This window comes from Candidatus Accumulibacter cognatus (assembly GCF_000584975.1).
Lineage (GTDB): Bacteria > Pseudomonadota > Gammaproteobacteria > Burkholderiales > Rhodocyclaceae > Accumulibacter > Accumulibacter cognatus.
This window is the reverse complement of sequence record NZ_JDST02000029.1, coordinates 1-41,302: the sequence shown is the minus strand read 5'-3', so window position 1 is coordinate 41,302 and position 41,302 is coordinate 1. Positions and strand designations below refer to the sequence as shown.

Here is a 41,302-nt window from a genome sequence, read left to right as displayed (position 1 = left end):
GCGAGTGTCTAAACTTCAGTTCGAGAATTTACACTGTTTATTTCCGGATGATCTGGATCGGACTTGCGGCTTGGAAGGCGTGACGCCAGGCATCCGCCGGATGGGCTTAGCAGCATCCGCCTGCGGCGGATTCTAACCGTTTCTGGACATGCTTGCGGCAGCACCGACTGCCGCAAACAGCGGTCCAGCGCTTACGGGGTGGACTACCCTGAGCAAAGCGGTTAAGCTTCCAACCCTGCACGCGCCCGTAGCTCAGTTGGATAGAGTACTGCCCTCCGAAGGCAGGGGTCGGACGTTCGAATCGTCTCGGGCGTGCCATGGATTCAATGACTTAAACCATCACGGGATAACTTCCCGGAATCTGTACGGAATCCAGACGGAATTCGCTCTTCAGATCGACCGGAAATCTTCCCCATGACCGCGGAACATGCCTTCAGATGGCTTGCCACCGGAAATTCCCCGACCGCCTTGCCGAGGTCTCCCGTGACAACCACAGGATGTGCCCTGCTCATACTGTTGGGACTAATGCGGCTATGGCGGATGCGGATCGTCCCGACTGACACCCATTAGCCGGCCCGTGTCAAGCGTGCGAAGCAAGGCCTCGCGTTGCTACCGCGATACCGTTTTGGAATGTGGCCCCGAAGGTCGGCCCGCATCTTTGCCTCGGAGCGGGGTCAAGGGCGGGCTGCGTTTTTGCAGCCCGGCAAAGCTTCCCTTGACGCCGCGTAGAGGCTCTACGCTTGGTCATGGCCGCGGGCGAGGCGTTTTCGCCCGCGGCCATGACGACCGATGCGTGGCCAGTCCTTCCAAAACCTCAAACTCTCCAGCGGCAGCGCTCGAACCGCACCCGGTTCTTCACCCATGGCTACGACCGAATCGCGCCAGACACCCATCAGGATCAAGCGAACGGCGATCAAGCAGCCGGTCGCCCTGGCGGCCCTTGCTGCCCCAGAAGAACGTTGGTGCCGCTTCGTGTCCAATGGATTCATCACAGACCTGTGGCTGCCGAAGGGTCGGCGCCAATCCCTGGGTGGCTCACGTTGCAGGCGATCCGCTGGTGCTGCCAACCGGTGACGGCGATCCGGCATCCCATTCAGACCAAATGGCTGTTGCTCCAGTCCCCAGTGCCGGGCTTGCCGGCCGCCGTCGTCACTCATGCGAAGCAGCGCGTCACGTCAAAAGGCTGGCGCTCCTTCAGTATGTGGTAGGACGCCCGGGCCAGCTTGTGCGCCAGCGCCTTGACCGCTACCACGTTGTTTGTCCTGGCCTTCTTCCGTTCGTAGAAGCGCTTCGCCTCGGCAATAGCGCAGGGCAAAGTTGGCCGCTTCGACGAAGGCCCAGGCGAGGTACTTGTTCCCGTTCCTCGCATTCCCTTCGCCTTTCTTCTTGCCATTGCTGGTGTGCACGCTATCGACGCAGCGCGCGTAAGAGACAAAGTTGCCGGTCGCGCCAAACCGCTCGATCGGACCCGTTTCAAGCAAAATGGTCGTGGCCAGCACTTGTCCGATCCCCGGCGTCGTGGTCAGCAGTGCGTATTCGAGTCGCTCCCCGACGCGCTCCTGCAGACGCTTTTCCAGAAGGTCGATTTGGCTGTTGAGGCTGGCAATGATGGCAACGTTCGCTTTTATCGCCAGGGCTACGTCCTCCGCCAGCCCCAGTTGATCGATCAAGTCGGCGGTCAGGCGTTTCACCTGGTTGCTGGTGATGCGGGCACCCCGTTGTCGGGCCATGATGTTCTCGACGGCCAGGATATGGGTGGTTCGGCTACGAACCAGTTGCATGCGCTTGCGCGCCAGATCGCGCACCGCGCGTTGTTCCGGCGGTAGGATGGTTCCCTTCGGCAGTATCCCCAGTCGCAGCAGGTGCGCGAGGTGACGGGCATCCGCTTGGTCGCCGCTGTGTTTGAGCCCGTCATACTTCTTGATCGCGGTCGTGTGCGCCAGATGGACGGCGAACCCCGCCGCCTGTAGCCCATCGACCAACCAGTACCAGTTAAAAGTCGATTCCACGACTACCCCTACCAACTCCGCTCGCCACGGCGAAAGCAACGCAAGGATCTTCTCCAGCTCGTTCGGCAGGCGCTTCTCGACCACGACCCTGTCTTCCTCGTCCGTCACCACGACCACACAGTTGTTCGAATGCAAGTCAATTCCGCTATATTTCATTTCCGGCCTCCTGTGGTTAACGTAAGCATGTAAACTCACTTTAAACCCACCGCCACCGCGGCGGTGGGAGGCCGGCTAGATGATTATCAGACTGACCACAAAAAATACGACTACCCGGAACCCGAATCTGCGTTTATGATGGGTTTTACATACCTGCTGGCAGCGTGCTGTCGGCTCAAGGAGCCACGCCTTCGGGTGTGGCCTTTTGCTATATGGAGGTAACTACTCAGGAGCAGGGACGGCATGTGCTTGTCGAGACATGGACGCACTTCCTGACCTTGACCTACTGAACGTTGCCGAGAAAGATCAAGTGATCCACGATCTGTGGTCGTTGGTGGGTAGTCTGAGCGTTGCACTCACAACGCTTCCAAAGAAGGTAGAGGAACTGGCAGCGCGCCTTGTGCAGAACAGCCGCAATTCGAGCAAGCTCCCGTCCTCGGATGGGCTTGACAAGCCCAAGCCAAAGTCGCTGCGCAAGGCAGGAGAGCGCCCGAGTGGCGGACAACAGAAAATCTCCGGCTGCTTCAGAACCATGAGGGGCGCCGATACCTGCTGTACCCTCCGCTCCTATCTCGCCACCCTGCACAAGCAAAGCGCCAAGCTCTTCCAGGTACTAACCCTGACTTTCCAAGGCAGCCCTCCTCAACCTCGTTTCGCGTGAATTGGCTGTCGGCAGAATCTGAGTAGTTACCCGAACCGAACGCTACGAAGATCGACGTCCTGCTGCGCAAATGGCTGGGCCTTTTGCCGTATCCGTTCGACGACAAAGATCGCACCGCCGATTGCTGTGATGTGCCCCCCGATCGCTCAGGATCGATCAGTGCCGACCTCTGGAGCATGCAGTTCCTGCCGACCGGAGTTCAGCGTGATTTTCGCCATCATACGCCGGGCTTTGCGCAAGTCGGGCTGCGCCGCAAGCGCCGCATGGAAAGCACTGACGGCCTGCTGACGATGGCCTAGGCGAAGGAGCAGGCGTCCGAGGTCATACCAAGCACCAGCCAGTGTCGATCCGCGGGTGCTCGCCGCGCGTCGGCACTGGGCCGAAGCTTGCAGGTCGTCGAGATCTGGCGCATCGCTCTGTGGCGGCTCGCTGGCTGTCGCGGCGAATACCTGCATGGCCTGCGCTCGGCGCCTGGTCCGGTGATAAAGCAGACCGAGAAACTGCAGGGAGACGATGTCGTCGGGGATCGCCTGCAGGATGCTGCGGGCGATCCATTCGGCCTGCTCGAAATTGCCACTCTGGTAGAACGTACCGAGAAGGTCGAACAGGGCATCAATCATGGGTGAGCCTCCTTGGCCGATAGGCAAGTTCTTAAAGTGCCAGCCGGCCTTGCCATGCCTGTCACACACCTTCCCCGCAACGACATCATCACCCGAGTTCCACCGGCACGAAGATCCTGGCGTTCTCCCGCTCGATCAGCAACGCCACGTTCTTGCCCGCCCTTTCGAGCATCGCGCGTAGTTGCGGCACGTCACGGACCGGCTGGCCGTTCACGGAGACAACGACGTCACCGGGGCGGATGCCGGCCCGCGCTGCAGGACCGCTGACGCCTTCGACGAGCAGCCCGTCGGGACTTTCGAGCTGGCGACGTTCCTGCGGCGTTAGCGACCGCAGTGCCAGACCGAGGCGGGACTTGTCGGCTTCACCATTGCGCTCCGACGCGACCTTGGTCGTCGGGATCTCGCCGACCGAGAGTGCGAGTTCCCGGGTGGCTCCCTTGCGCCAGATCTGCAGCTTGACCTGCGTTCCGGGCTTGATCGAGCTGACCATCGGCGGCAGGTCGGACGAGCGCCCGATCTCGGTGTCGTTCAGCTTGAGGATGATGTCGCCCGCCTCAAGGCCGGCGGCGGCTGCCGGACTGCCTTTTTCGACCGAACTCACCAAGGCACCCGCCGAGCTCGTCAGTCTGAACGACTCGGCCAGCGACTGCGAAACCTCCTGTATCGTCACGCCGATTCGGCCGTGACGGACCTTACCATGCTGCAGCAACTGCTCCTGGACGTTGAGTGCGACGTTGATTGGAATGGCGAACGAGACACCCTGATAGCCGCCGCTGCGGCTATAGATTTGCGAGTTGATGCCAATCACCTCGCCGTCGAGGTTGAGCAGCGGGCCGCCGGAATTGCCGGGATTGACCGCCACGTCGGTCTGAATGAAGGGAACGTAGCTGTCGCTGGCGAGCGAACGCGATTTCGCCGAGACGATGCCAGCCGTAACGCTGTTCTCGAAGCCGAACGGCGAGCCGATGGCAACGACCCATTCGCCGACGCGTGTCCGCGACGGATCGCCGAGGCGAACGATCGGCAGATTGCTCGCGTTGATACGCAGGACAGCAACGTCGGTCAGCTTGTCGAGGCCGACGACCTTGGCCTTGAACTCGCGCTTGTCGGTAAGCTTGACGGTAACCTCGTCGGCACCCTCGACGACGTGCGCGTTGGTCAGGATCAGCCCTTCCTCGCTGACAATGAAGCCCGACCCCATGCCGCGCGCCGGAGCTCCGCCCTGCGGCGAAGGCATGCCAAAGCGACGGAAGAACTCGAACATCGGATCGTTCGGGTCGATCGACGCTGCTTTCGACGGACCGGTGGAGCTGATGTTGACGATTGCCGGACCGCTGCGCTCAACGATCGACGTGAAATCCGGCAGTCCCGAAGTCGTTCTGATAGCCGGAGCCGATGCCGCGATAGCGGCCGCCGGAACGGCATCGGCGGGGCTGATCGCCTGCCCGCCAAGCTTGGCGTAGCCGACGCCCAGCGCAGCAATCAGGGTCACGGCGAGCAGGCTGCGTTTGAAGGTGTTTCCTTGCATGTTTGTCTCCTATTTCCTTCCAGACCGGAAGCGCTCGGCTTCCCATGGCCGTACGATAAGAGGACCTGACTTAAATCCGACTTAAGGCGCCGGCAAGTTCAAGTGATTTCCGGCGAACGCAGGTCAGGACGCCGGCGACCCGTCGAAGCGAACCCGCGCCCGCAACCCACCGAGGTCCGCTTCATCGAGAAGGACGCTGGCCTGATGCCGCTCGGCGATGGTCCTGACAATCGCAAGTCCCAGACCGCTACCCGGTTCGTCGGTCTGGGCTCGGCGATAGAAACGGTCGAAGACGCGTTCACGCTCCTCGACGGGAATGCCGGGACCAGAATCGTTGACCTCGACGAAAACACCGTCAGCGCCGTCACCGACGGCTACGTCGACCTTGCCGCCCGACGGCGTATGGCGAATCGCGTTGCCGACGAGGTTGCTGACGAGAATTTGCAGCGCCTCGGCGTCGCCCCTGACGGTGACCGCGCGCGCTGCGGGAGTCACGCCGAGGTCGATCTGCCTGTCTTCGGCAAGAGGCAACTGCTCGGCAACCACCTTCGCCACGAGGTCGCCAAGGTTTACCGGCATCAGCGGCCGGTCGCCGCCGCCGGGCTCCTGGCGTGCCAGCGTGAGGAGTTGCTGCACGCAATGGGTGGCGCGCGTGAGACCACGTTCCAGTTCGCCGAAGGCCTCGCCGCGCGACTGCGCATCGGCCGCGCGTCTGGCCAGCTGCAACTGCAGGCTGAGCGCCGCCAGCGGTGTCCGCAGTTCGTGGGCGGCGTCGGCAATGAAGTCGCGCTGCGAGTCGAGCGCACGCTTGAGTCGGGCAAGCAGGTCATTCAGCGAGCGGACCAGCGGCGCGACTTCGGTGGGTACGCCGTTTGTCGGCAGTGGGCCGAGCGCCACGGGCGTGCGCGTCGTCATCGCGCGCGCCACCGCGTCGAGCGGCCGCAGGCCACGGCCGACGACCACCCAGATCAATACCCCGAGCATCGGCAGCATCAGCAGGAAGGGTTCGACGGTGCGCAAGGCGGCAGCCAGCGCCAGGCCGTCGCGGACCCGCAACGGTTGCGCGACCTGGATCGTCTGGCCGCCCTGCTGCAAGCCGAACACCCGCCATTTGCCGTTGCCGGTGTCGACCGTCGCAAAGCCTAGTGGCGCGAGGTGCGGCAGCTCCTTGCCCGGGTGCGAGAGGTAGATTCGCGTGCCGTCCGGTCGCCAGATCTGGATCGAGAAATCCTGCGCGTCGTCGTTGATCGCCAAGTCACGCATGTGCGCATTCTGCGAGGCCTGGTCGCGAAAGGATAGCGCCAGTTGGCGAAGCTGGTAGTCAAACAGTGCGTTGGCCTCGTCGAGTGCCGTCCGGTAGGTAGCCAGTGCGCCGAGCAGCGTGGTCAGCGTGATCGTCGCGAGCAGGGTGACCAGCAACTGGCGTCGGATCGATCTCATGACAAGCGCGGCACCAGATAGCCGACACCGCGGATGTTCTTGATCTGCTCGGCACCGAGTTTTCGCCGCAGCGAATGGATGTGGACCTCGATCGCGTTACTTTCGACTTCGTCGCCCCAGCCGTAAAGCTTCTCCTCGAGTCTGGCCCGCGAAAGCGGCACGCCAGGTTGTTCGAGCAGTGCCTGCAGCAGCGCGAACTCACGCGCCGAGAGGGCTACCGGCGCGCCGTTCAGCGTCAGCTCATGGGTAGCCGGATTCATTCGCAGCGAGCCATTTTCAAGCACCGGTTCGGCGCGGCCGGCATGCCGCCGCTGCACCGCCCGCATGCGTGCGGACAGCTCGTCGAGGTCGAACGGCTTGACGAGGTAGTCGTCGGCACCGGCGTCGAGTCCCCGGATGCGATCGGCGATCGCATCGCGAGCCGTGATTACCAGGACCGGGATGTTGTTGGCCGAGCGCCGCAGACGGGCGAGGACGTCAAGGCCCGATCGGCCGGGCAGACCGAGGTCGAGCAGCAGGATATCGTAGGGCGTCGTCGCCAGAGCCAGTTCCGCCTGCTGGCCATCACGCAGCCAGTCGGCCGTGTGACCGTCCTGGCGCAGGCCCTGTTGAACGCTTCTGCCGATCATCGGATCGTCTTCGACCAGTAATACGCGCATGCGGCTTTACCGACAGAAAGGGGCGCCCGAATGGGCCGGCCGGTGGATCGATGGCGTCATTGCTGCACCAATGGTTTCAAGCCAGGTTACCGTCAGTTCGGGGTAACGAAGCCAACAATGTAGTGTTAACAAAACGTCAGTTCGGGATAAGTTTAGGGAATGCCGAGATCTGGTGAAAGTCCTGAATCGATAATCTGGTCATGTTGGGCATGAGGCGATGAAGCCAGTCAGCAAATCTGACGGCGAAATGGAGGGCTGAGCGATGGCAGGTATGCTCAATCTGAGGTTTTTCAGTTCGTCGATGGCGGTTGTGACGAGGGAGCGCGCAGCAGAAGTGGTGAGAAGACTTCACTGACCAATACCGACTGGTTGTCGAAGCCAAACTGTGAGCGACGCGCCCAAAGGACGCACGGCACCGGTTCGGCAAGTTGTAGCGCCTTTACCGCCCGCGAATACAGGGCATGTCGTCGATCGATGCGCTTGAAGGTCATCGGCCCACGACTGAATCCGGCATGTGCGAAGAGCAGCGCACCCAGTGAACGGCTGCCCAGGCGTGCCAGCCAAAGGGTCAGCGGGCCGCGTGGCCTGCAGGGCAGGACGGTATGCGCGAAGACGACCCTTTGATCATCACAACTCAGTGCCACCTCGCGTATCCAGGCCTGCTCCTCAACAGCCAGGCCGAGTGCTCGTGCTTCATCAGCAGTTGGCCTGGCCAGACCCTGATAAATAACCTGCAGCGCGAAGCGCCCGCGAGCCTGGATACGTGCCGTCAGAGAAGCGCGGTGGCGCAGCCAGGGCAGAAAAGCGACATTGTCGGCCGTGCGCAGCAGCTTGCTTCGCCAGCACTGCGAGTCCGCAACAGGCATTCCTGAAAACCCCGGTGATTGACAGTTCTACTGTGGAGCCGGTGCCTTCTCGATGCCGCCAATGTGCGCGCCCGGCTTGATGCCCTTGCTCGAAAACCAGCCGAGATTCATTTCCAGCGCGTAGCGTGCCGCTTTCACGGCGCAGTGATTGTCCTCAGTCTGTGGCTGCATGTTCTCGATGTTCAGAATCCTGCCGTCTTCGTCAAGAAAGGCCACCGACAAAGGCAAGAGCGTATTGCGCATCCACATGCAATGGTTTGCCGCCAGGGGGAAAACGAAGAGCATGCCCTGATTGGCGGCCATGCTTCGGCGATGCATCAACCCTCGCATGCGATGAGGATTGTCCGCCGCCACTTCCGCGTCGATGCGGTAGAAGCCGGTTGTCAACTCGATGCGCGGCATTTCCGCCACAACCGGTGGCGCGGCCAGCAGCAGAGAAAGGGTGGCCAGGAAAGCGAGAGACTGATGCATCGAAAGCTCCGGCGGTACGACTGGGCTGAAAAGACGCGATCGGCCTGGGCATACGCCGGCTCGCCGTCGCGCTGGCGATGAGGGTGCTACTTCTTTCCGGACTTGCCCTGGGCTTTCCCGGAATCTTTCTTCGTGGTCGGCGCTGTTACGGTTGAAACACGTACACTGTTGTTGGGCTTAGCGGTCAGTGGAGGCTTGCTGCCGGCCGCCTGCTTCCCGGCTGTTGCCGGTTGGCTGACTGGACGCCCAGCTCCCTTGGCTTCTGGACGCCGCTTGTCCACCCTAGATTCAACCGGTTTGACCGACTTGGCCGCTGGAGACGCGACGTGCTTTGCCGCTGGCTTCGGCGGCGCGTCGGCCACACCGAAGGTGACTTCGTCATTCTCCTGCTCGGCCGCCTTGGGGATGGCCAGAGCCGTCGCGCAGGATACGCACAGGCCCACGGACAGGCAGTGCAGCAGATGGTTGATGGTTCTTTGCCGAGCCGACATTCTCAATGTTCCTGTTCTGGTGATGCTGCGTGCGCCACACCGCTGGCCTACGAACTCCCTCACAAACAGCCTGCGAGCAATAGCCAGATAGCGCGCGGGCGGATATCAGTGACTGGTACCCTCCGAACGCGATATTTTATTCCAGACGTTATACTTGCCGACGGGTTTCTTTGCCGGAATACGTTTCACTTCCTCGAGCGTCTGCGCGTCGATCACCAGCAACGCCCCGTCCATTTCCCACAGACTGGCCAGAGCATAGCGGCCATCGCGGGTGAACTCGACATGCGCCAGCGTCTGTCCAGGTTCGGCCTTGATCTGCGCCACCACTTCGAGGGTCCGCTTGTCGATCACCTGCAGTATGTTCTTGTTCTCCGTGCTCATCATCGAGTCGGTGAAGGCATAGCGACTCATTTCATGGCTGCGCAGGAAAAAACCCGGCCCCAGGGTCTTGATCTGCTTGATGGTCTGGTAGGTTTTCAGGTCGATGACGGTCACCAGATCCTGGTTGAGATTGGGCGAGGCCATGACCAGTCGTTCGCTTCCGGCGGGGTCTTGCCATTTCCAGGTGATTCCGGATCCGAGATGCGGCATTCCTGGCAGATCAAGGCCAGCAATTTTCCGGCGGACGTCAAGTTGAACCACCTGCCCGCTGGTCGCCGAGCGCGACGAGCCGAGGATCGTGTCGTAGCTCTGGGTGAAAAAGAAATCGTCGAGACAATCTGCGAGCTGCGTCCGCCGCGGAAAGAACATGGCCGGTTTGAAGTGACCCTCCCTGTATCGGTAATCATGAACCAATCCCTCGGCAAGCGGCTCTGCAACCGGATCGTAGCTGATCTCCCAGACTTCGGGCAGATCCTTGAGTGCGGCCACGAAACTCTTGCGTGGGGCCGCGTCATAGACCGCCGAAACCCGCGAACTCTTGTCTCCTGCGGCATTTTTCACCGGAATGGTCTTCACCAGCGAGAGATCACCGGCATCGAGCACCACCAGGCTGTGCGGCAGGTAGTTGCCGACCAGTACCCACTTGCCGTCGCCGGACACGGCTGCGTTACGCGTATTCAGACCGGCGCGGATCTCGGCGACCACCACCAAATGGTAGAGGTCATATTTGCTGATCCAGCCGTCGCGTGAAGCGAAATAGACGAAGCGTCCGTCCGGCGAAAACTTTGGCCCGCCGTGCAGCGCGTAGCGGCTGGGGAAGCGGTGCAGGCGCTCGAAACGATCGCCGTCGACGAGCGACACATGATGGTCACCGGTTTCGACGACGACGAACAGATTCAGCGGGTCGGCGCCTTTGAGGCCGGACCCCGGCGCGGCCGGCAGCGCGAGGGCGTTGGCATTGACGACATGCGAACTGCGGATCTGTACTTCATCCCAAACCGGCGCTGGGGTCGCCGGACGATAGATCCATTCCGCCAGTTGCTGTGTTTGGTCGGTGCTCAGCTTGTCGCCGAAGGCCGGCATCTGTGTCGCCACGCGCCCTTCGCGGATGACTTTGACGGCCTCCGACTTGCGCAGACGTTCGAGGTTTTCCGGCAGCAGCGCCGGACCGACGCCGCCGAGCCGGGACTCGCCGTGACAGGCGGCGCACTGTTCCTGGTACAGGCGCTGCGCACCCGTAGCGCCAGCCGGCATAGATGCGCCAGCCAGGCATATCGCCAGCGCGAAGCCGGCAACACATTGGCGCCAGTTCATCAGACTCTCCGTAGTTTGATGTGAGGAGTCACCGGAATCCGTACCGGAATCCGTTCATGGCTGGGGGAGACACCGATTTCCTCGTCTGTCAGATAACAGCCGGGGTCCTCGGCCCATGCGTCACCGGTCAGTTGCTGGGCACGCACGCGCGTGTTGCCGTTGCAGATGTCGAAGTGTCGGCATTCGCCGCAACGTCCCGAAATGCGCCTGGGGAATTGCTTGAGACCCGCCAGCAGCGGGTCAGAGAGATCACTCCAGATTTCCGAGAAGGGACGCTGACGAACGTTGCCAAGCGTATAATGCCACCACATGGTGTCGGGATGCACGTTGCCGAGATTATCGATATTGGCCACATTGACCCCTGATGAATTACCCCCCCACTGCACCAGGCGGGCGCGCATTCTCTCCGCCTGATCGGGAAAACGCTTCTCCACCCAATGCAGGAAGTAAACGCCATCGGCATCATTATTGCCACTGGTGAATTCCTTGTGCAAACCACGCTGCTGGTAATCGAGGCAGGTTGCAAAGAGCAAATCCATTGCCCAGCGGGTCAGCTGGAGCTGGGCATCGTCCTTGCGGTTCTTATTGCCGCGCCCCGCATAGTTGAGATGGGAGAAATAAAAGCGGTCGATGCCTTCCTTCTCGACCAGCTTGAGCAAGGCTGGCAAGTCCTGCGCGTTGTTCTGTGTCATCGTGAAGCGGACGCCGATTTTCAGGCCGAGTTCACGGCACAGCCGAATGCCGCGCAGCGAAGCATCGAAAGCGCCTTGCATCTGCCGAAAATGGTCGTGGGTCGCACCGATGCCGTCGAGCGAAACGCCGACATAGTCGAAATCGCACTCGGCGATGCGATCGATATTCGCCTGGTCGATCAGGGTACCGTTCGACGACAGGCCGACATAGAAACCCATCGCCTTGGCACGACGGGCAATGTCGAAGATGTCCGGACGCAGCAGCGGCTCGCCGCCGGAGAGAATCAATACCGGCACGCGAAAACGCCTGAGATCGTCCATCACCGCAAAGATCTCGTCAGTCGTCAGTTCTCCTGGAAAGTCCCGGTCGGTGGAGATCGAATAGCAGTGCTTGCAGGTGAGATTGCAGCGACGAATGAGATTCCATATCACCACCGGCGCTGGCGGGTTCTGCCTGGGACCGGGCAGCCTGACTGTCGATAACTCCTGCATGTACTGCGAAATCCGAAACATCTGGCCATCCCCAAATCCGCATATTAGAAAACAGGCCCATGGCGATGGCCTTGACGTGCATCAAGCTTCGATTTGACACCGCGCATCGGCGTGGCCGCCTCGGCGACAGGCCACTTGCCCTGGCCGAATCATCAACATGATCACATGCTCTGCTGGTCCTGCTCAGCAGTCTTGTTGTCTGGAACCCGTCTGCCTGGTTGCGTCGCCATTTTTCGAGGCAGAGCTTGCTCTGCCTGGAACACAATGAGAAACTGTACCTACCATACATTCTGAGGGGAATAAACTCATGAACAAGGAAGACATCCTGCGCTGGCAAGACTTGGCGCTGCAATATGGATCCGAACTCGGCATCAAGGTGCTTGCGGCGATCGCGTTCTGGATCATTGGTCGCTGGCTGATCCACTGGGTGGGTCGAATGGTGCAGGGCGCACTGGGGCGCCAGAAGGTCGATGCGACCTTGATGCGCTACCTCGGGACGGTCATCAATGTCACCCTGAATATCCTGCTGGTGATCGGCATCCTCGGTTATTTCGGCATTCAGACCACGACCTTTGCAGCCCTCTTCGCTGCCGCCGGTGTCGCCATCGGTCTGGCCTGGTCCGGCTTGCTGGCCAACTTTGCCGGCGGGGTATTCCTGATCATCCTGCGGCCGTTGAAGGTGGGTGACTTCGTGACCGTGGGCGGCATCACTGGAACGGTCGAGGAAGTTGGCCTGTTCACTACGGCGCTCAACACCCCGGACAACGTGCTCACGCTGGTGGGCAACAGCAAGATCCTTGGCGATACCATCCAGAACTTCTCGACCAACCCCTACCGCCGGGTGGACCTGAAGGCACAGCTCTCCGGAGCGGCCGATCATGCTGCGGCCATGACACTGCTCAAGGAGAAGATCGCGCTGATTCCCAATGTCCGGTCTGATCCTGCTGTGGATGTCGAGATCCTCGAATTCAACCTCGTGGGTCCCGTCCTTGCGGTTCGTCCATACTGCCATACAGACCACTACTGGCAGGTCTATTTCGACACCAACCGGACGATCCGTGAAGCGCTCGGGGAGGCCGGTTTCCCGGCGCCGATGCCGGCACAGGTGGTGTTCGTCAATCAGCAATAGGCCGCAAGTCAGCGACTCTGCGGAAATTCCGGGCCAGAATCAAGGATCGGAGACTTCTGAACATTAAAGGATTCCCGCGGCGCTTCATCCCTTCGCCAAACCACGTCGCCGCGCCGGGGATGCTGCCCGGCTATGTAGCTGGTAGTGCGCGGCGATGACTGCTGAATTCCTGTCGGGTAACCGACTGACCCTGTTGAACAGCGGCGCCGAGTATTTTCCGGCGCTGATCAAGGCGATCGACAAGGCGCGACATGAAGTTCACCTCGAAAGCTACATCTTCGAGGATGATACGACTGGCCGTGCCGTCGCAGCAGCGATGGCCCATGCCGCTCGCCGCGGCGTGACGGTGCGCGTTCTGGTCGATGGCTTCGGTGCCCCCGAGTTTGCCAAACGCCTACAGCCAGAACTGCTCGCGGCCGGTGTGCAGGTGATGGTCTACCGACCCGAGGTCGCACGTTTACGCCTGCGTCGTCATCGCCTGCGTCGCCTGCATCGCAAGCTGGCCATGGTTGATGGGGAAATCGCCTTCGTTGGCGGGATCAATATCGTCGATGACAGCGATCGTCCGCTTGAAATGCCGCCGCGCTACGACTACGCGGTGCGCATCGAAGGTCCGCTGCTGCAGCCGATGCAGCGGGCGTTGCACAGGCTTTGGGAACTGGTGTTATGGGCGAAGCTCAATCGCCGTTACCGCTTGCCGAAAGTCCCTCGCCAAGCACCGAAAGCCCGTGGCGAGCAAACGGCAGCCTTTCTGGTGCGCGACAATATCCGTCACCGCCGCGACATCGAGGAGGCCTATCTGGCGGCGATCGCTGCCGCTCGGGAAGAAATCCTTCTGGCCAACGCCTATTTCCTGCCCGGCCGCCGTTTTCGGCGAGCTTTGCACGATGCGGCCAGGCGTGGCGTGCGGGTGATCCTCGTGCTGCAAGGGCGTATCGAATATCGCCTCCTGCACTACGCTACCCAGGCGCTTTACGGCAGGTTGCTGGGAGCCGGCATCCGCATCTTCGAGTATCGGCGCAGCTTCATGCATGCCAAGGTTGCGGTCATCGACCGATACTGGGCAACCGTCGGTTCATCGAATATCGATCCCTTCAGCCTGTTGCTTGCCAGGGAAGCCAACGTCGTGGTACGCGACGAGAAATTTGCCAGGGAATTGCGACAGAGTCTCCAGACGGCCATGCGGCAGGGTGCAAGCGAGCTGCCAGCTGATTGCTGGAAGCGCCTGCCCTGGCCTTCCCGCCTATTGCATTGGGCCAGCTATCATCTGATCCGGATCCTCGTCGGCATGGCCGGATATGGCCGAAAGCGCTAACGGTCATGACTATTCCGGGCAACCCCGATCATGAAAATCATGACCGTTTTCCTCTCCCACGGCCCGCGCTGCATCGCGGGCCGGCTACGGCGGCGCGGAGCAGTTCTCCGCGAAACCCCGCCGCCCCCGCAAGTGGAGAGGGGAAATTCGTGAGTCGCTGACGCGACTTTCACATTAACCCGGAAAGACCCCGCGCTGCACCGGCACCCGCGCCATCGACCAGGCAGCAATCGCCCATCGCCAGAAGTCGTGCAAAGGTCCACTACAGACCTCCTGCGGCACCGGGTGGCCAAGAAAGTGCAGCGCGGCGGCAAGTACCGCACTACCACCCGCAGCATCGACGGCAGCGGCGCGCGTCTGCTTGGAAAGTTTCTCTCCGGCCGCATTGGTCACCACCGGCAGGTGTGCGTAAGTCGGTGTCGGCAGCGCCAGGCGTTGCTGCAGCCAGATCTGGCGTGCCGTCGATTCGAGCAGGTCGACGCCGCGCACCACGGCATTGACTCCCTGTGTCGCGTCGTCGACGACTACTGCCAACTGGTAGGCATACTGACCATCGGCACGCAGCAGAATGAAGTCGCCTACCGCGCGCGCCAGGTTCTGCTGTACCGGTCCCTGTACGCGATCGTCGAATGCGATCTCGCGATCCGGAACACGCATTCTCCAAGCGCGCGGCGCACGTCCCGCCGCCAGACCGGCACGGCAGCTTCCCGGATAGACCAGGCCGCCGTCGACTGCCAGTGCTGGCGCGCAGGCGGCAATCTCGCGCCGCGAGCAGGCACAGGGATACGCCTCGCCATCGCGTTGCAGGCAGGTCAATGCCGCATGATAGTGATCCAGACGCCGGCTCTGTATCACCACCTCGCCATCCCACTCAAAGGCGAAGGCTTCGAGCGTGCGTTGGATGGCGTCTGCAGCCTCCTGCCGCGCCCGCGACCGGTCAAGGTCTTCAATGCGCAACAGCCATTCGCCACCGTTGGCTCGCGCGTCAAGATAGCTGCCGACCGCGGCAACCAGCGAGCCGAAGTGCAGCGGACCTGTCGGGGAAGGTGCGAAACGGCCCCGATAGTTATTCACCAGACACTTTCATACGTACCCCGTCCATTCTTCTTGCCTTGGTGATTCCGGCAGCGCCGGGTAAAATCCGCTGGTCATTATCAGGGTTCGCGCCATGAGCAATCGTTCGATCACTCCCGCCAACGAAGCTGCCATTCTCGCTGAGGCACTTCCCTACATCAAACGTTTCCACGGCAAGACCATCGTCGTCAAGTATGGCGGCAACGCCATGACCGACGACCACCTCAAGCAATGTTTCGCGCGTGACGTGGTGCTGTTGAAGCTCGTCGGAATGAATGTCGTGGTGGTGCACGGCGGTGGCCCACAGATCGAGAGTCTGCTCAAACGGGTCGGCAAGAAAGGCCGCTTCGTCCAGGGAATGCGTGTCACCGACGCCGAAACCATGGAAATCGTCGAGATGGTACTCGGCGGTCAGGTCAACAAGGACGTTGTCAACCTGATCAATCAGGCCGGCGGCAAAGCGGTGGGACTGACCGGCAAGGACGGCAGTTTCATTCGCGCCAAGAAACTGCTATTGGCGAACCAGAATGACAATGAGGACCTGATCGACGTTGGCCAGGTTGGCGACATCACGCAGATCGACCCGTCACTGATCGGACATCTGGAGGCCGGCGGCTTCATCCCGGTAGTGGCACCAATCGGTGTCGGCAAGGGCGGCGAAACCTACAACATCAACGCCGATGTTGTGGCCGGCAAGATCGCCGAAATTCTCAAGGCTGAAAAGCTGGTCCTGCTGACCAACACGCCCGGCGTCCTCGACGAGACGGGTAGGCTGATCACCGGCATGACGCCCAAACAGATCGATGACATGGTCACCGATGGCACCTTGTCCGGCGGCATGCTCCCCAAGATCAGCTCGGCGCTCGATGCTGCACGTAATGGTGTCAAGAGCGTCCATATCATCGATGGTCGGGTCGAACATGCGCTGTTGCTGGAAATCCTCACCGACCACGGCGTCGGCACGATGATCAAGTCATACTGACCGAAGGATGGTTCTCAAGGCAGCCTCGCCGGTCTGGCTATTCGACCTCGACAACACGCTGCACAACGCCAGCCCACATATCTTCCCACACCTCAACTCCGCAATGGTCACCTATATCCGTGACCACCTGGGCGTTGACGAACAGGCAGCGACGCGCATCCGACAGGACTACTGGCAGCGCTACGGGGCCACGCTGCTCGGCCTGATGCGTCATCACGGAACCGATCCACGGCATTTCCTCTGGCATACGCACCAGTTTCCCAACCTAAAACAGATGCTGGTTCTGGAGCGCGGGCTGCGGACCATGCTGCTGGGCTTGCCGGGACGCAAGATCGTCTTCTCCAATGCGCCGCTGCACTACAGCGAGGCAGTCCTTGAACTCGCCGGTATCGACACCTGCTTCGACGCAGTCTACTCCATCGAACGTCTCCGCTTTCAACCCAAGCCGGCGATTGGCGGCTTTCGCCACCTGCTGCGCTGCGAGCGTTTGCCCACCCATCGCTGCATCATGGTCGAAGATTCCCTGGCCAATCTGCAGATGGCGAAACGACTGGGCATGCAAACCGTGTGGGTGAGTGGCAGTACTCGCCAGCCTTCCTTTGTTGACCTGCGGCTGGTTTCCATTCTCGATCTGCCGCGTTGTTTACGATGCTTGTCGACCGGGAGCCTAATGTNNACATTAGGCTCCCGGTCGACATTGACGCACCTCGGTCATCATGTAGACTCCGTTTTAGGCCATCTTTTGGAATCAGTGTCTTGAGAGAATCCGCCGCACTGCAGCAACAATTCCTTGAATACAAAGCCATCCTCGACCACTCTGGAATCGCCGTGGTGTGTACGCGTAGCCGCCGCGTCTACCGATGCAACCAGCGTGCCGAGGAGCTTTTCGGTTGGCCGGCCGGGACCCTGGTGGGACAGCCGGATGTCGTCTTCCACCCGAACAGCGAAGCCTGCGATGCCCTGCGTCGGCAAGCACGTTTGCAGTTGGGAAATGTCCAGGTCGTGGATCTCGAAACCCAACTGGCACGTCGCGACGGCAGCACCTTCATTGCACACCTGATCGCTAGCGCCATCGATCCCGCAGAACCCGGCCAGGCCACGGTCTGGATCGTCCGCGACATCACCCGGGAAGTCCACGATCGCGAGGCCGGCGCCCGCCTGCTACGCGAGCAGCAACTCATTTTCCAGAATGCCGAAACCGGCATCGTGATCCTCCGGGATCGAATCATTCAGCGTTGCAACCGACGTTTTTCCGAGATCCTGGGTTATGCGCCGGACGAGTTGATCGGCCAATCAACCCGCCTCTACTATCCAAGTGAAGAGGCCTGGCTTGCCACCGGCCGCACGGCTTACGCGGCGATTGCCGAAACCGGCATCTACCACGGCGACACACTCTTCCATCGACGCGATGGCTCAAGGCTGTGGTGTCACATCACCGGCAGCATGATCAACCCGGCGAACCCAGACGAAGGTTATGTCTGGCTGTACGAAGATGTCACCGAAAAGCGCCAGACGAGCAGCGCCATGGATGCCCTGTTGCGAGAACAGACGCTGATTTTCGAACGTGCGCCGATTGGCATCGTTTTCCTGCGCGATCGCATCATCCAGCGCTGCAATCCGAGCTTCGAGCGAATCTTCGGCCATTCGCCGGGGCAAATGCTTGGTCAGTCCACGCGCATCCTGTTCTCCAGTGAAGCCGCTTGGAGCGAAGCAGGCGAACGAGCCTACAAGGGAATCGATGAATCCGGGAAATTCGTCGCCGAGATGGAGTACTGCAAGAGCGACGGCACCCCGATCTGGTGCCAGGTAACCGGCAGTCTGATTGACCCGGCCAACCCTGACCAAGGCCATGTCTGGCTGTACGAGGACGTCACTGCACGTCGAGCGGCTGAAGAGGCCCTGGTGGAAAGCCTCTGGGAACAGCAGCTGATCTTTGACAACGCGATGATTGGAATATCCTACCAGCGCGAACGCACCTTCCTGCGCTGCAATCGCCGTTGCGAGGAGATTTTCGGCTACCCGCCAGGGGGTCTGCGGGGGCTCTCTACGCGCATCCTGTTCGCCAGCCACGAGGCTTGGGAAGAGGCCGGACGCCTGGCCTACGGGAACGCTGCGGCGACTGGCACCTTTGACGGCGAACTCCTGTATTGCCGGCGCGACGGCACACCGATCTGGGTGCATGCGATTGGCCGCATCATTGGCGACCGCCAGGAGGGCGAAACCTGGATCTGGACCTTCGAGGATGTGACGGCACAGCGTGCGGCCGAACGAGCACTACGGCGAAGTCATCTTGAACTCGAGCAGCGGGTGGCCGAACGCACCCTCGAGTTGTCGCAACAGCTTCATTTCATGCGCCAATTGATCGAGGCGATTCCCGGCCCAGTCTTCTACAAGAATCGGGAAGGACTTTATCTCGGATGCAATCAGGCCTTTCTCGAATTCATCGGTCGGACACGCAGTGAGGTCATCGGCGCCACCGTCCACGATATCTCCCCCCGCGAGCTGGCCGACCGCTACCAGACTGCCGACAACGAATTGTTCCGGCAGTCGGGTTCACAAGTGTACGAAGCGAAAGTCCTGCACGCTGACGGTTGCATGCGTGACGTGATCTTTCACAAAGCGACCTATGGCAAACCTGGCGATGCCAACGGCGGTCTGGTTGGAGTGATACTCGATATCACGGATCGAAAGCGCATGGAGGCTCGCCTGCAACAGGCCGCAACGGTCTTCGACAGCAGCGCCGAAGGCATCATCATCACCGCACCGAATGGCCGCATCATTGCCGTGAACCGTGCATTCACCGAGATCACCGGTTACCGCGAGGATGAAGTGATCGGGAGTAACCCGCGCATCCTGCAGTCCGGACTGCAGGATGCTGCCTTTTACCGGGAATTGTGGCAGGTTCTTGGCCGTTTCGGGCGCTGGGGGGGCGAGCTCTGGAACCGGCGCAAGGACGGCGAGACTTTCCTGGAATCGCTGACGATCAGCGCTGTTCATGACCCTGATGGACAACTCACGCACTATGTCGGCGTGTTCTCCGACATCACTGCCCTGCGGAAGGCCCACGATCAACTCGATCACCAGGCACATCACGATCCGCTGACCAGTCTGCCCAACCGCTTGCTTCTTGGCGACCGGTTGCACAAGGCCTTGCAGCGCGCCCACCGCGACGAGACTGGACTGGCTGTCCTGTTCATCGATCTCGATCGCTTCAAGAACATCAACGACACCCTCGGCCATCAGGTAGGTGATCGCGTTCTCTGCGAAGTGGCGAGGCGCCTGAGCAGACTGATGCGAGAAGCGGACACCGTCGGCCGACTCGGAGGCGACGAATTTTTGATCATCATCGAGGACATCGTCGATCCGGCCGCCGTCTCGCACATCGCAGAGAAGATCCTCAATACACTGCAGAATTCTCCGGTGACCGTCGAACAGGAATTCTACGTCGGCGCCAGCATCGGCATCAGCCTCTTTCCGGAAGACGGCGCGGACCCCGAGACGCTGATGAAGAATGCCGATGTCGCGATGTACCGTGCCAAGGAGCGTGGCCGCAACGCCTATGAATTTTTCACCAAGGTGCTGACGCAGTCCTCACTGGCGCGTCTGCAGATGGAGACCGACCTGCGACGAGCTGTCGAGCGCGACGAATTACGGGTCTACCTGCAACCCCAGTTTTCCCTGAAAACCGGCAAGGTGCTCGGGGCCGAAGCGCTGGTACGCTGGTTGCGACCTGAGCACGGCCTGGTAATGCCGGGTGAATTCATCAAACTGGCCGAGGAATCTGGAATGATTGTTCAGATCGGTGAATGGGTTCAACAGACTGCCAGCAGTCAGTGGTCCGCATGGATCGCGGCGGGTCGCCATCCGGGAGTTCTGTCGGTCAACGTTTCCGGCGTCGAATTTGTACGCGGCCGAATCCAGGAGACCGCTCGCAAGACCTTGGAGACCTCGCAGCTGCCAGCGCAATTCCTCGAACTCGAAATCACCGAAAGTGCCATCATGAGCCATGCCGAGAACAGCGCGCAAGCGCTCGACAAGCTGCAGTCCATGGGCCTGAGCCTGGTGATCGACGATTTCGGTACCGGTTACTCTTCGCTGGCCTATCTGAAACGTCTGCCACTCAACAAGCTCAAGATCGATCAGAGCTTTGTGCGCGGACTTCCCGACGGCGCCGAGGATTGTGCCATCGTGCGCGCGGTGATTGCGCTTGCCCACAGCCTGCAGTTGACGGTCATTGCCGAAGGCGTCGAGAACGAGGCACAACAGGGATTCCTGACCCGCGAAGGCTGCGACGAAATGCAGGGTTACCTGCATGGCCGGCCGATGCCGTTTGATGAGTACGAAAGGCGCTTTCTCAATGACTGAAGTACGCATGCCTGGCATGCCTTCACGGCTGGCATTCGTGGACGCACTGAAAGCCCTGGCCTTTCAGCTGATCGTTTTGCATCATCTGGCTTTTTATGGACCGATGTCTGATCATGCCTACCTGCTGGCACCCGACTTGATCCGCTGGTTAAGCCAGGATGCGCGCATGGCAGTACAGGCCTTCCTGGTGATTGGGGGTTTCCTGGCGGTGCGGAGTCTTGCGCCAGACGGGGTGATGCTTGCGACCCATCCGCTTGATCTTGTGCAGAAACGTTACTTGAAACTGGTCCTTCCCTACCTCACGGCCATGCTGATCGGCGTTGCCTGCGCGGCCATCGCGCGCGAGTGGATGGTGCATGACTCCATTCCCGGCAGGCCAACGCTACCGCAGGTCGTCGCGCATGCGCTACTGCTGCAAAGCATCCTGGGCTACGAAGGTCTGTCGGCAGGCGTCTGGTACGTCGCCATCGACTTTCAGCTATTCGCGCTCCTGGTCGGTGTGCTGTGGCTGGCACGGACCATTGCACGCGGCAGTACGATACCCACCATCAGTGCCTTGCTGGTCGTCACCCTGGCATTGGCATCACTGTACTATTTCAACCGCGATGGAGCCTGGGATGTGTGGGGAGTCTACTTCTTCGCAGCCTACGCGCTCGGGATCGTCACCTACTGGGCGACCGATCATAAAAAAACGCTTGGCTGGCTATTGCCGATGGTCGGTCTGGTGGCCATCGCGCTGCTGCTCGACTACCGTCCACGCCTTGTCGTAGCGCTGCTGGTCGCGCTGGCAATCGGTCTGGCACGCATCTACGGATGGCTCGAGAACTGGCCCCGGTCTCGCCTCATTGCTTACCTGGGACAGATTTCCTACTCGGTCTTCCTCGTCCACTTCCCGATTTGCCTGCTGATCAACGGTCTCTTCGCACGCTTCGCAGCATCCGACCCCTGGGTCAATCTGGCGGGAATGTGCATCGCCTGGTTGGCAAGCATTGCCGCTGGCGCACTCTTTTTCCGTTATGTCGAGAGCCCGGCGCAACGAGGGTTTTGGCGTACGCAGGCACCGCCCGGCCTCAGGCCGATGCATTGAGCCAGGCTGCGGCAGAAAGCGCAAAGTAACTCAGAATACCGTCCGCGCCCGCCCGTTTGCAGGCCAGCAGGCTCTCGAGAACACTGGCCTGCTCGTCCAGCCAGCCGAGCTGCGCGGCGGCCTTGAGCATCGCATACTCGCCACTGACCTGATAAACATAGGTGGGCACCTGGAACGTATCCTTGACACGGCGGACGATATCCAGATAAGGCATCCCCGGTTTGACCATCACCATGTCGGCCCCTTCGCCCAAGTCGATGGCGACTTCACGCAGTGCTTCGTCGCTGTTCGCGGGGTCCATCTGGTAGCTGTACTTGTTGCTCTTGCCCAGATTGCTGGTCGAACCGACGGCGTCGCGGAAAGGGCCGTAAAAGCTTGATGCGTACTTGGCAGAGTAGGCCAGGATACGGGTGTGAATCTGTCGAGCGGCGTCGAGCTCGCTGCGAATGTAGCCGACGCGACCGTCCATCATGTCCGAAGGGGCCACGATATCGGCACCAGCCTGCGCATGCACCAGCGCCTGCCTGGCAAGAACCACAAGCGTTTCGTCGTTCAGCACGTAACCGTGAGGATCGTCCGCGTCGATCAAGCCATCCTGCCCATGACTCGTATAGGGATCAAGGGCGACATCGGTCATCACCCCAAGCTCGGGGAACTCTTTTTTCAGTGTTGTCACTACACGCGGCACCAAGCCATCCGGGTTGTAGGCTTCTTCGGCGCCTGGTGTCTTACGGGTGGAGTCGATCACCGGGAACAGGGCCAAGGCCGGGATGCCCAGTGCGAGCGCCTGCTCGGCCGTCTTCAGCAGACGATCCAGACTCTGCCGCTCAATACCCGGCATCGAGGGAATCGGCTCAACACGCTGGACACCTTCGAGCATAAACACCGGGTAAATCAGGTCATCCACGGTCAGCTGCGATTCGCGCATCAGACGGCGCGAAAAGTCGTCCCGGCGCATGCGCCGCATGCGTGCTGCGGGAAATTTTGCCTGGTAATCCATGACGTATAAAATTCCAGAATGGGTTATGGTCGGATAGATACAATTGATGGAAAAAGTCCGCTGCTCGGGAACTGGCAGTATCGAGCCTCACTCTTAGTATGCAGGTGGCTACGCCATCTCCCGCTTCACCTCCCTGAGCGGGTGCCTTATCCCCTTAAGGCACATCCTGTGCCCCCGGCCCCCCTTGCCGGGGGCTTTTTTTAGCGTTTCCCGGCATGGCTACGGGCCCCCCAGCCGATGGCACTGCGCTTCTTCGGGCGGGTCGCTTTCTCTATGGCCAAGCCGGTCTGCAGCGATGGCTGCGGTTTCCAGGCCAAGCCAAGCCAAGCGCCCAGAACCTCTTCCGCCTCAGCCACTCCCGACCTGTTCAAGCTGGAAAAAAGTTGCAGGGTACAGTTGTCGCCAATTTCCTGCAGCACCTTCTTTACCTGGCGAAATGCGAGCACCTGCTCTTGGCGGGAAAGCTTGTCGGCCTTGGAGAGCAGTACATGGACAGGCTTGCCGGTCGGAACAAACCAGCCCAGCATCTGCAGGTCCAGTTCGGTCAGTGGGTGGCGACTATCCATGATCAGAACCAGACCAGACAATGCGACACGCTGCCGCAAATAGGGGGCCAGCAAACCCTCCCACTGCGATCGGATTTCCTCGGGTGCCTTGGCAAAACCGTAGCCGGGCAGGTCAACGAAGTACTTACCGTCTGCGACCCGAAAATAGTTCAAATGCTGCGTCCGCCCCGGCGTCTTGGAAACGAAAGCCAGCCGTGAATGATTGGCCAGGGTGTTGATCGCCGACGACTTGCCGGAATTGGAACGACCCGCGAAAGCGATTTCACATTGAGAATCGGTCGGCAGATCACGCAAGTGGGCAACTGTCGTATGAAAGACCGCCTGCTGGAAGAGAGGCATGAATGAACCCAGGAAGAGTGTGTAATGTGTAGTGGATGGTGTATATGGGACGACGCGGGGTGCGCGCCCGAACGGCAAACTGATATAGAATATCAGCTTTATTGCATCGCTTCTCCGGCCTCAGATCAGTCATTGTTGTCTTTGGGAGTTTGGACATGATTCGTACAACGACACTCGCGGTTCTCCTGGCCGCCAGTTTCTCCGTCTTCGCAGCAGAACAGGCAAAGACCAAGGTTGACTTGACGAAGGCCAAGGAAATCGCTGAAGGCATGTGTGTTGCCTGTCACGGGGCCGATGGCAACAGCCCGGCACCGGCTAATCCGATCCTCGCTGGCCAGATTCCCGAGTATCTCTACAAGCAGTTGAGCAATTTCAAGGCGGTCGATGGGAAACCGGCGGTACGTAATAACGCGATCATGGGCGGCATGGTTGCGGCACTGTCAGACGAGGACATGAAGAGTCTGTCCGTGTACTTCTCGCAGCAAAAGATGAAACCTTCGGCGGCCAAGGAAGAAAAGCTGTTGGCTGAAGGCAAAACGCTATGGCGCGGGGGGGACTTCGAGAAAGGCATCCCGGCCTGTGCCGGTTGCCACGGTCCGGCCGGCGCTGGCCTGCCGGCGCAATATCCGCGGCTGGCCGGGCAGTATGCAGAGTACACGGCCAACCAGTTGAAAATCTTTCGCAGCCATGAGCGAGCCAATGATTCGGAAAAAGTGATGCGAACCATCGCCGGCAAGCTCTCCGACCGCCAGATCGACGCCATCGCCGAGTACGCAGCTGGTCTGCGCTAGACCGTGATGCGGCGCGCCCCGTACCACTCCCGTATCGCCTTGTCGTCGGACGTTCCGCATTCTCCTTGGCACGGAGCGGCTGACCCTCTATCATGTGGTGTGACTCCAAGACCCGAAAGGACGCTTCATGAAGACTCTCAGGCAAATCCTCGCCGATAAAAGCGGGCCACTGGTCACCGTCTCGCCGGACGATCCTGTGTTTTACGCCCTGCAAGTGATGTCCGATGCCAACGTTGGCGCGCTCCTCGTGCTCGATAAGGAGCAACTCGTCGGGATCTTCTCCGAGCGTGATTACGCCCGCAAGGTGATTCTCTTCGGCAAGGCGTCGAAAGATACGCCGGTGCGCGCGATCATGACGGACAAGGTGCTTTATGTGACCCCCGACCGGACGGTCGACGAGTGCATGGCGATCATGACGGACAAGCACATACGCCACCTGCCTGTTCTCGACGACGAGGGCAAAGTCCTGGGGATCGTTTCCATCGGCGATGTGGTCAAGGAAACAATCTGCGAACAACAGTTCATCATCCAGCAAATGGCAAAATATATCACCGGCTAAACTCGCGTCGTCTGTGCGAAAGACCCCGCTCAACCCGGCGGATCATCGTCGATATTCACACTCCAGCCACCGCAAAAGGAGATTTCTGTGAACGTTCACCCCTTCTCGATTCGCACCCTTGCCCTCGCCTCAGTCCTGTACGCCACTATCGCAACGGCCGAAACGGCCGCGCCGGCCCGCAATGAGGGAGGGATGCTGGTTGGCAACAATGGCATGACCCTTTATGTCTTCGACAAGGACAGCGCAGGCAAGAGCGCCTGCAATGGCCCATGTGCGACCAACTGGCCGCCCCTGATGGCTGCTGAAGGCGACCAGGCAAGCGGCCACTGGAGCATCATCACCCGTGACGACGGCAGCAAACAGTGGGCCTACAAGAGCAAGCCACTATACTTCTGGGCCAAGGATCAGAAGCCTGGCGACAAGACCGGTGACGGTTTGAACGGCGTCTGGCACCTCGCTCAGTAACCCAAGGCGGAGAATAAATCCCATCGCTACGGCATTTCGTCAAGCCCCACCATGGCCAGATGCCCGGTTTCGCCCCAGCTTTCCAGACTCCAGCAGTCGTCACGGACGCTCACCCAATTGATCCCGGCGTTGGGAATCAGAAAGTCACGCGGCTTGCTCAAAGGGTGACCCCGAACTAGGCGGTTGACGATATCGAGCACGCCGCCATGGGTGACGACCACCACCGTCTGACCTCGATGGTCGAAGGCAATCCGCTGCAGGCCGGCACGCACGCGCTCGTAAAGTTGCTGCAGACTCTCACCGCCCTGTGGAATGACGAAATCCGGCACGCGTCGTTCAAACGCCAGGTACTCGGCCGGGTACCTGGCACGCGATTCATCGTAGGTCAATCCTTCAAAAATGCCATAGCGCCGCTCACGGAACTCCGGCCGCAAGGTGGGGTGCAACTTCAGGCTGGCGGCAAGGCGCTCGGCGGTCTGGCGGGTGCGTAGCAGGTCGCTGCTGTAAAGCGCCGTCACCGGCTCGCCAGCCAGCCAGACCGCCGCTGCTTCTGCCTGTGACAGGCCAGCCGCATTCAGGCCGATGTCGATCTGCCCCTGGATACGCTTTTCCACGTTCCAGGTCGTCTCGCCATGCCGGACCAGGCAGATTCGCGTTGTCTCTTCGCTGGCAATCACCTACATGCTGCGACGGTACTGCCCGCCCACCTCATAGAGCGCTCCGGTGATCTGACCGAGCGAGCAGACACGAACCGCGTCCATCAGGACCGCAAAGACATTTTCGTTGCCGATGACGGACTGTTTCAGGCGTTCGAGCATCTCCCCGGAAGCCGCCGCGTTACGCGACTGGAAGCCATGCAGACGAGCCAATTGTGACTGCTTTTCGTCTTCGGTCGAGCGTGCAAGTTCGATTTCGATCTGGGCATCGCCCTTCGGGTTGCGGAAAGTATTGACGCCGACGATCGGGAATGAGCCATCGTGCTTCTTGTGCTCATAGTAGAGCGACTCTTCCTGGATCTTGCCGCGCTGATAGCCGGTTTCCATGGCCCCGAGGACGCCACCACGTCCGGAAATGGCTTCGAACTCCTTCAATACCGCCTCTTCGACCAGATCAGTCAGCTCTTCGATGATGAAAGAGCCCTGATTCGGGTTCTCGTTCATTGCCAATCCCCACTCACGGTTGATGATCAACTGGATGGCCATGGCACGGCGAACCGATTCCTCGGTCGGAGTGGTGATCGCTTCGTCGTAAGCATTGGTATGCAGCGAGTTGCAGTTGTCGTAGATGGCAATCAGCGCCTGCAGGGTGGTGCGAATGTCGTTGAAAGCCATTTCCTGGGCATGGAGCGAGCGACCGGAGGTCTGGATGTGGTATTTCAGTTTCTGGCTGCGCTCATTGCCGCCGTACTTGTTCTTCATCGCCACTGCCCAGATGCGGCGGGCGACACGACCAATGACCGAATACTCGGGGTCCATGCCGTTGCTGAAGAAAAACGATAGATTCGGCGCAAAATCGTCGATATGCATGCCGCGTGCAAGATAGGTCTCGACATAGGTAAAGCCATTGGCCAGCGTGAAAGCCAACTGCGAAATCGGATTGGCTCCGGCTTCGGCAATGTGATACCCGGAAATCGATACCGAATAGAAGTTCCCGATCTGGTTATGGACGAAGAACTCCTGGATGTCGCCCATCATCTTGAGTGCGAATTCCGTCGAAAAGATGCAGGTATTCTGTCCCTGATCCTCCTTCAGGATGTCGGCCTGAACCGTGCCTCGTACATTGGCCAGCACCCAGACGCGAATTTTCTGCATTTCGTCTTCGGTCGGGTCGCGGTCGTTATCGACACGAAACTTGTCGACCTGCTGGTCGATCGCGGCGTTGAAGAACATCGACAGGATAATCGGCGCCGGACCATTGATGGTCAGCGATACCGAGGTGGTCGGTGCGCACAGTTCGAAACCATCAAACAGAACTTTCATGTCGTCGAGCGTGGCGATCGACACACCGGAGTTTCCGACCTTGCCGTAGATGTCCGGCCGGGCATCGGGGTCACAACCATAGAGGGTGACCGAGTCGAAGGCAGTCGATAGCCGCTTCGCTGGCATGCCTTCGGAAACCTTCTTGAAGCGGCGGTTGGTACGGAAGGCGTCGCCCTCGCCGGCAAACATGCGGGTCGGATCCTCGTTCTCGCGCTTGAAAGCAAAGACGCCTGCGGTAAATGGGAAGGAACCCGGGACATTTTCCTTCATCAGGAAACGCAGCACCTCGCCGTCATCCCTGTAACTCGGAAGGGAGACCTTGCGAATGCGTGTTCCCGAAAGCGAGGTGTTGGTCAGACGGGTACGGATCTCCTTATCCCGAATCTTGACCACGTATTCGTCCTGCGCGTAGAGCTCGACGGTCTTGGGCCACATGTCGAGAAGTTTTCTGGCCCGGGCGTCGAGTTGCCCGTCTTTCAAGGTGATCAGTTCGGCAAAGTCGTCGGCCGGCTTGCCGCAACTTTCAAACAGTTCCTTGGCAGTTCTCAGGGACTGTCGCTGGCGAGCGATCTCGGCCTGCGCGGCGGTATGCGCGTGGTAGTTGCGGACGGTTTCGGCAATTTCGGCCAGGTAGCGCACGCGCTTCGCCGGAACGATGGCGCGCTGGTTCGACGAGTGTCGCAGGCCGATCAGCGGCAACCTGCCTTTTTTCAACTTCAGGCCCAGTGCGTGCAGTTTGGACGCCATCGCCTGGTAAAGAGCGGTCACCCCGTCGTCGTGGAAGCGTGCCGCCATCGTGCCAAACACCGGCATTTCGTCCGGGCTCTGGCTGAAGGCCTCGTGGTTGCGCTGATATTGCTTGCGCACATCGCGCAGCGCATCCTCTGCACCCTTGCGGTCAAATTTGTTGATGGCCACGAAATCGGCGAAGTCGAGCATGTCGATCTTCTCGAGTTGCGAAGCGGCTCCGAACTCGGGGGTCATCACGTAGAGCGAGACATCGACCAGAGGCACGATCGCAGCGTTGCCCTGCCCGATCCCTGAAGTCTCGACGATCACGAAATCAAAGCCGGCCAACTTGCAGGCGGCGATCACCTCGGGCAGCGCGGCAGACACCTCGGAGCCCGTTTCGCGTGTCGCCAGTGATCGCATGTAGATGTTCGGATGTTCGATGGCGTTCATACGGATGCGGTCGCCGAGCAGTGCGCCGCCCGTGCGCTTGCGCGAAGGGTCGATCGATACGATCGCCAGCTTGATGGAGTCGCCCTGATCGAGCCGGAAGCGGCGCACCAGTTCGTCGGTCAGCGAAGACTTGCCGGCACCGCCGGTGCCGGTGATTCCGAGTACCGGCACCTTGAGTCCGTCCGCGGCGTGCAGGATTTTCTTGCGCAGTGTTTCAGGGTAAGCACCGTTTTCCAGGGCGCTGATGATCTGCGCCAGCTTGCGGCGGTTGCCGGCCTTCAGCGCGGCAAGCACGGCGTCCGGCTCTTTTGGCGCCAGCGCAGCAATGTCGATGTCGGATTTCGCCATCAGTTCGTTGATCATTCCCTGCAAGCCCATCGACTGGCCATCCTGCGGCGAGTAGACGCGCGCCACACCGTAGGCGTGCAATTCGTCGATCTCGCTCGGCACGATGACCCCGCCACCACCGCCGAAGACCTGGATGTTCTCACCGCCACCAGCCTTCAACAGGTCGATCATGTATTTGAAGAATTCGACGTGCCCCCCCTGGTAGGAGGTGATGGCGATTCCCTGCACATCCTCCTGCAATGCGGCGTTCACGATCTCCTGCACGGAACGATTGTGGCCGAGGTGGATGACCTCGGCACCTGTCGACTGCAGAATTCGGCGCATGATGTTGATAGATGCGTCATGTCCGTCAAACAAGGAGGCGGCGGTGACAAAGCGCACCTTGTGCTTGGGCTTGTAGGGCAGAAGCTTCTTGGCAATGGAAAGGTCGGTCATGTCGTTCGCGCTCCACAAAGATTGTCCTGGATACCGGAAATTGTACAAGGACGCACATGTTAGGAAGTTGACGACAATAAAGCCATTCCCCAATATGCCGCCAACAATGTATTTATTGCCAACTTGGAATTTCCCGTCAATACACAGCCTTGCGAGAAGCCTATGCCATACCCTGAGAAGACTGCCAAGGAGAGGGCCAAGAAGGCCACGTCATCTGCCACGCTTCCCGCTCCGGCACGCGCGACTGTGGCCATCGCCTTCGTGCAGGGAATGCTGGCGGGTCTTGAGCATGCGGGCCGGGATACCGCGCGGCTCCTCGAAGGCGCCCACATTGCTGCGCAGGTATTGAACGATCCAGGCGCCCGTATTCCGGTCGACCGTTACGCCGATCTTTACAACCGGATCAACAGCGAACTCGACGATGAAGGCTTTGGCCTCTTCTCGATGCCGATCCGATCCGGCACTTTCGAGTTTCTCTGCCGCAGCACCATCACCGCGCCGACGCTGGCCGAGGCCATCGAACGCAGCATCCGCTTCCTCCGCTTGCTGCTGCCCGACCTCGGTGTCCATCTCGATATCCACCCCGAACAGGCATGCCTGTCCATCGTGGAAAATCGCCCGCTCGTGATCGGACGGGTTTTCGCCTTCGAATGGCTATTGCGCCTGCTGCACGGACTTTATTCCTGGCTGGTAGGGCGCAGCATCGTTCTCGATTCTGTTGCTTTCCCTTACCCTCGCCCGGACCATGCCGAGGATTATGCGCTGATCTACACTGCCCACTCGACCTTTGACGCGGATAGGCTCACCGCCGTCTTTGCTGCCAACCTGCTGGATCTGCCGATCCGTCGCGACGAAGCCGCGCTGCAAAGCTTCCTTGACGGCGCGCCAGGCAAGCTGACCACCCTGTATCGTCGTGACCGTGAGATCGTTCTGCGCGTACGCAACGCGCTGCGCGACGCGCTGCCGACATCGAGTTCGCTCGCCGAGGTCGCCCGTACCCTGAATTTGTCGCCTCGGACGCTACATCGCCGGCTGGAAGCAGAGGGGTCAAGCTTTCAGGCAATCAAGGATGCCTTGCGCCGCGATCTGGCGATCAACCGACTCGCCAAGACCAGGCAGACTCTGGCAGCAGTGGCTGCAGAACTGGGTTTTACCGACAGCGCGGCGTTCTACCGAGCCTTCGTGAGATGGACCGGTATTGCCCCAGCGCATTACCGCCGACGCCTGCAGACGGCCGGTCATGCGCTAGGCGGGCGCCGACAATACACCCCGCCACAGCTTTAACGTGAAAGTTGCTCTCGGGATCTGATCAATCGGCCCTGTCAAGGGTAACCGGCTAACTGGAGCTACTTTATCCGGTCATGAAGCGCGTTGCGTTTTCAAGGTCAGCCTGGGTGCTGCCACGGTACAGAGCATTGACGAACTTGCGCCAGATCAGGTCCGGCTCACCCAGTTCGAAGTCATAAATCCCGTTTGCCGACTCCCTCGTCGCCAATACGTAAATTTGTGATACTTCCGAGGGGCCCAACTGAATAATCGCCTCACCCCAAACGTTGAGTGGAATGCTTTCGTGTGAGTGTGCACGAAAACCGTAGCGAGAGAGCTCGAAGATTTCGAGGCGCAGCCTGCATGGCGTCTCATCGAGCACCGGCAACAAAAACTTTGCCGGGCATCTGATCGAAAAGCGCCGGTGACTCCTGTTGACCGCAGCCTCCTGATTCTCCACGGGAATGGGCGGCAGAACCGCGCGATACGCCGGCAGATCGTAAATCTTGTGCAGCAATTTCTTCTTGCGATCACTGAGCTGCATGAAAACTTTCGTCCGCACATTGAAAAAGTGATCAAGCAATTCGGGAGTCAGTACGGGATCGTTGGTGGTATAAAAACGGCGTGGCGGCAGCTTGATGTTGGGCAGCTTGACCTCGGTGAAAAAAGCATAGAGGTTGCGCTTGGGCGGTTTGGACGAATAGTGTTTCCTAAAAATCTCCGGGGCGGTACTGAGGTCCAGGGTGGCTCCAACAGCGGGTGCGCCATTCACGAAATCGTAATTCTCGACCACTTTCTGTGTCAGGCGTTTGAAGAACAGCAGCGATTCGTACATCTCGATATGGCTGGGATTGACCGCAATCACGAGATGTCGGGTATCAAAGAAGGTGGTGCAGTATTCGTACATGAATTTCATCAGCGGGAAGAGAATGCTGCCGCCTGTTCGACGGAATCGGCGATGTATCGCCAAGGCCGATACTTCGGCAATGTTCCCTTTCTTTTCCCGCAGTGCCGTCAGATCGAAGATGCGTTGCAGGGGAAAGCCCAGGACACTCTCCCTGATCAGGGACAGGGTACCGACCACCTCCCCGTCATACTTGGCGCACAAGGTCGTGGTAGTCGGCAAAGCGTGATAAATGGTGACACGCATCCCGGATGGATCGGGGTTCATGAACTTGCTGCCCACATAGGCGTCGTGGAGCAGGGTGAAGCAAGCCTCGAGTTCCTCCTTGGAATCCGCGATCTTCAACTCGAGGCGGGCGTTCGGCGCAGGATCGCAATCGACGAAATTACGGTAAACAGCAAAGCGTCTTTCTCGCGGGAGAAAATTGAACAGCTTCCTCAGCGTCCCGCTCAGCAGTTTTCGTACCGGCAAGACTAATTTTCTGATCATTCCCATTTCTCCCCGCAGCAACGGCGATTTCCAAACGGCACGGTCCAGACCGATGAAGTATGAAATACCCCTGCCCTCGCCCGGCAACATCGGCATCTGTTTGTGTAGTTTGCCTACTTGACTCTTTGACTCTTTGACTCTTTGTCTTCGAGCACGATAGTCGGTGCAGCGCTTCGTCACCGCACTTTCGAGACTTGTACCATCCATCTTATCAAAAGGGAGGGCCATCACTCCTATTGTTTGTCCCCTGATCCCGCTGACTGTTGCATCTTTTGATCGATTGGTACAGCATCGCCGATTGATCGAAGTTCAAAAGTATAAGAAGGGAGGATCGACATGATCGCTGCGTTGCGTCGCCTGAGTCTGATGAGCCGACTGACCGTGACCACCGTTCTGGCCTTGCTGGCCATGCTGCTGATCGTCTGGGAAAGCCTGTGGTCGATGCATGCCCTGCTCTACCAGGACCGTCAGGTCAAAACCAGGCATCTGGTCGAGGCAGCGGTCAGCGTCCTGGATCATTACCACGCGCTGCAAAAAGCCGGCACCCTGAGCGAGGACGAAGCCAGGCAGCAGGCAATCGCAACGCTCAAACGAATGCGTTACGAAAAGACCGAGTACTTCTGGATCAACGACCTCGGCAAACCGGTGCCGAAGATGGTGATGCACCCGACGGTCCCGGCGCTCGATGGCAAGGTGCTCGATGAGACCCGTTTCAACAAGGCCATCTCACTGCAGGCCGGGTTGAGCGGCGCAAAAATCGGGGTTGACGGCAAGAATCTCTTCGTCAGCTTCAACGAAGTGGTCGACCAGGCGGGCGAAGGCTATGTCGAATACCTCTGGCCCAAGCCACTCGCAGGGGGCGGGGTGAGCAGCGAACTGTTTACCAAGCTGTCCTACGTCAAGAAATTCGAACCCTGGGGCTGGGTCGTTGGTTCCGGCATCTACATTGATGATGTCGAGCGGATTTTCCGGGAAGAGGCAATCCACAGCGTGTTACTGGCGGTTGCCGCGACCTGTGTTCTGCTGTTGAGTAGCTGGCTGGTGCGGAAAAGCATCGTCGACGAATTCGGTGGCGAACCCCGCCTCGCCTTGGGCGTGTCCAGCAAAATCGCCAACGGTGACCTGACACAAGCGATCCCACTGCAAAGGGATGACCGGAGCAGCCTGCTGTTCGTTCTCGCGCACATGCAAAGCAGCCTCAAGGAAATGCTGCGTGCCATCTTCATCAACGCCAACAAGGTGCAGGCAAGTGTCGAACGCCTTTCCGCCGAGTCCAATGAGATCAACCTGGCAACCCAGGTGCAGGCCGGTGCCGTCAGATACACCCGCTCGGCGATTGCCGACGTTTCGGCAAGCGTCGAGGTGGTGAACGGGCTGGTGCATGCGACCGAGAACGGCGCCAACGAGGTGGCGCGGCGCGCCCATGATGGCGCCCATGTGGCGGCGGAGGTCGCCGTCGAGATGCAGGCCATCGCCGACACGGTTGCGGTTTCGTCGGAGCAGGTTTCCCGGCTGGTGGCCAGCACCAGCGAAATCGGACAGATGGCCAAGGTGATCAGGGAAATCGCCGACCAGACCAACCTGCTGGCGCTCAATGCGGCGATTGAGGCCGCGCGCGCCGGCGAACAGGGGCGCGGCTTCGCGGTCGTGGCTGACGAGGTCCGCAAGCTGGCCGAGCGAACCAGCAGTGCGACGAGTGAGATCGGCGGTATTCTGCAGAGCATCCGGACCGATACCGAAAGTGCAGTGGCGGGCATGCAGGCTGCGGCGCCGGTCATTGCCAGCGGCGTCACGCAGGCCAACTCCGCCGCTGATACCCTGCGGGCCATCGAAGAACAGGCGCAGGACACGCTTCAGAAAATGAACGCGCTGTCGCAGGCAACCCACGAGCAGACACACCGCATCGAAGAAATTGTCGGCCATGTGGATGAGGTGATGAATGCTTCTGAACAGACCGAAAATGTGATCAAACAGTCGCTGCAATCGGCAGCCGACTTGGAGCAGGCGTCCAGCGAGATGTTCTCGATGGTGCAACGCTTCAATATCGGCGAACTGGACAACCCTGGACAACAAGCGGCGACTCGGGGTTCGGCTGCGGTCAAGCCGCTGATGGCCTGGTCGAATGCCCTGGTTGTGGGGCATGCGGAGATTGATCGCCAGCATCAGGTATTGATCGAAATCGCCAACCGCCTGAACAATGCCATGCATGTTGGAGCAGGCCGGGCAGCCTGTGGTTCGATTCTCGACGAACTCGTGAACTATACGGTCAATCATTTCGGCTTCGAAGAAAAATTGATGGAAAAGCACCGCTACCCAGACCGTGAGGCGCACCTGGCCGCCCATCACAAGCTGATCGAAGAGGTCTCGAAGTTCAAGCGCCAGTACGAGAGCGGGGCAACGATCCCGATTGAACTGATGGGCTTCATTCGCGATTGGCTGGTCAACCACATTCTCAAGGTCGACAAGGCACTGGCGCGTGATCTGAAGAGCCGGGGGCTGTCGTGAAACTCCCTTGCCGAGCTCTGGCGGAGCTTGCCTCCCGTCCATCCGGATCACCCGCAGCAGCCGCACAATGAGCGATCTGGTCCGGCGGCAGCGTCGCCGCCGTATTCTGGCCCTGGGCGGGGTGGTTGCGGCCTACGTCCTGTCTTTTTTTCAGCGCTTTGCGCCGGTCGGCATCGCGCCGGACCTGATTCTGGCATTCAACACCACGGCGTCATCGCTGGGCGTGCTGGCGGCAACCTACTTTTATGTTTACACGGTGATGCAGGTGCCCACCGGCATCCTCGTCGATACGCTCGGGCCGCGCCTGATTCTCCTGCTCGGCGGACTGGTCGGTGGCGTCGGAAGCTTGTTGTTCGGCCTGGCCCCGAATCTGGACCTGGCCCTGCTCGGCCGGACGCTGATCGGGCTGGGCGTTTCAGTGACTTTCATCGCCATGCTCAAGATCATCGCCGTGTCTTTCGATGAACGCCGTTTCGCCAGTCTGGTTGGACTCAGCGTGCTGATCGGCAATCTGGGATCTGTGCTGGCCGGCTCGCCACTCTCCTGGCTGGCCCAGATCACCGGTTGGCGAGGCGTCTTCATCGGCCTGGCGGGCGTATCGCTGCTCCTGGGCGTGGCCTGCTGGTATTGGTTGCGCGAGCCGTCAGATGAGACCCAAGGTTTGCCGGCGACCACAGGCAAACCTCGTTTCGACCGGACCGTGGTGCTCTCCGGTCTGCTGTCGGTGCTCGGAAACCGCGACACCTGGCCGGTGGTCGCTGCCAACTTCGGCATCTGCGGCAGCTTCCTGGCTTTTGCCGGCTTGTGGGCCACCCCTTTTCTGACTCAGGTGCACCATCTGCCCCGCGTCGTTTCGGCCAATCACGTAAGTCTCCTGTTCGCTGCTTTTGCCCTGGGCAGTGTGTTTGTCGGCACGCTCTCCGACCGACTGGGTCGGCGCAAACCGGTGCTGGTGGCAAGTAGTCACCTGTATGCCTTGATCTGGCTAATCTGGCTTTCTGGCAGCCCCTTGCCCCTGAGCCTGAGCTACGCGCTGTTTGCGCTGATGGGTCTGGTTTCTGCCAGCTTCACGCTGACCTGGACCTGTGCCAAGGAAGTCAATCCACCATTGCTCTCCGGAATGTCGACCAGCGTCACCAATATGGGGGGGTTCCTGGCAGCCGCCATCCTGCAGCCGCTGGTCGGCTGGGTCATAGATTGGGGATGGCAAGGCGGCCTGACTGCGACCGGGGCACGCCTTTACACGCCAGAGAATTTCCAGGCCAGCCTGCTCCTGCTGGCCGGAACAGCCAGCTTCGGTGCACTGGCGACGTGGCGGATTCGGGAAACCCACTGCCGAAACGTCTGGCATGCGCCGGCCTGAGCAGCAGAACCCGTGCATGAGGTCAACGCCCACTTCCGGCCGGCATTCCCGTTGCCTGGCTCCGGGCAAGACCGCTGCCCCGGAGACGCCCGGCAATCCATCCTCAGCGCCACTCATAGACCAGTTCGACTCGCCGCATCGTGCGACGGCAGGCCTCGCTGTCACATTTCAGTTTGCTGCTTTTTTCGCTGCCGACTGGCTGACGGCGAATCTGGTTCCTGGCGACGCCAAGCGCGCGCAGCCGGTCGCTCACTGCCTCCGTCCGCCTGTCCGCTACCGCGAGGTTGTAAGCTGCGCTGCCCAGATTGTCGGTATGGCCGACCAGGATGACGACCAGTTGCGGATTCTCTTTGAGTTTCAGGGCGTTCTGGCGCAGCACCTCATCCCCTTCGCTGTCGATCGTCGTGCCGTCGAAGGAGAAATAGACTGTCCTGCGTGCCTCTTCATCAAGGAAAGGAGTGGGTTTCGCATTCTCCTGGCGAACGGAAGACGTCGGTGGTCGCGCGGGCTGCTCTTGCGCCACGTGAGTTTTCCCGGAATCGCCCGACGCAGGGGGAGGCTCGACAGTTGCGCAAGCCGCGAGGAGCAGGAGGATCGGCAGGCAGCAACGGCATGGATGAACAGGAAACGACATCTGCAATACACCATCAGTTGGAAAAGCGAAGATACGTTGAATGCGGTCAGCAACATTCAACAACCAGAGTTTAACAACTTTTCCAGACCTTCATGAGGAAAGCCTTCTTCCTCAATCCAGTACTGCCGGCCTTTCTGCTTGCCAGTCCACTCTGCAAAAAACAATGAAACCCGCCAAACACTTGCGCGTTCAGCTCGACTCGGTGGCTGACCCAAAAGCCGTGGTGGCCGCGACCCGAGCCCGCTTCACGGTGTTGACCTCTCGACTGTTGCGCCTCGAGTTCGCGGCAGACGAACACTTCGAAGATCGACCCAGCCGCACCTTCTGGCATCGCCGCCAAGTGGTGCCCTGTTTCGAGGTATTGCACGACGGCGAAGCCGTCGAGATCATGACCGAGCATTTGCACCTGCGTTACGATCCGCGTTTGGGCTTGACTGCCCACGGATTGCTGGTGACGCTGCTTGAGTCAGGCCTGACCTGGCACTACGGCGATCACGATGTCGGCAACCTGGGGGGGACGACGCGCACCCTGGACAAGACTGACGGCCCGATTCCCCTCGACCCGGGGCTGCTATCGAGCGGCGGCTGGACCGTCGTCGACGACTCGGATGCACCGCTGCTGGAAGATGGGTGGATTGCCGCTCGCGACCAGCGGGCCGGTCGTATCGATCTCTATTTCTTCGGTTATGGCCGAGATTTCACCGCATGCCTGCACGATTATCGGCGTTTGAGCGGTGCCGTTCCACTGCTTCCGCGCTGGGCGCTGGGCAATTGGTGGAGCCGTTACTGGCCCTATCGCCAGGACGAACTGCTTGACCTGATGCGCGACTTTCGAGCGCACGAGCTGCCCTTGTCGGTATGCGTCATCGACATGGACTGGCATATCACCCATACCGGCAATGCCTCTCGTGGATGGACCGGCTACACCTGGAACCAGGATCTCTTCCCCACCCCCCGTGCACTGCTCGCCGACCTGCATGCACTGGGGCTGAAGACTGCACTCAATCTGCATCCCGCGGACGGCGTCTGGCCGCATGAGGCGGCTTATCCGGTCATGGCTCGGCAGCTTGGCGGGGATCCGGCGACCGGCGAACCGGTCGTCTTCGACATCACCGATCCTGCCTTCACGCAAGCCTACTTCGAAATCCTGCACCATCCCCTGGAAGCGGAGGGTGTCGATTTCTGGTGGATGGATTGGCAACAGGGCAGGCGAACGGCCTGCTCCGACCTCGATCCGCTGTGGTGGCTCAACCACCTGCACTTCCTGGACCTGGGCCGTAATCCCGCCAGGCGTTCATTCGCATTCTCGCGCTGGGGCGGACTAGGCAGTCATCGCTACCCGATCGGCTTTTCGGGAGACACCGTGGTTTCGTGGCGCTCGCTGGCCTTCCAGGTTCATTTCACGGCGACGGCGGCCAACGTCGCCTTCGGCTGGTGGAGCCACGACATCGGCGGGCACATGGAAGGCATCGAAGACGCCGAACTCTATGTGCGCTGGCTGCAGTTTGGCGTATTCAGCCCGATCCTGCGCCTGCACAGCACCCAGAATCCGTTCCACGAGCGCCGGCCCTGGGGCTGGGACACGCAGACCTTGGCGCTTGCCCGCTCGGCCATGCAGCTGCGTCATGCCTTGATTCCCTATCTGTACAGCATCGCCTGGCAGGAACACCAGGGCGGCGCCGCCTTGCTGCGGCCGATGTATCACCTGTACCCGCAAGCGCCCGAGGCGTACCGCTGTCCCGGCCAGTACGCATTCGGCAGCGAGCTGATTGCTGCGCCGTTCACTTCCCCGTGTGACCGGGATACGCGTCTTGGCCGACAGCTCATCTGGCTACCGGCCGGCGACTGGTACCATTTCTTCACCGGACAGCACTACTCCGGGGCGGCATGGCACAGCTTTTATGGCGGACTCGATGAAATCCCCGTCTTTGCGCGCGCCGGCGCCATCGTCGTGCTGGCTGATGAGCCAGCGGCCAGCGGAGTCAACAACCCGCGCGCCCTCACCGTGCACGTCTTTCCGGGAGCAGATAACCGTTTCGAGTTGTATGAAGACGACGGGGAGAGCCACGGCTATCAGCACGGGGCCAGGGTGGTGACGGCACTGTTGCAACAGTGCTCGGGTACCGCGCCGCGACTGCGCGTCGGGCCCACGTGCGGCGACCTCAGCGTCGTTCCCGCCGCCCGCAGCTACACCTTGATATTCCATGCCCTCAGCGTGCCGGTGCAAGCCCTGGTGACCTGCGATGGCCAGCGCCTGCGGATAGATTCGCGTCAGGATCAGGAGAGTGGCCGCTTGACCCTCCGCCTGCCGCCAACGGCGCCACTCAGTGCCCTAGAGGTCACGCTGGAAGCCCGGCAGGGAAATCTGCAGAATCACGACGATGCGAGAATCCCGACCCTGATAAAACTGCTCAAGGCCTTCCGCTGCGGCAGCGAAGCGAAACGCGGGCTGTACGTGCGGATGCACGAGATTCTTGCCGACTTTGACGTGCTGGGCGCCTACCGTACGGCGCTGTCCGACAGCCAGTTGCGTGCCCTGCTCGAGATTCTTTCCGGAGCCGGAGTCCATGTCTGCGAGGACACGGGAGAGTCATTCGCCGTGGTCTGGAACAACCTCGACGATCAGCGAATCATCGTCCGCTGGTCGCTCGAAAACCTCGGAACCTGGGATCCGCAGCAGCGTTTTCGGCAGGAACAGGGTCCTGCCCCACGCTTTGCCCACTTCCGGCTTGCACAGGCAGCGAGCAATGGTCCGTGCAGTCTGACGCTGGCCTATGGCGCCCTGTTCGCGGTTGACACGCGTCGGGGAGGGCGCGCGGCAAGGGCAGCGCCCGCCTCGATGCCTTGAGGACCTACACCGCGGATCCGCCGAGAGCCCAGAGCAAAGATAAATCTCCCCTTCCCTTAGCGGGGGCAAACGAGAGGGTTCGTGGAGCACTGCTCCGCGCTGCCGTAGCCGGCCCGCGCTGCAGCGCGGGCCGAGGGAGAGGAAACGGTCATGACTTTCATGATCGGGGGGGCCTGGAAAGGTCATGGCCGTTAGCACAAGCGTTTGGGCAGCGGGATGGCAGACGGCCATTTCTGGCATGACCGGAGCGCCAAAAGCCTGATGACGCCGACCATGGCAAACGATAGCATACCCTTCCGGATCATGGCTGGCTGAAACGTAGTGCAACAGGAATTGATCCTGGAACTTGAAGCGCACTCGGGCACGCTGATGCAGAAGCCGGGGCAACTGGTCGACAGGGCCTTGCCACTCGAAATGGAGAAGCCAACGCACTGATTCTAATAGTTCTTCAAGCCAATTTTGGATGTGGCGGTAGCCCACGGCCAGTCTTTCAGAATCCTCAATCCTCGCCACTGCGGCAGAAGGTGAAGGGATTTGTTCGGGCCTTCACGGAGACCGGTCAACTGACCATGCTCACTGGAATTGTCAATGTGGGGGCTGCCATGCCAACGATTCACGCTTCGGAATTCAAGGCTAGGTGCCTTGCCACGATGGACAGCGTCGTCAGCAAGGGAGAAGTCCGGGTTGTGACCAAGAATGGTCTCCCGATGCCTGCGTGGCATCCTTATGCCAGTGAACGTTCTGGTCCGCCATTTGGCTTGCGCCCCAAACTGGAAATATGCGCTGACATCATCGAGCCCTTGGCCGATATTGCGTGGGAGGCGCTGGCACGATCGTTCTCGATACGCACGCCCTGCTTGGGATAAATCGATCCGGCGCCGGGTCCGCTTGCGTAGCGCCTGACTCCTCTGGGGGAAATCCCGGATCGTCGAAGACGTTGCCGCTTGCTGGGATGACGGCTGAACGGAGGGCACGAAACTCTCACGCCAGCCGAGATACGGGCGACTTCAGCACGTGGTTGGCCCGAAGATGTCATCCAGACTCCGGGCATCGAGCACCAGGTCCAGCCACGCATCGATCTGCTCAAGGGAAGCGGCAGAGATCTTCGCCAGGACATCAGAAGGGACGGCACCAAAACGCTTCTTGAGCAGCTTCTGCAGCGCCAGCGCCTCACCCTCAGCTTTCCCCCTCAGCCTTTCCCTCGGCCTTGTAGGCCTGCGCCCATTCCTCGAGTCGTTCCGCCAACATGACATTCAGCTCCTGTCAGTCCTCTATCTGAGGCAAGACGATACGGTATTCCGCCTTGCGCATCAATGTCGCCCGGATCCAGAGCGCGAACATCCGGCGCAGGTCAGGCCGCTCGGTCAGCCACTCGTCGAGCAGGCTCAGCAATCCGCCAATGGCTTCCGGCGACGCCGGGTGTTCGATCCGGAAAACCGCTGCCACCAGATTCTTGAGTGGGGCCAACTCGCTGTCGGTCCAGGCATTCTCGTCGATCAACAGGTATTTCAGCCGCGGCTTGAACTGCTCGACCAGACCCGGTACCGGCGGGATCAGGTCAAACACGTCGGTCACCGCCGACCAGCGCGGGCTCCAGTTGTAGAGAACGATGGGCAGGACCGGCGGCAGGCGGCCGTCGGCCAGAACTTTACCGCGCTTGATCAGGTCCTGATAGAGCAGCCCGCCATAGACCATCATGCGCAGGGCCATGTACTGGTCGACGCGGCTCTGGAACTCGATGAGCAGGTACAGATACACCCACTCCCCGCCCACCTTGACCCGCCAGATAATGTCGTCGGCCCGAGTGCTAAGGTGATCTCCGCAAATCCTCATACCAAGCAAGCCGGTCGGATCAAGATGTCCCACTCGGGTAGAAGCGGGTTTCGTTCCAGTCTGG

The 41,302-nt window shown here is 60.3% G+C and carries 30 protein-coding genes, 1 tRNA gene and 2 pseudogenes; 15 read left to right on the top strand and 18 right to left on the bottom strand.

The window, feature by feature from the left end:
* Positions 1-241 precede the first annotated feature (241 nt).
* A tRNA-Arg gene (locus AW06_RS06140) sits at positions 242-318 on the top strand.
* Between the two features lie 835 nt (positions 319-1,153).
* On the opposite strand, the pseudogene AW06_RS06130 reads toward AW06_RS06140, so the two are convergent.
* A pseudogene (locus tag AW06_RS06130) lies at positions 1,154-2,165 on the bottom strand (IS110 family transposase).
* A 259-nt stretch (positions 2,166-2,424) separates the two neighbouring features.
* Between AW06_RS06130 and AW06_RS06125 the strand changes: the two are divergent.
* Positions 2,425-2,661 (top strand): annotated as a pseudogene (locus AW06_RS06125) (DUF6444 domain-containing protein); the annotation flags it as partial.
* Positions 2,662-2,972: 311 nt separating this feature from the next.
* On the opposite strand, the gene AW06_RS06115 reads toward AW06_RS06125, so the two are convergent.
* From AW06_RS06115 to nirJ, 9 genes are all read right to left on the bottom strand, one after another.
* Positions 2,973-3,446: a tetratricopeptide repeat protein gene (locus AW06_RS06115; protein WP_034947208.1), complete on the bottom strand. Its 474-nt coding sequence runs from the start codon at positions 3,444-3,446 to the stop codon at positions 2,973-2,975.
* Between the two features lie 88 nt (positions 3,447-3,534).
* Positions 3,535-4,974 (bottom strand): DegQ family serine endoprotease, encoded by a 1,440-nt coding sequence (locus tag AW06_RS06110; RefSeq protein WP_034947205.1) that lies wholly within the window; start codon positions 4,972-4,974, stop codon positions 3,535-3,537.
* Positions 4,975-5,097: 123 nt separating this feature from the next.
* Complete coding sequence (locus AW06_RS06105) at positions 5,098-6,414, bottom strand: ATP-binding protein (protein ID WP_034947202.1); 1,317 nt, start codon at positions 6,412-6,414, stop codon at positions 5,098-5,100.
* Entirely contained in the window at positions 6,411-7,073 is a 663-nt protein-coding gene (locus tag AW06_RS06100) for a response regulator transcription factor (protein ID WP_034947198.1), read from the bottom strand. The genes AW06_RS06105 and AW06_RS06100 overlap by 4 nt, the downstream gene beginning before the upstream one ends.
* Positions 7,074-7,363: 290 nt before the next feature.
* Entirely contained in the window at positions 7,364-7,939 is a 576-nt protein-coding gene (locus AW06_RS06095; protein ID WP_138678291.1) for a chorismate lyase, read from the bottom strand.
* Positions 7,940-7,966: 27 nt separating this feature from the next.
* Positions 7,967-8,410: a DUF192 domain-containing protein gene (locus AW06_RS06090; RefSeq protein ID WP_034947195.1), complete on the bottom strand. Its 444-nt coding sequence runs from the start codon at positions 8,408-8,410 to the stop codon at positions 7,967-7,969.
* A gap of 86 nt (positions 8,411-8,496) precedes the next feature.
* Complete coding sequence (locus tag AW06_RS06085; RefSeq protein WP_034947192.1) at positions 8,497-8,901, bottom strand: hypothetical protein; 405 nt, start codon at positions 8,899-8,901, stop codon at positions 8,497-8,499.
* A 105-nt stretch (positions 8,902-9,006) separates the two neighbouring features.
* Positions 9,007-10,536, bottom strand: coding sequence for a nitrite reductase (locus AW06_RS06080; protein ID WP_273704438.1), 1,530 nt, complete (start codon positions 10,534-10,536; stop codon positions 9,007-9,009).
* A gap of 59 nt (positions 10,537-10,595) precedes the next feature.
* On the bottom strand, positions 10,596-11,801 hold the full coding sequence (nirJ, locus tag AW06_RS06075; RefSeq protein ID WP_034947186.1) for a heme d1 biosynthesis radical SAM protein NirJ: 1,206 nt from the start codon (positions 11,799-11,801) through the stop codon (positions 10,596-10,598).
* A 286-nt stretch (positions 11,802-12,087) separates the two neighbouring features.
* Between nirJ and AW06_RS06070 the strand changes: the two genes are divergently transcribed.
* Positions 12,088-12,909, top strand: a complete 822-nt coding sequence (locus tag AW06_RS06070; RefSeq protein WP_034947183.1) for a mechanosensitive ion channel family protein — start codon at positions 12,088-12,090, stop codon at positions 12,907-12,909.
* Between the two features lie 154 nt (positions 12,910-13,063).
* Positions 13,064-14,224, top strand: coding sequence for a cardiolipin synthase ClsB (gene clsB / locus AW06_RS06065; protein WP_034947180.1), 1,161 nt, complete (start codon positions 13,064-13,066; stop codon positions 14,222-14,224).
* Positions 14,225-14,398: 174 nt separating this feature from the next.
* Here the strand turns inward: clsB and gluQRS are convergent, their stop codons facing one another.
* On the bottom strand, positions 14,399-15,301 hold the full coding sequence (gluQRS, locus tag AW06_RS06060) for a tRNA glutamyl-Q(34) synthetase GluQRS (RefSeq protein ID WP_034947178.1): 903 nt from the start codon (positions 15,299-15,301) through the stop codon (positions 14,399-14,401).
* Positions 15,302-15,392: 91 nt separating this feature from the next.
* On the opposite strand from gluQRS, the gene argB reads away from it, so the two are divergent.
* The 4 genes from argB (at position 15,393) to AW06_RS06040 (ending at position 21,732) form a co-directional block, all read left to right on the top strand.
* Positions 15,393-16,280 carry an acetylglutamate kinase gene (gene argB, locus AW06_RS06055; RefSeq protein WP_034947176.1) on the top strand — a complete coding sequence of 296 codons (888 nt, stop codon included), beginning with the start codon at positions 15,393-15,395 and terminating at the stop codon, positions 16,278-16,280.
* Positions 16,281-16,287: 7 nt separating this feature from the next.
* Positions 16,288-17,040 (top strand): pyrimidine 5'-nucleotidase, encoded by a 753-nt coding sequence (locus AW06_RS06050; RefSeq protein WP_273704437.1) that lies wholly within the window; start codon positions 16,288-16,290, stop codon positions 17,038-17,040.
* Entirely contained in the window at positions 17,037-20,645 is a 3,609-nt protein-coding gene (locus AW06_RS20025) for a PAS domain S-box protein (RefSeq protein ID WP_273704436.1), read from the top strand. The genes AW06_RS06050 and AW06_RS20025 overlap by 4 nt, the downstream gene beginning before the upstream one ends.
* Positions 20,638-21,732, top strand: coding sequence for an acyltransferase (locus tag AW06_RS06040; RefSeq protein WP_138678288.1), 1,095 nt, complete (start codon positions 20,638-20,640; stop codon positions 21,730-21,732). Before AW06_RS20025 ends, AW06_RS06040 begins: the two co-directional genes overlap by 8 nt.
* Here AW06_RS06040 and hemB read toward each other — a convergent pair.
* Positions 21,716-22,732 carry a porphobilinogen synthase gene (gene hemB / locus AW06_RS06035; RefSeq protein WP_034947174.1) on the bottom strand — a complete coding sequence of 339 codons (1,017 nt, stop codon included), beginning with the start codon at positions 22,730-22,732 and terminating at the stop codon, positions 21,716-21,718. The genes AW06_RS06040 and hemB overlap by 17 nt on opposite strands.
* A gap of 200 nt (positions 22,733-22,932) precedes the next feature.
* Entirely contained in the window at positions 22,933-23,637 is a 705-nt protein-coding gene (yihA, locus tag AW06_RS06030) for a ribosome biogenesis GTP-binding protein YihA/YsxC (RefSeq protein ID WP_034947172.1), read from the bottom strand.
* Positions 23,638-23,792: 155 nt separating this feature from the next.
* On the opposite strand from yihA, the gene AW06_RS06025 reads away from it, so the two are divergent.
* The 3 genes from AW06_RS06025 to AW06_RS06015 all read left to right on the top strand — a co-directional run bounded on the left by AW06_RS06025 (position 23,793) and on the right by AW06_RS06015 (position 25,452).
* Complete coding sequence (locus tag AW06_RS06025; RefSeq protein WP_034947171.1) at positions 23,793-24,428, top strand: c-type cytochrome; 636 nt, start codon at positions 23,793-23,795, stop codon at positions 24,426-24,428.
* A 127-nt stretch (positions 24,429-24,555) separates the two neighbouring features.
* The gene (locus tag AW06_RS06020) at positions 24,556-24,987 is read left to right on the top strand and encodes a CBS domain-containing protein (RefSeq protein ID WP_034947168.1); all 432 of its coding nucleotides are present in this window, start codon (positions 24,556-24,558) and stop codon (positions 24,985-24,987) included.
* Positions 24,988-25,122: 135 nt separating this feature from the next.
* On the top strand, positions 25,123-25,452 hold the full coding sequence (locus AW06_RS06015) for a hypothetical protein (RefSeq protein ID WP_046535672.1): 330 nt from the start codon (positions 25,123-25,125) through the stop codon (positions 25,450-25,452).
* A gap of 26 nt (positions 25,453-25,478) precedes the next feature.
* Here the strand turns inward: AW06_RS06015 and AW06_RS06010 are convergent, their stop codons facing one another.
* Together AW06_RS06010 and icmF are read right to left on the bottom strand one after the other, a co-directional pair.
* Positions 25,479-26,129: a histidine phosphatase family protein gene (locus tag AW06_RS06010; RefSeq protein WP_273704435.1), complete on the bottom strand. Its 651-nt coding sequence runs from the start codon at positions 26,127-26,129 to the stop codon at positions 25,479-25,481.
* A complete protein-coding gene (icmF, locus tag AW06_RS06005) occupies positions 26,130-29,396 on the bottom strand; it encodes a fused isobutyryl-CoA mutase/GTPase IcmF (protein WP_034947162.1) in 3,267 nt (1,088 codons plus the stop codon).
* 162 nt (positions 29,397-29,558) lie between these two features.
* On the opposite strand from icmF, the gene AW06_RS06000 reads away from it, so the two are divergent.
* Positions 29,559-30,680 carry an AraC family transcriptional regulator gene (locus AW06_RS06000; RefSeq protein WP_273704434.1) on the top strand — a complete coding sequence of 374 codons (1,122 nt, stop codon included), beginning with the start codon at positions 29,559-29,561 and terminating at the stop codon, positions 30,678-30,680.
* Positions 30,681-30,747: 67 nt separating this feature from the next.
* Here the strand turns inward: AW06_RS06000 and AW06_RS05995 are convergent, their stop codons facing one another.
* Entirely contained in the window at positions 30,748-32,283 is a 1,536-nt protein-coding gene (locus tag AW06_RS05995; RefSeq protein ID WP_246148715.1) for a hypothetical protein, read from the bottom strand.
* Between the two features lie 108 nt (positions 32,284-32,391).
* Here AW06_RS05995 and AW06_RS05990 point away from each other — a divergent pair, with 108 nt between their 5' ends.
* Both AW06_RS05990 and AW06_RS05985 read left to right on the top strand, forming a co-directional pair.
* Entirely contained in the window at positions 32,392-34,560 is a 2,169-nt protein-coding gene (locus tag AW06_RS05990) for a bacteriohemerythrin (protein ID WP_273704433.1), read from the top strand.
* Between the two features lie 67 nt (positions 34,561-34,627).
* Positions 34,628-35,923 carry an MFS transporter gene (locus tag AW06_RS05985; protein ID WP_034947159.1) on the top strand — a complete coding sequence of 432 codons (1,296 nt, stop codon included), beginning with the start codon at positions 34,628-34,630 and terminating at the stop codon, positions 35,921-35,923.
* Between the two features lie 103 nt (positions 35,924-36,026).
* Here the strand turns inward: AW06_RS05985 and AW06_RS05980 are convergent, their stop codons facing one another.
* Complete coding sequence (locus tag AW06_RS05980; protein WP_171047476.1) at positions 36,027-36,446, bottom strand: OmpA family protein; 420 nt, start codon at positions 36,444-36,446, stop codon at positions 36,027-36,029.
* Positions 36,447-36,720: 274 nt separating this feature from the next.
* Here AW06_RS05980 and AW06_RS05975 point away from each other — a divergent pair, with 274 nt between their 5' ends.
* Entirely contained in the window at positions 36,721-39,405 is a 2,685-nt protein-coding gene (locus tag AW06_RS05975; RefSeq protein ID WP_273704432.1) for a TIM-barrel domain-containing protein, read from the top strand.
* A 1,263-nt stretch (positions 39,406-40,668) separates the two neighbouring features.
* Here the strand turns inward: AW06_RS05975 and AW06_RS05965 are convergent.
* The coding region (locus tag AW06_RS05965) for an Rpn family recombination-promoting nuclease/putative transposase (RefSeq protein WP_273704431.1) at positions 40,669-41,302 on the bottom strand (634 nt) is incomplete at its 5' end.

Bases quoted from the DNA above. Each gene is read 5' to 3' on its own strand.
- AW06_RS06115 (WP_034947208.1), bottom strand. From the start codon at position 3,446: ATGATTGATGCCCTGTTCGACCTTCTCGGTACGTTCTACCAGAGTGGC.
- AW06_RS06110 (WP_034947205.1), bottom strand. From the start codon at position 4,974: ATGCAAGGAAACACCTTCAAACGCAGCCTGCTCGCCGTGACCCTGATT.
- AW06_RS06105 (WP_034947202.1), bottom strand. From the start codon at position 6,414: ATGAGATCGATCCGACGCCAGTTGCTGGTCACCCTGCTCGCGACGATC.
- AW06_RS06100 (WP_034947198.1), bottom strand. From the start codon at position 7,073: ATGCGCGTATTACTGGTCGAAGACGATCCGATGATCGGCAGAAGCGTT.
- AW06_RS06095 (WP_138678291.1), bottom strand. From the start codon at position 7,939: ATGCCTGTTGCGGACTCGCAGTGCTGGCGAAGCAAGCTGCTGCGCACG.
- AW06_RS06090 (WP_034947195.1), bottom strand. From the start codon at position 8,410: ATGCATCAGTCTCTCGCTTTCCTGGCCACCCTTTCTCTGCTGCTGGCC.
- AW06_RS06085 (WP_034947192.1), bottom strand. From the start codon at position 8,901: ATGTCGGCTCGGCAAAGAACCATCAACCATCTGCTGCACTGCCTGTCC.
- AW06_RS06080 (WP_273704438.1), bottom strand. From the start codon at position 10,536: ATGCCGGCTGGCGCTACGGGTGCGCAGCGCCTGTACCAGGAACAGTGC.
- nirJ (WP_034947186.1), bottom strand. From the start codon at position 11,801: ATGTTTCGGATTTCGCAGTACATGCAGGAGTTATCGACAGTCAGGCTG.
- AW06_RS06070 (WP_034947183.1), top strand. From the start codon at position 12,088: ATGAACAAGGAAGACATCCTGCGCTGGCAAGACTTGGCGCTGCAATAT.
- clsB (WP_034947180.1), top strand. From the start codon at position 13,064: ATGACTGCTGAATTCCTGTCGGGTAACCGACTGACCCTGTTGAACAGC.
- argB (WP_034947176.1), top strand. From the start codon at position 15,393: ATGAGCAATCGTTCGATCACTCCCGCCAACGAAGCTGCCATTCTCGCT.
- AW06_RS06040 (WP_138678288.1), top strand. From the start codon at position 20,638: ATGACTGAAGTACGCATGCCTGGCATGCCTTCACGGCTGGCATTCGTG.
- hemB (WP_034947174.1), bottom strand. From the start codon at position 22,732: ATGGATTACCAGGCAAAATTTCCCGCAGCACGCATGCGGCGCATGCGC.
- yihA (WP_034947172.1), bottom strand. From the start codon at position 23,637: ATGCCTCTCTTCCAGCAGGCGGTCTTTCATACGACAGTTGCCCACTTG.
- AW06_RS06025 (WP_034947171.1), top strand. From the start codon at position 23,793: ATGATTCGTACAACGACACTCGCGGTTCTCCTGGCCGCCAGTTTCTCC.
- AW06_RS06020 (WP_034947168.1), top strand. From the start codon at position 24,556: ATGAAGACTCTCAGGCAAATCCTCGCCGATAAAAGCGGGCCACTGGTC.
- icmF (WP_034947162.1), bottom strand. From the start codon at position 29,396: ATGACCGACCTTTCCATTGCCAAGAAGCTTCTGCCCTACAAGCCCAAG.
- AW06_RS06000 (WP_273704434.1), top strand. From the start codon at position 29,559: ATGCCATACCCTGAGAAGACTGCCAAGGAGAGGGCCAAGAAGGCCACG.
- AW06_RS05995 (WP_246148715.1), bottom strand. From the start codon at position 32,283: ATGGCCCTCCCTTTTGATAAGATGGATGGTACAAGTCTCGAAAGTGCG.
- AW06_RS05990 (WP_273704433.1), top strand. From the start codon at position 32,392: ATGATCGCTGCGTTGCGTCGCCTGAGTCTGATGAGCCGACTGACCGTG.
- AW06_RS05985 (WP_034947159.1), top strand. From the start codon at position 34,628: ATGAGCGATCTGGTCCGGCGGCAGCGTCGCCGCCGTATTCTGGCCCTG.
- AW06_RS05975 (WP_273704432.1), top strand. From the start codon at position 36,721: ATGAAACCCGCCAAACACTTGCGCGTTCAGCTCGACTCGGTGGCTGAC.